This is a genomic window from Asanoa sp. NPDC049573, assembly GCF_040676615.1.
Taxonomy (GTDB): domain Bacteria; phylum Actinomycetota; class Actinomycetes; order Mycobacteriales; family Micromonosporaceae; genus Asanoa.
Genome location: NZ_JBFAPI010000012.1, coordinates 113,669 through 171,339 on the forward strand (window position 1 = coordinate 113,669; position 57,671 = coordinate 171,339).

General features: G+C 71.5%; 51 protein-coding genes and 2 pseudogenes (2 of these 53 running past the window's edge). 24 read left to right on the forward strand and 29 right to left on the reverse strand.

Annotation, left to right across the window (positions count from 1 at the left end; all coding sequences use genetic code 11):
* The 6 genes from AB0J74_RS25195 to AB0J74_RS25220 form a co-directional block, all read left to right on the forward strand.
* Positions 1-2,339: the 3' portion of a DUF5682 family protein gene (locus AB0J74_RS25195; RefSeq protein WP_363451960.1), read on the forward strand. 214 nt of this gene lie to the left of the window's left edge; the window shows 2,339 of its 2,553 coding nt (coding positions 215-2,553); the start codon falls outside the window, past its left edge; the stop codon is at positions 2,337-2,339.
* A gap of 264 nt (positions 2,340-2,603) precedes the next feature.
* A complete protein-coding gene (locus AB0J74_RS25200; RefSeq protein ID WP_363451962.1) occupies positions 2,604-3,791 on the forward strand; it encodes a VWA domain-containing protein in 1,188 nt (395 codons plus the stop codon).
* Between the two features lie 94 nt (positions 3,792-3,885).
* Positions 3,886-4,653 (forward strand): YbaB/EbfC family nucleoid-associated protein, encoded by a 768-nt coding sequence (locus AB0J74_RS25205; protein WP_363451964.1) that lies wholly within the window; start codon positions 3,886-3,888, stop codon positions 4,651-4,653.
* A 4-nt stretch (positions 4,654-4,657) separates the two neighbouring features.
* The gene (locus AB0J74_RS25210) at positions 4,658-4,972 is read left to right on the forward strand and encodes a hypothetical protein (protein ID WP_363451966.1); all 315 of its coding nucleotides are present in this window, start codon (positions 4,658-4,660) and stop codon (positions 4,970-4,972) included.
* A gap of 7 nt (positions 4,973-4,979) precedes the next feature.
* On the forward strand, positions 4,980-6,077 hold the full coding sequence (locus AB0J74_RS25215) for a hypothetical protein (RefSeq protein ID WP_363451968.1): 1,098 nt from the start codon (positions 4,980-4,982) through the stop codon (positions 6,075-6,077).
* Positions 6,061-6,318, forward strand: a complete 258-nt coding sequence (locus tag AB0J74_RS25220; RefSeq protein WP_363451970.1) for a hypothetical protein — start codon at positions 6,061-6,063, stop codon at positions 6,316-6,318. The genes AB0J74_RS25215 and AB0J74_RS25220 overlap by 17 nt, the downstream gene beginning before the upstream one ends.
* Positions 6,319-6,561: 243 nt before the next feature.
* Here the strand turns inward: AB0J74_RS25220 and AB0J74_RS25225 are convergent, their stop codons facing one another.
* A complete protein-coding gene (locus tag AB0J74_RS25225) occupies positions 6,562-7,371 on the reverse strand; it encodes an MBL fold metallo-hydrolase (protein ID WP_363451972.1) in 810 nt (269 codons plus the stop codon).
* Positions 7,372-7,518: 147 nt separating this feature from the next.
* Here AB0J74_RS25225 and AB0J74_RS25230 point away from each other — a divergent pair, with 147 nt between their 5' ends.
* The 7 genes and pseudogenes from AB0J74_RS25230 to AB0J74_RS25260 all read left to right on the forward strand — a co-directional run bounded on the left by AB0J74_RS25230 (position 7,519) and on the right by AB0J74_RS25260 (position 12,755).
* On the forward strand, positions 7,519-7,821 hold the full coding sequence (locus AB0J74_RS25230) for an urease subunit gamma (protein ID WP_363451974.1): 303 nt from the start codon (positions 7,519-7,521) through the stop codon (positions 7,819-7,821).
* A complete protein-coding gene (locus tag AB0J74_RS25235) occupies positions 7,818-8,147 on the forward strand; it encodes an urease subunit beta (RefSeq protein WP_363451976.1) in 330 nt (109 codons plus the stop codon). The genes AB0J74_RS25230 and AB0J74_RS25235 overlap by 4 nt, the downstream gene beginning before the upstream one ends.
* Positions 8,144-9,847 carry an urease subunit alpha gene (locus AB0J74_RS25240; protein ID WP_363451978.1) on the forward strand — a complete coding sequence of 568 codons (1,704 nt, stop codon included), beginning with the start codon at positions 8,144-8,146 and terminating at the stop codon, positions 9,845-9,847. The genes AB0J74_RS25235 and AB0J74_RS25240 overlap by 4 nt, the downstream gene beginning before the upstream one ends.
* Positions 9,847-10,584 (forward strand): urease accessory UreF family protein, encoded by a 738-nt coding sequence (locus AB0J74_RS25245; protein WP_363451980.1) that lies wholly within the window; start codon positions 9,847-9,849, stop codon positions 10,582-10,584. Before AB0J74_RS25240 ends, AB0J74_RS25245 begins: the two co-directional genes overlap by 1 nt.
* Positions 10,550-11,179 (forward strand): annotated as a pseudogene (gene ureG, locus AB0J74_RS25250) (urease accessory protein UreG); the annotation flags it as partial. The gene AB0J74_RS25245 and the pseudogene ureG, both read left to right, overlap by 35 nt.
* 451 nt (positions 11,180-11,630) lie before the next feature.
* Positions 11,631-12,404, forward strand: a complete 774-nt coding sequence (locus tag AB0J74_RS25255; protein WP_363451982.1) for an urease accessory protein UreD — start codon at positions 11,631-11,633, stop codon at positions 12,402-12,404.
* Positions 12,405-12,473: 69 nt separating this feature from the next.
* Positions 12,474-12,755, forward strand: a complete 282-nt coding sequence (locus tag AB0J74_RS25260; RefSeq protein ID WP_363451984.1) for an Rv0909 family putative TA system antitoxin — start codon at positions 12,474-12,476, stop codon at positions 12,753-12,755.
* Between the two features lie 82 nt (positions 12,756-12,837).
* On the opposite strand, the gene AB0J74_RS25265 is transcribed toward AB0J74_RS25260, so the two are convergent.
* Together AB0J74_RS25265 and AB0J74_RS25270 are read right to left on the reverse strand one after the other, a co-directional pair.
* Positions 12,838-14,418 (reverse strand): MFS transporter, encoded by a 1,581-nt coding sequence (locus AB0J74_RS25265; RefSeq protein ID WP_363451986.1) that lies wholly within the window; start codon positions 14,416-14,418, stop codon positions 12,838-12,840.
* Positions 14,419-14,436: 18 nt separating this feature from the next.
* Positions 14,437-14,913, reverse strand: coding sequence for a helix-turn-helix domain-containing protein (locus tag AB0J74_RS25270; RefSeq protein ID WP_363451988.1), 477 nt, complete (start codon positions 14,911-14,913; stop codon positions 14,437-14,439).
* A gap of 56 nt (positions 14,914-14,969) precedes the next feature.
* Between AB0J74_RS25270 and AB0J74_RS25275 the strand changes: the two genes are divergently transcribed.
* A complete protein-coding gene (locus AB0J74_RS25275) occupies positions 14,970-15,479 on the forward strand; it encodes a PaaI family thioesterase (protein WP_363451990.1) in 510 nt (169 codons plus the stop codon).
* Here the strand turns inward: AB0J74_RS25275 and hisS are convergent.
* Together hisS and AB0J74_RS25285 are read right to left on the reverse strand one after the other, a co-directional pair.
* Positions 15,472-16,788, reverse strand: coding sequence for a histidine--tRNA ligase (hisS, locus tag AB0J74_RS25280; protein ID WP_363451992.1), 1,317 nt, complete (start codon positions 16,786-16,788; stop codon positions 15,472-15,474). The two genes, AB0J74_RS25275 and hisS, sit on opposite strands and share 8 nt — an antisense overlap.
* A 5-nt stretch (positions 16,789-16,793) precedes the next feature.
* Entirely contained in the window at positions 16,794-17,498 is a 705-nt protein-coding gene (locus AB0J74_RS25285; RefSeq protein WP_363451994.1) for an MBL fold metallo-hydrolase, read from the reverse strand.
* A 189-nt stretch (positions 17,499-17,687) separates the two neighbouring features.
* Between AB0J74_RS25285 and AB0J74_RS25290 the strand changes: the two genes are divergently transcribed.
* Both AB0J74_RS25290 and AB0J74_RS25295 read left to right on the forward strand, forming a co-directional pair.
* Positions 17,688-18,611, forward strand: a complete 924-nt coding sequence (locus AB0J74_RS25290; protein ID WP_363451996.1) for a peptidylprolyl isomerase — start codon at positions 17,688-17,690, stop codon at positions 18,609-18,611.
* 44 nt (positions 18,612-18,655) lie between these two features.
* Positions 18,656-19,486, forward strand: a complete 831-nt coding sequence (locus AB0J74_RS25295; RefSeq protein WP_363451998.1) for a peptidylprolyl isomerase — start codon at positions 18,656-18,658, stop codon at positions 19,484-19,486.
* A gap of 58 nt (positions 19,487-19,544) precedes the next feature.
* On the opposite strand, the gene AB0J74_RS25300 is transcribed toward AB0J74_RS25295, so the two are convergent.
* From AB0J74_RS25300 to AB0J74_RS25325, 6 genes and pseudogenes are all read right to left on the reverse strand, one after another.
* Positions 19,545-20,285: an SRPBCC domain-containing protein gene (locus tag AB0J74_RS25300; RefSeq protein WP_363452000.1), complete on the reverse strand. Its 741-nt coding sequence runs from the start codon at positions 20,283-20,285 to the stop codon at positions 19,545-19,547.
* A 1-nt stretch (position 20,286) separates the two neighbouring features.
* On the reverse strand, positions 20,287-20,877 hold the full coding sequence (locus AB0J74_RS25305) for a helix-turn-helix domain-containing protein (protein WP_363452002.1): 591 nt from the start codon (positions 20,875-20,877) through the stop codon (positions 20,287-20,289).
* A 116-nt stretch (positions 20,878-20,993) separates the two neighbouring features.
* Positions 20,994-22,655 (reverse strand): glycosyltransferase family 39 protein, encoded by a 1,662-nt coding sequence (locus tag AB0J74_RS25310; RefSeq protein WP_363452004.1) that lies wholly within the window; start codon positions 22,653-22,655, stop codon positions 20,994-20,996.
* Positions 22,655-23,668, reverse strand: a complete 1,014-nt coding sequence (locus tag AB0J74_RS25315) for a glycosyl hydrolase (protein ID WP_363452006.1) — start codon at positions 23,666-23,668, stop codon at positions 22,655-22,657. The genes AB0J74_RS25310 and AB0J74_RS25315 overlap by 1 nt, the downstream gene beginning before the upstream one ends.
* Positions 23,665-25,539, reverse strand: a complete 1,875-nt coding sequence (locus AB0J74_RS25320; RefSeq protein ID WP_363452008.1) for a cellulose synthase catalytic subunit — start codon at positions 25,537-25,539, stop codon at positions 23,665-23,667. Before AB0J74_RS25320 ends, AB0J74_RS25315 begins: the two co-directional genes overlap by 4 nt.
* Positions 25,540-25,969: 430 nt before the next feature.
* Positions 25,970-28,243, reverse strand: a pseudogene (locus AB0J74_RS25325) (bifunctional (p)ppGpp synthetase/guanosine-3',5'-bis(diphosphate) 3'-pyrophosphohydrolase); the annotation flags it as partial.
* Positions 28,244-28,673: 430 nt separating this feature from the next.
* Here AB0J74_RS25325 and AB0J74_RS25330 point away from each other — a divergent pair.
* Positions 28,674-29,675 carry a hypothetical protein gene (locus AB0J74_RS25330; RefSeq protein WP_363452010.1) on the forward strand — a complete coding sequence of 334 codons (1,002 nt, stop codon included), beginning with the start codon at positions 28,674-28,676 and terminating at the stop codon, positions 29,673-29,675.
* Here the strand turns inward: AB0J74_RS25330 and AB0J74_RS25335 are convergent.
* From AB0J74_RS25335 to ruvC, 7 genes are all read right to left on the reverse strand, one after another.
* Positions 29,620-30,153: an adenine phosphoribosyltransferase gene (locus AB0J74_RS25335; RefSeq protein ID WP_363452012.1), complete on the reverse strand. Its 534-nt coding sequence runs from the start codon at positions 30,151-30,153 to the stop codon at positions 29,620-29,622. The genes AB0J74_RS25330 and AB0J74_RS25335 overlap by 56 nt on opposite strands.
* Before the next feature lie 3 nt (positions 30,154-30,156).
* Complete coding sequence (gene secF, locus AB0J74_RS25340) at positions 30,157-31,359, reverse strand: protein translocase subunit SecF (protein WP_363452014.1); 1,203 nt, start codon at positions 31,357-31,359, stop codon at positions 30,157-30,159.
* 1 nt (position 31,360) lies between these two features.
* Positions 31,361-33,286: a protein translocase subunit SecD gene (gene secD, locus AB0J74_RS25345; protein ID WP_363452016.1), complete on the reverse strand. Its 1,926-nt coding sequence runs from the start codon at positions 33,284-33,286 to the stop codon at positions 31,361-31,363.
* 220 nt (positions 33,287-33,506) lie between these two features.
* Positions 33,507-33,872 carry a preprotein translocase subunit YajC gene (gene yajC, locus AB0J74_RS25350; RefSeq protein WP_363452018.1) on the reverse strand — a complete coding sequence of 122 codons (366 nt, stop codon included), beginning with the start codon at positions 33,870-33,872 and terminating at the stop codon, positions 33,507-33,509.
* 135 nt (positions 33,873-34,007) lie between these two features.
* The gene (gene ruvB / locus AB0J74_RS25355; RefSeq protein ID WP_363452021.1) at positions 34,008-35,057 is read right to left on the reverse strand and encodes a Holliday junction branch migration DNA helicase RuvB; all 1,050 of its coding nucleotides are present in this window, start codon (positions 35,055-35,057) and stop codon (positions 34,008-34,010) included.
* Positions 35,058-35,127: 70 nt separating this feature from the next.
* On the reverse strand, positions 35,128-35,727 hold the full coding sequence (ruvA, locus tag AB0J74_RS25360) for a Holliday junction branch migration protein RuvA (protein ID WP_363452023.1): 600 nt from the start codon (positions 35,725-35,727) through the stop codon (positions 35,128-35,130).
* On the reverse strand, positions 35,724-36,251 hold the full coding sequence (gene ruvC / locus AB0J74_RS25365; RefSeq protein ID WP_363452025.1) for a crossover junction endodeoxyribonuclease RuvC: 528 nt from the start codon (positions 36,249-36,251) through the stop codon (positions 35,724-35,726). Before ruvC ends, ruvA begins: the two co-directional genes overlap by 4 nt.
* A 111-nt stretch (positions 36,252-36,362) precedes the next feature.
* On the opposite strand from ruvC, the gene metG reads away from it, so the two are divergent.
* From metG to AB0J74_RS25380, 3 genes are all read left to right on the forward strand, one after another.
* Positions 36,363-37,901, forward strand: coding sequence for a methionine--tRNA ligase (gene metG / locus AB0J74_RS25370; protein WP_363452027.1), 1,539 nt, complete (start codon positions 36,363-36,365; stop codon positions 37,899-37,901).
* Between the two features lie 67 nt (positions 37,902-37,968).
* Positions 37,969-38,751, forward strand: coding sequence for a 3-hydroxybutyrate dehydrogenase (locus AB0J74_RS25375; RefSeq protein WP_363452029.1), 783 nt, complete (start codon positions 37,969-37,971; stop codon positions 38,749-38,751).
* Positions 38,752-38,756: 5 nt separating this feature from the next.
* A complete protein-coding gene (locus tag AB0J74_RS25380; RefSeq protein ID WP_363452031.1) occupies positions 38,757-40,643 on the forward strand; it encodes a GAF domain-containing protein in 1,887 nt (628 codons plus the stop codon).
* Here the strand turns inward: AB0J74_RS25380 and AB0J74_RS25385 are convergent.
* Complete coding sequence (locus AB0J74_RS25385; protein ID WP_363452033.1) at positions 40,640-41,227, reverse strand: hypothetical protein; 588 nt, start codon at positions 41,225-41,227, stop codon at positions 40,640-40,642. The two genes, AB0J74_RS25380 and AB0J74_RS25385, sit on opposite strands and share 4 nt — an antisense overlap.
* 156 nt (positions 41,228-41,383) lie before the next feature.
* On the opposite strand from AB0J74_RS25385, the gene AB0J74_RS25390 reads away from it, so the two are divergent.
* Positions 41,384-42,991 (forward strand): DHA2 family efflux MFS transporter permease subunit, encoded by a 1,608-nt coding sequence (locus tag AB0J74_RS25390; RefSeq protein ID WP_363452035.1) that lies wholly within the window; start codon positions 41,384-41,386, stop codon positions 42,989-42,991.
* A 20-nt stretch (positions 42,992-43,011) separates the two neighbouring features.
* Positions 43,012-43,614 (forward strand): TetR/AcrR family transcriptional regulator, encoded by a 603-nt coding sequence (locus tag AB0J74_RS25395; protein WP_363452037.1) that lies wholly within the window; start codon positions 43,012-43,014, stop codon positions 43,612-43,614.
* 4 nt (positions 43,615-43,618) lie between these two features.
* Here AB0J74_RS25395 and AB0J74_RS25400 read toward each other — a convergent pair whose 3' ends face one another.
* The 9 genes from AB0J74_RS25400 to pgsA all read right to left on the reverse strand — a co-directional run bounded on the left by AB0J74_RS25400 (position 43,619) and on the right by pgsA (position 53,185).
* Positions 43,619-44,647 (reverse strand): aminotransferase class V-fold PLP-dependent enzyme, encoded by a 1,029-nt coding sequence (locus AB0J74_RS25400; protein WP_363452039.1) that lies wholly within the window; start codon positions 44,645-44,647, stop codon positions 43,619-43,621.
* 360 nt (positions 44,648-45,007) lie between these two features.
* Positions 45,008-46,597 carry an alpha-amylase family glycosyl hydrolase gene (locus AB0J74_RS25405; protein WP_363452041.1) on the reverse strand — a complete coding sequence of 530 codons (1,590 nt, stop codon included), beginning with the start codon at positions 46,595-46,597 and terminating at the stop codon, positions 45,008-45,010.
* A gap of 136 nt (positions 46,598-46,733) precedes the next feature.
* Positions 46,734-47,486 (reverse strand): YebC/PmpR family DNA-binding transcriptional regulator, encoded by a 753-nt coding sequence (locus tag AB0J74_RS25410; protein ID WP_363452043.1) that lies wholly within the window; start codon positions 47,484-47,486, stop codon positions 46,734-46,736.
* Positions 47,487-47,859: 373 nt separating this feature from the next.
* Positions 47,860-48,480 (reverse strand): pyridoxal 5'-phosphate synthase glutaminase subunit PdxT, encoded by a 621-nt coding sequence (gene pdxT, locus AB0J74_RS25415; protein ID WP_363452045.1) that lies wholly within the window; start codon positions 48,478-48,480, stop codon positions 47,860-47,862.
* Positions 48,477-49,382, reverse strand: coding sequence for a pyridoxal 5'-phosphate synthase lyase subunit PdxS (gene pdxS / locus AB0J74_RS25420; RefSeq protein ID WP_363452047.1), 906 nt, complete (start codon positions 49,380-49,382; stop codon positions 48,477-48,479). The genes pdxT and pdxS overlap by 4 nt, the downstream gene beginning before the upstream one ends.
* Before the next feature lie 318 nt (positions 49,383-49,700).
* A complete protein-coding gene (locus tag AB0J74_RS25425; protein WP_363452049.1) occupies positions 49,701-50,243 on the reverse strand; it encodes a hypothetical protein in 543 nt (180 codons plus the stop codon).
* A gap of 236 nt (positions 50,244-50,479) precedes the next feature.
* Positions 50,480-51,625 carry a glycosyltransferase family 4 protein gene (locus AB0J74_RS25430; RefSeq protein ID WP_363452051.1) on the reverse strand — a complete coding sequence of 382 codons (1,146 nt, stop codon included), beginning with the start codon at positions 51,623-51,625 and terminating at the stop codon, positions 50,480-50,482.
* Positions 51,626-51,638: 13 nt separating this feature from the next.
* Positions 51,639-52,538 carry a phosphatidylinositol mannoside acyltransferase gene (locus tag AB0J74_RS25435; protein WP_363452053.1) on the reverse strand — a complete coding sequence of 300 codons (900 nt, stop codon included), beginning with the start codon at positions 52,536-52,538 and terminating at the stop codon, positions 51,639-51,641.
* On the reverse strand, positions 52,535-53,185 hold the full coding sequence (gene pgsA / locus AB0J74_RS25440; protein ID WP_363452055.1) for a phosphatidylinositol phosphate synthase: 651 nt from the start codon (positions 53,183-53,185) through the stop codon (positions 52,535-52,537). The genes AB0J74_RS25435 and pgsA overlap by 4 nt, the downstream gene beginning before the upstream one ends.
* Positions 53,186-53,347: 162 nt before the next feature.
* On the opposite strand from pgsA, the gene AB0J74_RS25445 reads away from it, so the two are divergent.
* Positions 53,348-55,507, forward strand: coding sequence for an elongation factor G-like protein EF-G2 (locus AB0J74_RS25445; RefSeq protein WP_363452057.1), 2,160 nt, complete (start codon positions 53,348-53,350; stop codon positions 55,505-55,507).
* A gap of 81 nt (positions 55,508-55,588) precedes the next feature.
* The gene (locus AB0J74_RS25450; protein WP_363452059.1) at positions 55,589-56,674 is read left to right on the forward strand and encodes a winged helix DNA-binding domain-containing protein; all 1,086 of its coding nucleotides are present in this window, start codon (positions 55,589-55,591) and stop codon (positions 56,672-56,674) included.
* 705 nt (positions 56,675-57,379) lie between these two features.
* On the opposite strand, the gene AB0J74_RS25455 is transcribed toward AB0J74_RS25450, so the two are convergent.
* A protein-coding gene (locus AB0J74_RS25455; RefSeq protein ID WP_363452061.1) for a hypothetical protein crosses the window boundary here: on the reverse strand, positions 57,380-57,671 show its 3' portion. Its footprint extends 314 nt past the window's final position; the window shows 292 of its 606 coding nt (coding positions 315-606); the start codon falls outside the window, past its right edge; its stop codon occupies positions 57,380-57,382.

Sequence of the window (57,671 nt, forward strand, 5' to 3'; positions counted from 1 at the left end):
CGTTCGCGGTCTTCTCCCCCGAGTGGCAGGCGATCCGCTGGGCGGTGGCCAACGACGTCCCGGTCCGCTTCTTCGACCTACCCTTCGCCCACCGCCTGACCTCCCGCAAGCCCATCCCCGACCCGGCCGCGACCCCCGCACCCGACGCACCCGACGCGGAGGCCGCGCCTCAGCGAGTCGGTCCCGACCCCTCGTCAGCGCGGCCAGACGAAACCCCCGGCCCCGAACGGCCCGGCGGGTTGCCCGGGCCCGAGCGGCCAGACGAAACGTCCGGCCCTGAACGGCCCGACGTGTTGCCCGCACCGGAGCGGCCAGGCGAAGCGCCCGGCCCTGGATTGCCCGGCGGGTTGCCTGCGGCCGAGCGGCCAGGCGAAGGGCCAGCCTCGCAAGAGCCCGGCGGACATCCGGGTGCCGAAGGTCCGGCTCCGACCGAAGCGTCCTCAGACGGCGACGCCGACCCTGACGACCTGGCCGACGACGGGCCGGAACCGGGTCCGCCGGCGCCGGTACTGCGGCCCGTCGACCCGATCGGTGAATTGGCGGCGGCGGCCGGCTACGACGACCCCGAGCGCTGGTGGGAAGACGTGGTCGAGCATCGCCGGGCACCGGCGTTCGAGGCCATCGAAGAGGCGATGACCGAGGTCCGGACGGGCGCGCTGGAAGACCCCTACGACCTCGTGCGCGAAGCGCACATGCGCACCGTGCTGCGGCAGGAACGCCGCAACCACAATGAGATCGCGGTCGTCTGCGGCGCCTGGCACGTGCCCGCGCTCCGCGCGAAGTTCACCGCGGCACACGACGCCGCCCTACTCAAGGGCGGCCGGCGCCGCGGAAAGGTGCGGTTCACCTGGGTCCCGTGGACCTACGGGCGGCTGGCGTCCTGGCAGGGCTATGGCGCGGGGGTCGACTCGCCCGGCTGGTACCACCACCTCTTCACCACCACCGACGAGGTCGTGCCGCGCTGGCTGGTCGCCGCCGCCGGTGTGCTGCGCGAGGAAGGGGTCGACACCTCCTCGGCCCACGTGATCGAGGCGACCCGGCTGGCCGAGGCCCTCGCCACGATGCGCGGGCGCCCGCTGGCCGGCCTGGCCGAGGTCACCGACGCCGCGGGCGCCGTGCTCTGCGAGGGCGACGACCTTCGGCTGCAGCTGATCGGCCGGCGCCTGGTGGTCGGCGAGCGGCTCGGCGAAGTGCCCGAGGGCGTGCCGACCGTCCCACTCGCCCGTGACCTCGAGGCCCGCCAGCGCGCCGCCAGGCTCAAGCCTTCCGCGCTCGACCGCGCGCTCGACCTCGACCTGCGAAAGGACACCGACCTGGCGCGCAGCCACCTGCTGCACCAACTGCGCTGCCTCGACGTGCCGTGGGGTGAGCCCGACGAGCGGCGCGGCAGCACGGGTACCTTCCGCGAGGAGTGGTCGCTGCGCTGGCAGCCGGAGTTCTCCATCCGGCTGGTGGAGGCCAGCGGCTTCGGCACCACCGTGGTCGCGGCCGCCACCGCCCAGGTCACCGCCGCGGTGGCCAAGGCGACGACGCTGGCCGAGGTGACTGCGCAACTCGAGACCTGCCTGCTCGCCGACCTGCCCGCGGCGCGACCGGCGGTCCTGCGCGCGCTCGACGCCCGCGCCGCCGAAGACGCCGACGTGACCCACCTGATGGCCGCGATTCCGGCCCTGGCCCGCACGGTCCGCTACGGCGACGTGCGCCGCTCCGATGTGGCCGCCGTGGCAGCCGTGGTCCGCGGCCTGCTGGCGCGCGTCTACGCCGCCCTGCCACCGGCCGCGTCCGCGCTCTCCGACGAGGCCGCCACGGCGCTGCGCGACCACATCGACGCCGTCCACACCGCCGTCGCGCTGCTCGGCGACGAAACCGAGCGCGCCCGCTGGCTCGACACCCTCGCCGCGCTGGCCCTCCGCGACGACCTGCACGGCCTGCTGGCGGGCCGGCTCACCCGCCTACTCCACGACGCCGGCCGGCTGACCGCCGACGAGGCCGGCCGCCGGCTCGGCCGCGCCCTGACCGTGGGCGTCCCGGCCGCGACCGGCGGCGCCTGGGTCGAAGGCTTCCTCGCCGGCGGTGGCCTGCTCCTGATGCACGACGACGCCCTGCTTTCGCTCGTCGACGACTGGCTGGCGGCCATCCCGCCCGACGCCTTCACCGAAGTGCTCCCCCTCCTCCGCCGCACCTTCGGCACCTTCGCGACGGGCGAACGCCGCGGCATCGGCGAACGCATCGCCGGCGGCGCCACCGCGACCCGCACCACCACGGCCGTCCTCGACCGCGACACAGCGGCCCTCTCCCTCCCTACCTTGAGCGCCCTCCTGGGAAGGAGGATCGGATGACACCCACACCCAGCCCACCCGGCCAACGCCACCGGCGACAGGACCACCGTCGGGCAAGCGGCCCGCGCGAGACAGCCTCGACCGCGGGCTACGGCACACCGGCCGCCGGAAACCCCGCGCCGACCGCGGGCCACGGCCGGCCGGATGCAGGCAACGCCAGACAGAGCGGGGACGATGCCTCTACGCCGAGCGCGCGCAGCGCCCGGTCCGCAACGCGCCACCGACGACCCACGCGCCAGCGACGCCATCCCACCGGAGAGCCCGATGAGCGTTGACGAGGAACGCCGGCGGCGGTGGCGGCTGGCGCTCGGCGAACCGGCCGACGAATCACTCGGCCAGCCCAACGGCCGCGACGCCGCCATGGACGCCGCTATGGCCGCGCTCTACGACCGTGGGCCCGGCGGCGAAGGCAGCGGCGAGGCCGACGGCAAAGGCCGCGGCGGCAACCTGGCCGCCTCGGCTCCACGCGTGGCGCGCTGGCTCGGCGACATCCGCGAATACTTTCCGCAGAGTGTCGTGCGGGTGATGCAGACCGACGCGATCGAGCGGCTCAACCTCACCCGCCTGCTGCTCGAACCCGAGATGCTCTCCGCCGTCGAGCCCGACGTGCACCTGGTCGGCACGCTGCTCTCGCTCAACTCGGTGATGCCCGACAAGACCCGCGACCTGGCCCGCCAGGTGGTTCGCAAGGTCGTCGACGACCTGGAGAAACGCGTCGCCCAGAAGGCGCGGGCCGCGGTCAGCGGCGCGCTCAACCGGGCCAGCAGGATCGAGCGGCCCCGGCACGGCGACATCGACTGGAACCGCACCATTCGCGTCAACCTGCGCCACTACCAGCCCGAATACCGCACCATCGTGCCGGAGCGGATGATCGGGTACGGGCGGCGCGGCAACGCCGTGCAACGGGATGTGATCCTCTGTGTCGACCAGTCCGGGTCGATGGCCTCGTCGGTCGTCTACTCCGGAGTGTTCGCGGCCGTGCTGGCCTCGCTGCGCACGCTGAAGACGTCGCTGGTCGTCTTCGACACCTCGGTCGTCGACCTGACCGAGCACCTGCACGACCCCGTCGAGGTGCTGTTCGGCACGCAGCTCGGCGGCGGCACCGACATCAACCGGGCCATCGCCTACAGCCAGCGACTGATCACGCGGCCCCGGGAGACCATCTTCGTGCTGGTCAGCGACCTTTACGAGGGCGGCGTGCGTGCCGAGATGCTCAAGCGGGTCGGCGACATGGTCGGTGCGGGCGTGCAGGTGGTCGCGCTGCTCGCGCTCTCCGACGACGGGGCACCGAGCTACGACCACGACAACGCGGCGGCGCTGTCGTCGCTGGGAGTGCCGGCGTTCGCGTGCACGCCCGACCTTTTCCCCGAGCTGATGGCCGCCGCGATCCAGCGGCACGACCTGCGGGCATTCGCGGAACGGGAGGCGACACGGGGCGCACACGGAAGCTGAACACCAGTCACGATCGGTGCTAGGGTCCCAGCAATCTGGGTAGCCGTCTCGGGCTCAGCGGCTGCCCCTCCGGCGCACGCGGAATGGGGGTCTGATGGGCGCCTTCGACGCCATACAGAAGCCGCTACCACCGGCGGAGCTCAAACAGACGGTTGACGCGCTGCGCGAAGCGGTGGCCGCTGCCACGGCGACCGTCTCCACCTCCGACGGCGCCGTCGAGGTCACCGCCGGGCCCGGCAACGCCATCGTCGGTCTGGGCTTCGGTCGCGCCGCCTACCGCTACAGTCCGGAGCGGCTCGGCGCGCTGGTGGTCGAGACCGCCCGGCATGCGAGCGCCGAGGCGACCGGCACGATGACCGAGACGATCCGCACCGTGCGGCGGGGCCGGGCCGAGTTGCCAGACCTGCTCGGTGGCGCACTGCCCGACATGCCCCAGCCCGAGCCGCCCAATCTCGACGAGATTCCGGCCGACGGCGCCGTCGACGACGAGGGCCGGCGCACCGACGAGGTGCTGCGCCGGGTCGGCGAAGAATCACGCCGACAGCTCCAGGGGTACGCGCAACTGCGTGCCGAGCTCACCGAACTGACCGCGACCGCGCGCTCCGACGACGGTGGCGTGGCCGCGCAGGTGCGCGCCGGTGGCGAACTGATGTCGGTGCACATCGGGACAGACCAATACCAACACGATCCGGCGACGCTGGCCGGCATCGTGCACACCACGGTGATGACCGCGACCGCGCGGGCGGCGATGCTGATGGCCGAGCGGGTCCAGCAGCTCACCGGCCCGCGGCTCGACGTGCGCTCGCTGGTCGCCCAATACCAGGAAAAGCCCGCAGAACCCGACGACCAGCACCGGAGCTGAACACGTGGAAGGCTTCCGCACCGATCCCGACCAGATCATGCAGTGCCGGTCACAGCTCGCCGAGCTTCGCGAACGCGCGGCCGACATCCTCACGCTCGCCGAGGACGCCAACCCGGAGTGGTACATCTGGGGTCTGGTCGGTGCGCCGTTCGCCGCCTGGTACTGGAAGTACGCCGACGACACCTACGAGCACCTGTCGATGATGGGCGAGGCGCTGCAAGACCGGGTCGACGCGCTCGACTGCACGGCGCAGAACTACCGCCAGACCGATCAGGAGATCGAGAAGGCGTTGCAGTCGATCCGCGAGCTGCTGAGCTGAGCGGGCGATGACCGACCAGCTCAACGACAGCGACGTCACCAACGACCTGCCCGAGCAGCACGGCACCAACACCGGCGTCGTCGACGTGCACGGCGACTGGGACGGCTATGGCGGCTCGGGCGGGGTCAGCGTCGGCGGCTACGACGTGTTGCGCTTCGACCCCGTCAAAGACGTTGCCGGCGTCGCCGGCCTCCCCCAGGCCGTGTCCGGCGCCGCGAAGATGGTCAACGGCGAGAGCGACTGGGGCGAGCTGTTCAACATCGCCGGCTCGGTCGGCGACCTCGGCATCAACGTGGCGATGTACGCCGTGGACCCGCTCAACGCGCTGCTCTCGGCCGGGTTGACGTTCCTGATCGACGTCATCCAGCCGCTCGAGGACCTGCTCGGCCTGGTCACCGGCAACCCCGAGCGGATGGAAGGCGAGATCGCCAAGTGGGAGCGGGTCGGCAACGCGCTCGCTCCGCTCGCCCAGGAGATCCTCGCCGCCACCCGCGAGGGCCTGGTCGGCTGGCAGGGCGCCGCCGCTGACGCCGCCCGGGCGCGGCTCGAGGAGTTCGCCGGCGGCGTCGAGGGCATCCAGGGCGACGTGCAGCAGCTGGTCTTCATCCTCAACACGGCCAAGCTGCTGATGGACGTTGCCCAGGCGTTCGTGATCGGCCTGATGGCCACGTTCGTCGAATGGCTGATCATCACCTGGATCCCGGCGCTGGCCGCGGCCGTGCCGACCTTCGGGGCGTCGACGGCCGCCGCGGGAGCGGCCACCACCGCGCAGGGTGCCGTCGCCGGCGCCCGCGGCGTGACCTTCATCCAGAAGGTCACGCTGATCCTCAACCGCCTGCGCCAGGTGCTGCTCAAGATGCACCCGCGGATCATGCGCCGCGTCCAGTCGTCCTTCCAGCTCCGCGGCCCCAACGGCCGGTTCATCAGCGGCTGGGTCGGTTCGAGCCGGGCCCTGCGCGAGTCGGCGACCGACTTCCGCACCTGGTTGAGCCCTGCCGACAAGCTCGCCAACACGGGCGCCAACGAGATCAAGCGGGGCTTCGACAACTCCGGAGACAAGATGTCCGACGAGGAGCTGGATCGCCGCCTTGACCCCAACCGATGACGGCAAGCCGGAGCGGATAGCGGCCCGCCGCGTCCGGCAGCGGATGCCCACCACGGCCGCGGTGCTGGCGGCGATCACCGTCACCCTGGCGGTGCTGCTGGTCATCTTCGCCGTCCTCGTCGGCACCGGAGTCGACGCCGGCCCGGCGCTCGCGATCGGGGCGGTCGTCGGCGTCGCCGGAGGCATCGCGTTCTTCCTGACCTGGCGGCACCGCGCCCCGAAGCGCCGCCGCGGGCGCTGAATCGGCGGCACCTCACCCGCGCGCGGCGAACGGTGCGAGCGATTCGTCGCGCGTCGCGAGCAGGTCGCCAGCGTCGGTCGCGCATGGTCCGGCGAAGGATCTTGCCGGAGCGGGTCTTCGGCAGGGCGCACGCCGCGCCGCGTGCTGTTCGCCGCAGCAGGCCTCCGCGCACTCGGGCGACGGGGGCCCCGGAGGCAGCGGGAGGCAACACGGCCGCGGCGCAGCCGTTACGAGGCAGGCGGTTCAGCGGCCGACGTGGGCCAGGTAGCGGTCCGCGGAACGGCGGACGCGGTCCTTCGCGCCACCGGACACGACCCGGCCCCACCACCCGCCGTACACCGTGTCGTAGGGCAATGGGTCCACAAGGGACACCGCGCGGACGATGGTGTCCGGGTGCTCCGGGATCAGGTTGGGATAGCTGTACATGAAGCTCACCCAGCGCCGGTCCATCACGACGGTGAAGATGTCGCCGGTGCAGAGGGCGCCCTTGCCGTCGAGCCCGGGCCAGTGCAGAACCGTGCCGCCCGGGAAGTGGATGCCGCAGTTGACCAGCGTCCGTTCGGGCAGGATCTCCTGCTGGTCCCCCGACCACAGGACCACGTTGCCGGCCCGCGGCACCCAGCTCGCGTCGGCCTCGTGCACATAGATGGGGATGTCGCCGAACGCGCGGCTCCACTCCACCATCGAGCCGTAGAAATGGGGGTGGGAAAGGGCGATCGCGGCCAGGCCGCCCTGCGCGTTGACCGCCTCGACCGTTTCGTCGTCCACATAGGGCACACAGTCGAACATGACATTGCCGCCCGGGCCGGGCACGATCAGCGCCCGCTGTCCAATGCCGACACTCGGCTCGACGCCGACGCCCCACAGGCCGCGTTGCTCCTCGCGGACCGCGCCGCGGTGGCCCTCGGCGTGCAGTTCGGTGATCGAGACCCACCGCTGGCCGCCCCAGCCCACGTACTGCCGCTCGTCCGCGCATACCGGACAGACCGTGCGGGCGGCGTCGGGTTCACGCTGAACGCCACAGGTGCGGCAGATCGGATGGTGACGGTCCATTTCTCCAAGCGTACGACCTGATCCGGGACCGACAGACGGAGGGCTATGTTGCGCGTGCCGTCCACGTCCTGGCGTAACTGGTGCGTAACGTTCTGGTGGCACGATCGCGGCTCGTGGTCTGGCCGTGCGTACCCGCGGAGGTGAGCCTTGTTTCTGAGCCAGCACGAGCAAGAACGCCTGCTCATCCACGTCGCCGCCGACGTGGCGCGGAAGCGGCGGGAGCGCGGGTTGCGGCTCAACTATCCGGAAGCGACCGCGGTCATCACCGCCTTCCTGTTGGAGGGTGCGCGCGACGGCAGAACTGTTGCCGAACTGATGTCCGCGGGGCGGGCGGTGCTCGGCCGCGCCGACGTCATGGAGGGCGTCCCCGAGATGTTGGCCGAGGTCCAGGTCGAGGCGACGTTCCCGGATGGCACGAAGCTGGTCACCGTCCACGAACCAATTCCATGATCCCCGGCGAGATCGTGTACGGCGAGGGTCCGATCGAGATCAACGCGGGCCGGCCGGTGGTCACCGTCACCGTCCGCAACACCGGCGACCGGCCGGTGCAGGTCGGTTCGCACTATCACTTCGCCGAGGCCAACCCGGCGCTCGACTTCGACCGCCGCGCCGCCTGGGGCCACCGCCTCGCCGTGCCGGCCGGCACCGCCGTGCGCTTCGAGCCGGGCATCGACCGCGACGTCGACCTCGTCCCGCTGGGCGGGCACCGGGTCGTGCGCGGCCTGCGCGGCGAGTGCGCCGGCCGACTCGACCCGGCCGGAGGTGCTGACCGGTGAGCTTGGTGGACCGGCGACGCTACGCCGCGCTCTACGGCCCGACCGTCGGCGACCGGATCCGGCTCGCCGACACCGACCTGTTCGTCGAGGTCGAGGAGGACCGTTGCTCGCGCGGCGACGAGGCGGTCTTCGGCGGCGGCAAGGTGATCCGCGAGTCGATGGGCCAGTCGGCGGTCAGCCGAGGCAACGGCACCGTCGACACGATCATCACGGGCGCCGTCGTGCTCGACCACTGGGGCATCGTCAAGGCCGACGTCGGCATCCGCGACGGGCGGATCAGCGCGCTCGGCAAGGCCGGCAACCCCGACACGATGGACGGTGTCCACCCCGACCTGGTGATCGGGCCGGGCACCGAGGTGATCGCCGGCAACGGGAAGATCCTGACGGCCGGCGCGGTCGACAGCCACGTACACCTGATCTGTCCGCAGGTCATCGCCACCGCGCTGGCCAGCGGCGTGACCACGGTGATCGGCGGCGGCACCGGCCCGGCCGAGGGCAGCAAGGCCACGACCGTGACGCCCAACCCGTGGCACCTCGCGCGGATGCTCGAGGCGATCGACCCGTGGCCGGTCAACGTGTTGCTGCTCGGCAAGGGCAACACCACCAGCGAAGAGGCCATGTGGGAGCAACTGCGCGGCGGCGCGGGCGGTTTCAAGCTTCACGAGGACTGGGGTACGACGCCCGCCGTGATCGACGCCTGCCTCCGCGTCGCCGACGCCAGCGGGGTGCAGGTCGCGATCCACACCGACACGCTCAACGAGGCGGGTTTCGTCGAAGACACGTTGCGCGCGATCGGCGGGCGGTCGATCCACGCCTATCACACCGAGGGCGCCGGCGGCGGTCACGCCCCCGACATCATCACCGTCGCCGGCCAGCCCAACGTGCTGCCGTCGTCGACCAACCCGACCCGCCCCTACACCCGCAACACGCTCGACGAGCACCTCGACATGCTGATGGTCTGCCACCACCTCAACCCGACGGTGCCGGAGGACCTGGCGTTCGCGGAGAGCCGGATCCGCCCGAGCACGATGGCGGCCGAAGACGTGCTCCACGACCTCGGCGCGATCTCGATCATCGGCTCCGACTCGCAGGCGATGGGCCGGGTCGGCGAGGTCATCCTGCGCACCTGGCAGACGGCACACGTGATGAAACTGCGCCGCGGTGCGCTGCCCGGCCCGGCCGACAACCTGCGGGCCCGGCGCTACATTGCGAAATACACGATCTGCCCGGCCGTCGCGCACGGCATCGACGCCGAGATCGGCTCGGTCGAGCCCGGCAAGCTCGCCGACCTGGTGCTGTGGGACCCGGCCTTCTTCGGCGTACGCCCGCATCTGGTGGTCAAGGGCGGCATGATCGCGTGGGCGCAGATGGGCGACTCGAACGCCTCGATCCCGACGCCGCAGCCGATGCTGCCACGACCGATGTTCGGCGCGTACGGCGTCGTGCCCGCCCAGACCAGCGTCGCCTTCGTGGCACCGGCCGCGATCGACGCGCTGCTCGGCGACCGGCTGCCGGTGAGTCGCCGGATGGTGCCGGTCGCCGACACCCGTGCCCGCGGCAAGGCCGACCTCCCGCTCAACGACGCGCTGCCGCGGATCGAGGTCGAGCCCGACACGTTCACCGTCCGCATCGACGGCGAGGTGGTTCCGCCCGAGCCGGCAATGGACCTCCCGATGACCCAGCGCTACTTCCTGTTCTGATGTCGCTGTCCACCTTGCTGGTCCTCGCCGACGGCCGCCTCCCGTCGGGCGCCCACGCCCACTCGGGCGGCGTCGAGGCCGCGGTCGCGGCCGGCCGGGTCCACGACCTGCCGACCCTGGAGTCGTTCCTGCTCGGCCGCACCGCCACGACCGGCGTCGTGTCGGCGACCTTCGCCGCGGCCACCTGCCACGCCCTCACCGGCCCAGCCGCCAACCCCACCGCAACGCCGGAAACCGCAGTCGCGGGGCCGGGCGAGCGTGTCGGCGGCGCCCGCGTGGAGCGGGTGCGGGACCTGGATGACGGGCTCGACGCCCGGACGGCGTCGCCAGCGTTGCGGGCCGCTTCCCGGGCGCAGGGGCGCGCCGTGCTGCGGGCCGCGACCCGGATCTGGCCCGCGGGCGTCGCACGGACGCCGGCCCTTGGGAGCGTCCACCACCCCACCGCCATCGGAATCGCGGCGGCCGCCGCCGGGCTCGAGCCGGCGCAGGCGGGCCTGGTCGCCGTCTACGGTGGACTGACCGGGGCCGCCTCGGCGGCCGTTCGCCTGCTGGGTCTGGATCCCTACGCGGTGCACGGCCTGGTCGCCGCGCTGGCCCATGAATGCGACCGGGTCGCGGCCGACGCCGCGGGCCGGGTCGACGATCCGGTAGACGACCTGCCCGCCGGTTCCGCTCCGCTGCTCGACGTCGACGCCGAGCACCATGCCACCTGGGAGGTGCGTCTCTTTGCGTCCTGACAACGGCCGCGCGGTGCGGATCGGGATCGGTGGGCCCGTCGGGTCCGGGAAGACGGCGCTGGTCGCCGCGCTGTGCCGCTCGCTCGCCGGCGACCTGCGGCTCGCGGTGGTGACCAACGACATCTACACCACGGAGGACGCCGACTTCCTGCGGCGGGCCGGGGTGCTGCCCGACGAACGGATCCGCGCGGTCGAGACCGGGTGCTGCCCGCACACCGCCATCCGCGACGACATCAGCGCGAACCTCGACGCGGTCGAGGACCTGGAGGACCGCCACGCGCCCGACCTCGTCCTGGTCGAGAGCGGCGGCGACAACCTCACCGCGACGTTCAGCAAGGGCCTGGTCGACCACCAGATCTTCGTGGTCGACGTCGCCGGCGGCGACAAGGTGCCGCGCAAGGGCGGTCCCGGCGTCACCACCGCCGACCTGCTGGTCATCAACAAGACCGACCTCGCCGAACTGGTCGGCGCCGACCTCGGCGTCATGGCCCGCGACGCCGCCGCCCGCCGCGGCGACCTGCCCACCGTTTTCCTGTCCCTGGTCGGCGATCCGGCGGCCGCGCCCGTCGCGGACTGGGTCCGGGCCCGCGTCGCGGCCGGGCCCGCCGGCCGCAGCACCGCCGCCGCGTCGGTCCCGGCCGAGCCCGCCGGCCGCCCCACCGTCGCCGGGTCGGTGCCGGCCGGGCACGAAGGCCGCCCCACCGTCGCCGCGTCGGTCCCGGCCGGGCACGAAGGCCGCCCCACCGTCGCCGCGTCGGTCCCGGCCGGGCCCGCCGGCCGCCCCACGGTCGCCGCGCCACCAGGCCATTCGCACCTCGCCGACTCGGCCGGCGCACCGCCCGGCGACGAGCCGCGCGCCAACCGCACGAGCCTGCCGGTTCCAGCGGCAGCGACGCCCTCGGACGCCGACCTGCTGGCCGGGCCGTCGCCGGCCACCGCGTCGAGCGGCCGGCTCGACGTCCCCACAAACCCCGCCGACGCCGCGCCGGCACAGGCCCCGTCCGGTGGTGGCACCGCCCCGGTCGACATGTCCGCCACCACCGACGGTGCGGGCTGAGGCGCGGCTGGTCGCCGAGGCGGACGGATACGGCGGCACCCGGTTGTCCACCGTGTACGGCGAACCGCCCCTCCTGCCCCGCCGCACCGGCCAGCGCCACCCCACGCACGCCGTCGAGGTGCACCTGGTCGGTGGTGCGGCCGGCCCACTCGGCGGCGACGACCTGCGGATCCACGTCGAGGTCCACCCGGGGGCGCGCCTGACGATCCGCACGATCGCCGCCTCGCTGGCCCAGCCGAGCAACCCCAGCCAGCCGAGCACGCTGACCGTCACCGCGGCGGTGGGCACGGGCGGTGCGCTGGCATGGCTGCCCGAGCCCACCGTCGCCGTCACCGGCTGCGACCACCTCAACCGGTCCATCGTGGACCTCGATGACGGCGCCGAACTGCTGTGGCGCGAGGAGATCGTCGCCGGGCGGCACGGGGAACAGCCCGGGGACCTGAGGACGGCGGCCACTGTGCGCTACGCCGGTCGTACCCTGTTGCGGCACGATCTGGCGGTTGGCCCTCGCGCACTCGGCTGGGACGGCCCCGCGATCATCGGCGCCCGCGCAGCCGGCACCTTGCTCCTCGTCGGCCCGGCGGCACCCAGAAACCCCACGACGATCACCGCCACGGCCGCGCTCATGCCCCTCGAACACGGGCCGGCCGCCCTGGTCACAGCCACCGCCCGGGACGCCCGCGGGCTGCGCGAAGCGCTCGACCGCGGTAGCACATGGGCTCATGATCCGGATGCTAAAACCGGCAATTGCCGCGAAAGCTGAGGCTCGCGTCTACGTTCGGTGGGTGTGAGCGGTCGCGTGGGGCGGGCGCTCACCGGAGGGAGTCTCGTAATGGCGATCAGCGACAGGTTCGGCGACGCCGCCGAGCAGGCGAAGGAAAAGCTCGCCGACAAGGACGAGCGCGACCGGCGCATCGACCAGGCCGGCGATGTGATCGACGCCAAGACCAACGGCAAGGTTGCCGAGAAGGTCGACCGCGCCCAGAACGCGGCGCGCCAGGGCGGCGACCGGGCTCAGAACGCCGCGCGCAAGGGTGGCGAGCGCGCCCAGAACCGGAACAACAACAACAGCAACAACAGCGGTAACAACAGCAACCGGAACAACAACCGCTAGCACGTTCCGCTCCCCGGAGGGCACACCGGGAACGAGCAGACCGGCGGGTCGGACGCTTGGGGGCGTCCGGCCCGCCGTGTGTTCAGTCGGCCGGCAGCAGGTGCGTCACCGACGGCGGCCCGATGGCCAGCTCCCGGGCGGCCTCGTCGATCTGCCGGTCGGTGCCGGTGAGCCGATTCTCGTGCTGCCGCTGGTGCTCGTCCCAGGACGCCACCTGGTAGACCTCGACGAACCGGTCGCCGTGCTCTCCCTCGCGGAACAGTCCCCACCGCACCGCGCCGCTGCGCCGGCGGGACAACCGCACCCGGTCCATCGCCGACCGGAAGGCGTCCTCCCGCTCCGCCGGCACCTGGTAGCGGAGCAGCACCAACACGGGTCCGCCATAGCGGGAGGGCGAGACGTCGAGGTGGGGCTCGGGCCAGTACGACGCCGGCGAGCGGTCGAGCCCGGCCACGTCACGCAGCGGCCACCGGACCACCGTGGCCGCGCCGGCCAGCATCAGCGCGCCGGCCGCCAGATGCGCGACCGCCAGGCTGGTCGCCCCGGCCAGCACGCCCCACAGCAGCGCGCCGAAGCCCTGCCCGGCGGCGAAGACGATCTGGTAGATGCCGAGCCCGCGGGCGCGTACCCAATTGGGCAGGAAGAGTTGCAGGGACGCGTTCACGCTGGACAGCACGGTGACCCAGGCGACGCCGGCCGGGATCAGCACGAGCGCCACCACGATCTCGACCGGCACCAGGCCGACCACGATCGTCACCGCGCCGAACACGATGGCCGCGGTCAGCAGCATCCGGTTGACCGAGAGCCGCTGGCGCAGCCGGGGCAGCAGGGCGGCCCCGGCGACCGCGCCGACGCCGAGGGCGGCGAGCAGCAGGCCGTAGCCACCGGGGCCGAGGCCGAGCCGGCGGCTGGCCACCAGCGGCAGCAGCGCCCAGACGGCACTGCCGGGCAGCAGGAACAGGGCGGCGCGCAACAGGATCCGGCGCACCACGACCGAGTGCCGCACGTAGCGGCCGCCGGCCCGGACCGCTGCCGCGAACCGTTCCGGTGGGCCGGTGTCGTCGTCCGGCCGCTTCCACCACAGCAGCACGGCCGCGAAGACCACGAACGACGCGGCGTTGAGGAAGAACACGGCGGCGACGCCGACCGACGCGATGACCAGGCCGGCGATCGCCGGTCCGACCGCGCGGGCGACGTTCTGGCTGATCGCGCCCAGGGCCGAGGCCGACGGCAACTGCGGGCGGGGTACGAGTTCCGGGATGACCGCCTGCCAGGCCGGCAGGGTCAGCGCCTGGCCGGCGCCGAGCGCGAAGGTCAGCGTCAGCAGCAGCGCCGGCGGCATCCGGTCGAGCGCGGTCAGCACGGCCAGCAGCACGGCGACCACGCACGATCCGGCCTGGACGGTCAGCAGCATGCGACGCCGGTCGAACGTGTCGGCCAGGGCGCCGGACGGCAGGGCGAGCAACACGATCGGCAGCATGCTGGCGGTCTGCACGAGCGAGACCAGCGCGTCGGCGCCGGGCGCGTCGACCAGCAGCCACTGCGCGCCGACGGTCTGCATCCAGGTGCCGATGTTGGACGCGAGCAGCGCCAGCCAGAGCCAGCGGAACGTCGCGACGGACAGCGGCGCCCAAGCGGACGCGCTACGCGGTGACGGCGGCACGCCGGTCACCGTACCCAGTTAGCGGCGGTGTGCACCTGGCCCGGGCGCGGCCACCACCTCGCGCGGGTTGTCGATCTCGTGCCCGGCCGAGCAGCGCAGCACCGCACGGACCTCGGCGCCGCAGCCGCGGTGCACCGTCGACAGTGGCGAGCCCTCCGGGTCGGCCAGGTAGCGGTCGCCCCACTCCAGCACCGCGACGATCACCGGCCACAGGTCGAGGCCCATCTGGGTGAGCCGGTACTCGTGCCTGACCCGCGCCCCGGGGTCCTGGTAGGGCTCCTTGCGCAGCACGCCACTGTCGACCATCATCGCCAGCCGGTTGGTCAGCACCTGGCGCGGGATGTTGGTGCGCACCCGCATGTCGTCGAAGCGCCGGATGCCGTTCGCGATCTCGCGCAGCACGACGAACGTCCAGCGCTCGCCGAGAATCTCCATCGCGCGGCCCACCGTGCAGTTGTCGACGGACCAGTCGAGCGCTTCGGGACGCGTACCCATGACCTTCACCCTAAGTCTCGTTGACAGACCCAGCAACCGGCTGCCAGGCTGGGTCCATGACACAGACGCAGGTGGAGCGCAGCCGTACCTTCTCCTGGTCCGACCCGGCCACCAACGCCGCGCTGATCGGCAAGACCAGCGGCCTCAGCCTGCTGCAGGCGATGATCGCCGGCGAGCTGCCGCCCCCGCCGGTGATGCACCTGCTCGGCATGACCCGGCTGACCGCCGAGGAGGGCCGGGTCACCGTCGAGATGCCGCCGCGGGAATACCACTACAACCCGCTCGGCACGGTGCACGGCGGCGTGCTCGCCACCCTGCTCGACACCGCCGCCGGCTGCGCGGTGCACACCACGCTGCCGGCCGGCGTCGGCTACACCTCGGTCGACCTGTCGGTGAAATACCTCCGGCCGGTCACCGTCGGCTCCGAGCTGCTGACCTGCGTCGGCACGGTGATCCAGCGCGGCCGCCGCACCGCGCTGGGCGAGGCGCGGCTGACCGACGCCGCGGGGCGACTGGTCGCCCACGCGACGTCGACCTGCCTGCTCTTCGAGATCCCGGCTAGTTGATCGTCGGGTGGAGGTCGGCCGCCGGCGGCGCCCAGGTCGCCGGGTCGGCGTCGACCTGATCGCCGGAGCGGATGTCTTTGACGGAGTCCGGCGAACCCGGGAACCAGACGAACGGGATGCCCCGCCGTTCGGCGTAGCGGATCTGCTTTCCGTATTTCGCCGCGGTCGGTGACACCTCGGTCGGGATGCCGCGCCGGCGCAGCGCCGTCGCGATCCCGTCGGCCGAGCGGCGGTGTTCCTCGTCGGCCAGCGCGACCAGCACGCAGGTCGGCACGTCGCGGGAGATCGCCAGCTTGTCGGCGCCGAACAGCAGCCCGAGCACTCGGGTCAGCCCGATCGAGATGCCCACGCCCGGGAACCGGTCGTTGCCCGAGGTGGCCAGGTTGTCGTAACGGCCGCCGGAGCAGATCGAGCCGAACCGTTCGAACCCGGCGAGCTGGGTCTCGTAGACCGTGCCGGTGTAGTAGTCCAGACCACGGGCGATCTTCAGCTCGGCGACACACAGACCTGGCGCGTACGCCGCCGCGGTCTCGACCACGTCGACAAGCTCGGTCAGGCCCTCGTCGAGCAGCGGGTCACTGACCCCGAGCGCGCGCACCGCGTCGGCGAACGACGCGTCCGGCGACGAGATCTCGGCCAGCGCCAGCACGGCCTTGGCCTGCGCCTCGGTCGCGCCGGCCGTCTCGACCAGCAGCTCGGCGACCTTGCCCGGCCCGATCTTGTCGAGCTTGTCGACCGCCCGTAGCGCGGCTTCCGGGTCGCCGATGCCCAGGCCGCGGTAGTAGCCCTCGCAGACCTTGCGGTTGTTGACCTGGATCGTCACCGGCGGGATCGGCAACGAGCCGAGCGCGTCACCGATCACCAGCGGCATCTCGGCCTCGTAGTGCGGCGGCAACGTGTCACGGTCGACCACGTCGATGTCACATTGGACGAACTCGCGGTAGCGGCCCTCCTGCGGCCGCTCACCCCGCCACACCTTCTGGATCTGGTAGCGCCGGAACGGAAACTGCAGTTTGCCCGAGTTCTCCAGCACGTAGCGGGCGAACGGCACGGTCAGGTCGAAGTGGAGACCCAAGGCGTCGTCGGAGGCGGCCCCCGCCTCTTCCTGCAGGCGGCGCAGGACGTAGACCTCCTTCGACGTCTCGCCCTTGCGCAGCAGTTGGTCCAGCGGCTCGACGGCACGCGTCTCCAGCGGCGCGTACCCGTAAAGCTCGAAAACGCTCTTGATCTTGTCTAGGAAACGTTGCTCGATCATGCGTTGCGGCGGCGTCCACTCCGGAAAGCCGGAGATCGGCCGTGGCTTGCTCATCTTGGTCATAGCCCTCTGGTCGGGGCCGGTCGCATGGCTTCCAGCAGGTAAGGGTTGGTCGCGCGTTCCCGGCCGATCGTGGTCGCCGGGCCGTGGCCCGGCAGGACGATGGTGTCGTCGGCGAGCGGGAGGATCCGGTCACGAAGGCTGGCCGTCATCGCCGTCATGCTTCCCCCCGCCAGGTCGGTGCGCCCGATCGAGCCGGCGAAGAGCACGTCACCGGAGAGGCAGACCTCGTCTGCTTCCCAGCCCCGCGCGGCGCCGGCCGGCAGCCGGAAGAGCACCGACCCGCCGGTATGGCCGGGGGCGTGGTCGACGGTGATCTCGAGCCCGGCGATCACGATCGCCTCACCGTCGGTGAGCGGCGCGACGTCTTCGGGCTCGGTGTAGGTCAGGCGGCCGCCGAACAGTCGCGCCGGGTCCATGGACAGCGCCTTGGCCGGGTCGGCGAGCAGCTCACGGTCGGCCGGGTGGACATAGGCCGGGATGCCCTTGGCACCGCAGACCGGCGCGACGGAGAACGTGTGGTCGAGGTGGCCGTGGGTGAGCAGCACCGCGGCCGGCTGCAGGCGGTGCTCGGCGAGGACCTCGTCGAGCCGTTTCTCGACGCCGATGCCGGGGTCGACGATCACGCACTGCTCGCCCGGCGCCTCGGCCACCACGTAACAGTTGGTGCCGAAGACGTCGGACGGGAAACCCGTGATCAGCACAGTCGTCCCCTTCCGGTAGCTCTGCCCAGCCTAGCGGGCGGGGCGCGCCGATCACCGGCAGGCACACACCCTTGGTAATCACGATCTCCGATCGCTCAAAGCGCAGGACCTCTCACCATGCTCCCAGCGATTGCCCGTATGCTCTCCCGGACGTTTGTGGCGCGACGCACACCCGAAAGAGGAGTACCGGTGGCATCCAGCAGGGATCGGCAGCGCAAGCTCGCGCGTGCCAAGCTCGACCGGCAGTTGGCCCGCCGGGCGGCCACCCTGCGGCGCAAGCGCCGGATCCAGGCCGGGTTCGGCGGCGCGCTCGCCCTGATCCTGATCGGCGTCGGCGCCTTCTGGGCACTCGGCGGCTTCGACAAGGAACCGGTCAACACCGCCAGCGACGTGTGCGTGTGGACCCCGCAGGAGCCGGGCGTCAACGTCAACGCCAAAGACGTGGGCATGCCGTCGACCACCGACGTGCCGACCTTCGGCACCCGCGACATGGTGGTCACGACCAACGAGGGCGCGATCACCGTCTCGCTCGACCTGGCCAGCGCGCCGTGCGGTGGGGCCAGCCTCGCCTATCTGGCCGGCAAGAACTTCTACGACAACACCAAGTGCCACGAGATCATCCCCGAGGGCGCGGTGCACTGCGGCGACCCGAGTGGCACCAACCTGGGCGGGCCGACCTACACGTTCGCCAACGAGAACGTGCCGTCGGCGGCGCCGACCCCGTCGCCGTCGGCGTCCCCCGCGCCGGGCACCCCGCCCACCTATCCGGCCGGCACGGTCGCGCTGTTCCCCAACCCGCCGGGCGCCAACGGCAGCCAGTTCCTGATCTTCTTCAAGGACTTCACGCCGGGCGGCGAGCCGACGTACCCCATCGTGGGTTCGGTCAGTAAGGGTATGGACGTGGTCACCAAGATCAGCCAGATCGGCACCGTCAACAACGACGACGGCGTGCCGGTCAAGCCGAAGACCGACGTGACCATCCAGACCCTGACGGTGGGTCCGGTGCAGGGCGATCAGCCCAGCGACGCGCCGAGCGCCAGCCCGTCCGGGGCGGCGACCCCGTCCGGCGCGCCGAGCGCGACGCCGAGCGGAACGCCGACAAACGCGAGCTAGGGTCACCTCGAAACGCCCAGGAGTCGAAGCAGGAGGAGAGTCCCGTGACGTCCACGAGAGAGCGGCAGCGCGCGGCGGCGCGGGCCCGACTCGCGAAGGAGATGGCCGACCGGCAGGCGGTCGCACACAAGCGCCGGCAGCGGCAGGCGTTCATCGGCGCCGGCGTAGCCCTGCTGATCGTCGCAGGTGGTGTGATCTGGCTGGTCAGCAGCCTGGGCGGCGACGACAAGAGCACGGCGGCCAGCGACCCGTCGGCGGCACCGGTGAGCTGCGCCTGGACCGAGGTCCCGGCCGACCAGCGGACCCCGACCACCAAAGACGTCGGCGTGCCACCGACCACCACGCCGCCGACCAGCGGCAACCAGGTGATGACGGTCGACACCAGCTTCGGCCCGGTCGAGGTCACGATGGACCTGGCCAAGTCGCCCTGCACGGCCGCGGCGTTCAGCTTCCTGGCCAGCAAGAACTTCTGGGACGGCACCAAGTGCCACCGGATGTTCCCCGGCATGCTCCAGTGCGGTGACCCGTCGGCCAAGGGCAAGGGCTACCGCGACAGCGACGGTACGGGCGGCCCGAGCTTCCGCTACGCCAACGAGAACCTGCCGGTCGACGACCGGCCGGCCTACCCGGAGGGCGTGGTCGCGCTCGCCAACAGCGGCCCCGACACCAACGGCTCGCAGTTCTTCTTCATCTACCAGGACGTCGAACTGTCGCCCGACTACACGGTGCTGGGCAAGGTCACCAAGGGCCTGGAAAACATCAAGAAGGCCACCGAGGCCGGCCACGACGGCGCCTTCGACCCGTCGCCCGGCGGCGGCCACCCGAAGAGCGACATCGAGATCAAGACGATCAAGGTAGCCGCGCCGGCTGCGTGATCCTGGGTTGTTCACGGCGCCGCCCCGGGGTTCACCCCGGGGCGGCGCCGTTTTTCCCTCAGTAGATCGAGGCCAGCCAGTCGGTCCAGCTCTTCTCGGACGCGGCCTGGTCGACGTCGGCGAAGATGTGGTGCCCGGTCATGTTCATCCCGCCGCCACCGACGAACCGCAGCAGCGCGTCGTCGGTGCGGATCCCCAGGAAGCCGGGTGCCACGACGGTGTCGACCACCCCGGTGACCTCCTGACCGTCGATGGTGAACCGGACCGCGTCGCCCTCGTGGACGTCTTTGCTCAGCCCGGTCGCCCGGGTCAGCGCCGCCCACACCGCGTCCTGGTCGGCCTGTTGCGGCCCGAACGCGGCCACCGGCACCGCGTGGCGCCCGGCGAAGTGCTCGAGATATTGCGCGAGGGTACGCAGGTAGAGCGGGTTGCCCTTGCGCAGCGCGTCGTATTGCTCTTCCCAGTCGGCGCCGAGGATGCCGCTGTGCACCAGTCGCAGCGACGTCGACCCGCCGTCGCGCCCCTCGATGAGGTATTCGAAGGCCATGAAGGTGCCGTCTTCGGCGGCCGGGCTGCGATAGGCGAAGTGCCGCCCCGGCTCCCACGCGGTGACGGTCGCGTGTGCGGTGTAGCCCGGCATCTCCATCGAGGTGGCCCCGCCCTCGCGCGGCTCGACCTCGTTGCGCCCCATGAACCAGGAGTCGATGCCCGGCCCCGTGGCGATGGCGTCCCACACCTGCTCGGGGCTGGCCGGCAGGTCGATGTCGTGGACCAGCTCGAACTCGTGCGTCTCGGACATGTCAGGACTCCTTCTCGCTGATTTTCGGGTGGATGGCGACGATGACCCGGTGGTCGCGCCCGCCGGGCGCCTGCTCGTCGTGGTAGCGGCCGACCAGGGCGGCGACCGCCGCGGTCAGTTCCTGCGTGAAAGCGGCCCGGTCGGCCGCGGAGGCGAACCGCACGGTGCCGTCGAGCGCGAACGTGGCCAGTGGCTTCCCGGCGCGGGCGGCCCCGGTGATGAGCTGCCCGGTCTCTTTCACCAGCCGCGCCGCGAGGGCGAGCAGCCAGCGGGCGGAGAGCCGGTCGGGCGACCGCTCCGGGTCGGGCTGCACGGCGGACAGCGCGGTCGGCGAGATCACGAACGAGGCCGCGGTGGCCCGCATGACCCGCTCGGTCACGTTGCCCTTGCGCCGCTCCTCGACCAACTCGACCAGGCCGTGCGCCTCGAGCGTCTTCAGGTGGTAGTTGACCTTCTGCCGTGGCAACCCCACGACCGCCGCGAGGCTCGTCGCCGAATGCGGCTCCGCGAGCAGCCCCAACAGCCGTGCCCGGATCGGATCGAGCGCGACCTCGGCCGCACCCGCCTCCTCGATGACGCCCACCTCGATCATGCCGACAACGCTAGCTTCCGACAACTCTTTCTGTCAAGACAAGAAATATTGTCGGTGCGAGCCGGCCGCTCCGACGCGGCCGACCGCTCACGCGGCGCACGCGGGGTGGCGACAGCTCAGTCGGATTTGCGTACCAGCAGGTAGACGTGGATGCGCCGGTGGTGGGCCGGTTGGGTGACGGCGAACAGCCGCTTGAGGGCTTCGGCCTTCTCGGACGGCATCTCACTCCACGGGTCCTGGCTGTAGCTGGTGCTGACCAGCCAGACCCGCTTCGAGTCGGCCAGGCAGGTGCTGGTCACCGGGCACTCGCGTACGCCGAAATCGCCCAACTCGGCCGACGTCACCGAGACCAGCACGTCCTTCGGGCCGGCGACGTCGCGCATCTCGTATGCCATGCCCAGCCGCGGCGGCCGGACCGCGCCCGCGAACACGATGCCGTCGCCCGGTTTCTGCCCGGCGCTGATCACCGCCGCCGCCGCGTGGTAGTCGGGCTCGCCGGGCTCCAGGTCCTGCCGGACCTGCTGCTGCACCGGCAGCGCGAGCAGCGCCAGGGCCGGCAGCAGCGCCGCGCCGATCAGCAACTGCGGCCAGGTCCGCTCGGTGATCAGCCGGAACAGGCCATGGATCGCGCCGGCGCAGAGCAGCGCCCACGCCGGCAGCGTGAAGAGCAGGTAGCGGAACAGGAACAGGTGCAGCAGCGGGAACGACAGGTAGGTCAGCAGCGGCGGCACCAGTGCCCAGGCCAGCAGTCCGAAGAGGACGGCCCGCCGGCGGGTCAACGACAGCGCGACCGCGGCCACCAGCGTCATCCCCGCGAAACCCGCGGCGATGGCGTACGAGCCGAAGAGCTGACGCGGCAGTTGCCGGACGGTCTCCGGGTCCGCCTTGATCCAGTCGATCGCGAACGACTGGCCCCGCGCGGCATAGGCCAGCGGCATGACCAGCGCGGCGATCAACGCGACGGCGCCGAGGGCCTTCCAGAGCCGCACGTCGCGTTCCGACCGCCGGTAGCGCGACCACCCGAAGACGGCGTGCGCGGCGAGCACGGTCAGCGCCACCACGTGGAAGTAGCCGGTCAGCCCGACCACGAAGGCATAGAGCAGCCACCACGGCCAGCGCGGCCGGTCCAGCGCGACCAGCAGCAGCCAGGTCGCGAGGGTGGCGCCGGCGATCGCGAACGCGTAGGGCCGCGCCTCCTGCGCGTAGCGGCTCACCGTCGGCAGCATCGCGAACAGCGCACCGGCGACGATGCCGGTCGGCGCGTCGAGCAGCCGCTGCCCGATCAACGCGATGGCACCGGCGGCGACGGCCATCGCGATGGCCGAGGGCAGCCGCAGCGCGGTCGGATCGTCGCCGAGCAACCCGATCCAGCCGTGCATCACCGTGTAGTAGACCGCCACGACGCGGTCGATGTTGCCCAGCAGCGTGCCCAGGTCACCCCAGGACAGCGTCGCGGCGTGCCAGGTGGCGTGCTCGTCGTTCCAGAGTTGCCGGTTGCCGATCCCGCGCCAGGCCAGCGGCAGGGCGATCGCGACCGGCACCAGGAAGACCAGCAGTTGCTGCCACGCGGGCACCCGCGGCGCCGGTGCGGGCGACTGGTCGAGTTCCTCAGCCGGCCTCGGTTCGTCGCGGAACCGCGGCAGCAGGGTGGTGCCGGTCGGCGTGAACCGCATGATCTGGGTCTGGTCGTCGGCCCGCACGCCCCGCTTGACGACGAGGGTGGGCGGCTCGTCGTCGCGGTCGGTCGAACGCCGCCGCGATGTGGTGCGATCCGCCATCAGCAGGCAACCCCGGACCGGGCCAGGCTGGAGCGGAACGCCGCGACGTTGGCGTCCGTGTCGTCGAAGCTCCACTCGCCGTCGCGGTTGACCTGGTTCCAGACGAAGCCCGCGATCCGCGGGGTGTCCTTCAACCACGGTCCGAACGCCTTGAGCCAGGCGCGCTTCTCCGGACCGGGCTGGACGCCGACCTCGGTCAGCACGATGGGTTTGTCGGTCAGCGTGTACACCAGCTTGAGGGTGTCGTGGTAGGTCTTGACCGGGGTCGTCTCGCGGACGCCGTAGCCGGTCAGCCCGACCACGTCGACGTAGTTCCCGCCCGGCCAGAACTCCTTGATGGTCTTGCTGTCGGCGCCGCGGATGACGTTCGGCGACCACACCCAGAGGGCGTTGCTCGCGCCCATGTCGCGGAACAGGCCGACGACGTGCTTCCAGGCTTTGACGTACTCGCCCTTGCGGTTGCCGTTCGCCGTTCCCCACGGATACCAGTGGCCGTTCATCTCGTGGGCGAACCGGACGAGGATCGGTTTCCGGTACGCGATCACAGCGCGCGCGATCGCGGCGTACTGGTCGTCCCACTTGCTGTCGATCGTGCTGGCGAGCGTCCAGTCGGGCTGTTCCTCGCCGCCGCCGGTGCTCCACGGCTCGATCGACAGCACCGGGGTGCCGGGCACGTCGTTGAGCGTCTTCGCGGAGATGCCGTCCTCGACCGAGGCGAACACTTTGATCAGCTCGGGCCGGCAGTCGACCGATTTCTCGATCGCGTCGACCGCCTTCTTCGAGCGGTCCGCCAGCATCACGCCGAACAGCGGGTGGTCGCCGAGGACGTCGTCGACCTTGGCCACGACGGGCTTCTCCGGCGCGGCCGTCGGCTCCGCCGCTCCGACGCCGGGCTGGCCGGCGCCGGCCGCCGAGCCCGTCGGGCTGGTGCTGGTGCACGCGGCCATCGGCAGGGCGGCCGCGACCGTCAGCGCCGCGGCGACCGCCAACCGGCGCAGAACCAGGGCGCTCACCACGCACGCTCGAACGGCGGCTCGGGTTGACGCGTGTCCGGGTAGGGCGCTTGCGGACGCTGCCAGCCCGGCGCCCGCCGCTGTGGATAGCCGCCCGCGGCCGCCGGCCAGGCCGGCGCCAGAGCACCCCACCGCCGCGGGTCCGCCGTCGCGGCACCGTCGTAGCCCCGCACGGCCGGCACCGCGGCTGACCGCACCGCACGCCAGGCCCGCTCGGCCGCTACGGCGGCCGGCCCGCGGTCGGTCACCTCGAGCGGCGGCTTGCTGTCCTTGATCCCGTACGACGGCAGCAGCAGCGGCGCCACCATGTAGAGCTGGACGGCGGCCAGCAGCGCGGTCGTCCACAGGACGCCGATGCCGTACTCCGGGATCCGCCAGGCCAGGCCCGTCCAGAGCAGCACCTGGACGACGACGACCCAGGTGCGTAGCAGCCGGGAGACCCGCTCGGGCGCGCCCTTCTTCTTCGCCTTGGCCTTTGGCTCCTTGGTCACCGCGCCGGTCGGCACCCACTCCTGCACCTTGGCCCGGAGCGCGTCGCCGATCGCGATCACGTGGCAGGCGGAGTTGACCATGCACAGCCGGAAGATCTCCGGCCGCCAGCCGCGGGCCATCATCGGGAAGATCAGCAGGGTGGCCAGCAGCGCCGGGACCATCGGCAGGTAGTTGTGCGGCAGCACCTTGTCCGGGAAGAACCAGAGCATGGTCAGCGTCGGGAACGGCGCCGTGATCAGCAAGCCGGCCGAGGCCATGTAGTAGAGGAACGCGGCCCAGAACGCCATCCGCTGCTGCCAGTTGAACTTGGCGTCGCGGAAGTGCTTCTCGGTCATCAGCAGCATCGACGACCGGCACCAGCGCTGCTGCTGGTTGGTGATGGCGGCCCAGGTGTCCGGCGCGACGCCCTTGGCCAGTGCGAGCGGCAGGTAGCGGGTCTCCCAACCGCCGGTCCACAGCTTCACGCCGGAGTTGACGTCTTCGCCGAGGGGCACCCGGGCGAACCCGCCCACCGACTCGACCGCGTCGCGGCGGTAGACGACGTTGGTGCCGGCGCAGATCGCCGCCCGCCAGACGTCGCGGGCCGGCTGGATCCAGCGGAAGAAGACCTCCTGCAGGCTGCCGGCGCCGCGCTGGATGTAGTTCATCCAGGGCGAGATGTCGAAATACTGCGCCGTCTGCACGATGCCGGTCCGCGGGTAGGCCTGCATGTAGGGGATGGTCTCTTTGAGGAAGTCCGGCCGCGGCGCGAAGTCGGCGTCGAAGACCACGCCGAACCGGCCCATCGACATCTCGAACGCGTTGATCATGTTGCCGGCCTTCTTCAGCCAGCCGCGCTCGCCCTCGCGTGGCTCCCGCCCGGGCACCGCGTCCCGCCGCCGCACGTAGACGAAGCCGAACTCCAACGCCATCGCCTCGACCTCGGCGCGCGGGTCACCGTCGTCGAGCAGGTAGCGCATCACCGGGGCGTGCCATTCGAGGGCGGCCACGGTTCGGCACGTGTTGCGCAGCACCGGGATCGGCTCGCCGCAGATCGGCACCCAGATGTCGACGGTGTCGCCCGGGTCCGGCCGGTATCTGGCGAGGACCTCGCGGTGCTGCTCGAGCGTCAGCCGCGGCCGGTGGCTGCGCAGCCAGAAGTTGACCAGCACGGGCATGACCATGACGGGCAGCGCGAGCAGGGCCGGCGTGGTGAGCGGCGACTTGAGCGCCACCATCGCGTAGCCGTAGAGGATCCCGATCGCGGACAGGAAGATCCAGGCGAAGATCCACGGCTTCGGCTTCTGGAAGTAGCTGTACTTCTCCTCGTCGGAGGGCGGTGCCGGGACGTAGATGGGAGCGGTGTCGGACTCGCCCGGCGCGTGCTGACGCCTACCCACGCGCACCACTCCCCTTCTGAACCTGACCAGTGGCCAGGACCAGCCCCCGCAGGCTGGACGCGATCGGTTCGCCCTGGAGTGCGTGCGGCAACCTCCGGGCGGCCATGATCGCAACACGCCGCCCGGCGGTGGCTCAAGAGCGGTCCGTGCGAGAACTTTCACAGCGAGTAGGGCCGTTCGGTGGATCGCCAGTCGCCAAGAGGCCGACCACTTCACCGGACCGTCTTGATCTTGGCGTACGCGAGGAGGGCCCCGCGCCGGCACGGTGCCGGGATCGCGGCGGTCTGAACCGGTTCACTGAGGGAGCGCGGATCACTGTCCCACGACAAGTACACGCGCGGCGCGTCCCGCCACCGTAACCAAAGCGTTGCAATCGAAACGGTCAAAAAGAAACCCGAGCCCGCCCTGGGCCCGGGTTTCCGCTGATTGGTTACGCCCCCGAGGTGACCCGGTAAGCGTCGAAGACGCCGTCCACCTTGCGGACCGCGGCCAGCAGGTGGCCGAGGTGCTTGGGGTCGGCCATCTCGAAGCTGAAGCGGCTCACCGCCACTCGGTCCCGCGTCGTGGTCACGGTCGCCGAGAGGATGTTGACCCGCTCGTCGGAGAGCACCCGGGTCACGTCGGCCAGCAGCTTGTGCCGGTCGAGGGCCTCGACCTGGATGGCCACCAGGAACGTCGACGCCGAGGTCAGCTTCCAGCTCACCTCGAGCACCCGCTCGGGCTGGGCCTTCAGGTCTTCGGCGTTGGCGCAGTCTTCGCGGTGCACCGAGACGCCGCCGGAGCGGGTCACGAAGCCGAAGACCGAGTCAGGCGGTACGGGCGTGCAACAGCGGGCCAGCTTGATCCAGACGTCGCTGACGCCCTTGACCACTACGCCGGGGTCGTGGCCGGCGGTGCGGCTGCGCGGCGGGCGGGTCGCGACGGCGGTCTCGGCCAGGTCTTCGGCCGCGCCTTCCTCACCGCCGTAGCTCGCCATCAGCCGCTGCACCACCGACTGCGCCGACACCTGGTTGTCGCCGACCGCCGCGTAGAGCGACGCCACGTCGGCCAGGTGCAGGTCGCGCGCGATGGTCATCAGGTTGTCGGAGGTCAGCATGCGCTGCAGCGGCACGCCCTGCTTGCGCATCGCCTTGACGATCGCGTCCTTGCCGGCCTCGATCGCCTCTTCGCGGCGTTCCTTGTTGAAGTACTGCCGGATCTTGGTGCGGGCCCGCGGGGACTTGACGAAGCCGAGCCAGTCCTGCGTCGGGCCGGCCGTGTCGGACTTCGACGTGAAGATCTCGATCACGTCGCCGTTGGACAGCGTCGACTCCAGCGGCACCAGCTTGCCGTTGACCCGGGCACCGATGCACTTGTGGCCGACCTCGGTGTGCACCGCGTACGCGAAGTCGACCGGGGTCGAGCCCGTCGGCAGCGGAATCACGTCGCCCTTGGGCGTGAAGACGTAGACCTCCTGGCTGGAGAGGTCGAACCGCAGCGCGTCGAGGAACTCGCTCGGGTCGCTGGCCTCCCGCTGCCAGTCGAGCAGTTGCCGCAACCAGGTCATCTCGTCGATGTGGGCCGGCGGGCCGACGATCGTCGCGCCCTTCTGCTCCTTGTACTTCCAGTGCGCGGCGATGCCGAACTCGGCGGTGCGGTGCATCGCGTACGTGCGGATCTGCATCTCGACGGGCTTGCCGGTCGGGCCGATCACCGTCGTGTGCAGCGACTGGTACATGTTGAACTTCGGCATCGCGATGTAGTCCTTGAACCGGCCCGGCACGGGCTGCCAGTTCGCGTGGATCACACCGAGCGCCGCGTAGCAGTCGCGGACGGTCTCGACCAGGATGCGTACGCCGACAAGATCGTATATGTCGTTGAAGTCACGACCGCGCACGATCATCTTCTGGTAGATCGAGTAGAGGTGCTTCGGCCGCCCGGTGGTCTCCGCCTTGATCTTGGCGGACCGCAGGTCGGTGTGCACCTTCTGGGTGACCTGGCGCAGCAACGCCTCACGCTGCGGCTGGTGCTCGCCGATCAGCCGGTTGATCTCCTCGAACCGCTTCGGGAACAGCGTGCCGAACGCGAGGTCCTCGAGCTCCCACTTGATCGTGTTCATACCGAGGCGGTGGGCCAGCGGCGCGAGGATCTCCAGCGTCTCCTTGGCCTTCTGCTCCTGCTTGGGCCGCGGTAGGAAGGTCAGCGTGCGCATGTTGTGCAGCCGGTCGGCCAGCTTGATGACCAGGACGCGGGGATCCTTGGCCATCGCGACGACCATCTTGCGGATCGTCTCGGCCTTGGCCGCGTCGCCCAGCTTGACCTTGTCGAGCTTGGTGACACCGTCGACCAGCAGCGCGACCTCGCCGCCGAAGTCGGTGCGCATCGACTCGAGCGTGTAGTCGGTGTCTTCGATCGTGTCGTGCAGCAACGCGGCGACCAGCGTGGTCGTGTCCATCCCGAGGTTGGCCAGGATGGTCGCGACGGCGAGCGGGTGGGTGATGTAGGGGTCGCCGGACTTGCGGTACTGCCCCGAGTGCCACTGCGCCGCGGTGTCGAAGGCACGCTGCAACAGCCGGGCGTCGGCCTTGGGGTGGCTCGCCCGGTGCGTCGCGATCAGCGGCTCGAGCACCTCACTGACCTGCGGCGCCTGCCACGGAGCGTTGAACCGCGCCAGCCGCGCCCGCACCCGCCGCCCGGTGGGCGTGCCGGCCAGCCCGAATCCGGAGCCGGAGTCGCTCGCACGCTCCCGGAACGGCACGACAACGCCGTCGTCCTCTTCGTCCTGCACCTCGTGCGGCAGCCGCCCATTGGCCGGCCACTCGACGGTCGACTCACTGTCTTCGGGCGTGCTCTCAACATCTTCATCAGCCGGGGATACGGGCTGGGCCGCCCGACCGGCAACCTCGCCCGCACTCCGGGCCGGCGCCGCCGGAGCACCGCCGGTCGACGCGGACGCCTTGTCGGCCGTGGCCGCCCCGCCCCCGCCGGCCGAGGCCGCGGCAACCGGGCCAGAGCTCACGGCCCTATCGGTGGTCGCGGCCGAGCCGGCCGAACCAGAGCCCGCCATGGCGGCGCCGGACCCACCGGCGCCGGCAACTCCGCCACCGGTCGAGCCGGACGTGGCTGAGGGGGACCCACCGCCGGCAGAGCCGGACGTGGCGGGACTGGCCCCACCACCGGCCGAACCGGACCTGGCCGAGGTGGACGTGGCTGAGGGGGTCCCACCGCCGGCAGAGCTGGACGTGGCGGGACTGGACCCACCACCGGCCGAGCCGGACCTGGCCGAGGTGGATGAGGCTGAGGTGGTCCCACCGCCGGCAGAGCCGGAAGCGGCGGGACTGGACCCACCACCGGCCGAGCCGGACCTGGCCGAGGTGGACGTGGTTGAGGTGGACCCACCGCCGGCAGAGCCGGACGTGGCCGAGGTGGACGCACCGCTCGCGGACCCACCGCCGGTCGAGCTGGGCGAACCCGCGGCGCTGGACCCATCGCTGGTGACGGCGCCGGTAGTGGCCGAGCCGGAGTCAGTGGTCGCGGACCCGCTGCCCGCCGTGGTGGACCCGCCGGTGGCCGCGGAGCCGGACCTGCGGGAAGAAGAGCCGTTGGAGTGGGCCGGCACGGACCCGGACTCGGGCGCGGCCGTCGCCGACCTGGCGCTCGCGGTCTTCGACCGCCCGGTCGCCGGTTTGGTAGCCGGCGCCGCCGGGGCGATCTCCGCGGTGTCGTCCGGCTTCACCGTGGCGGCGGTGCCGACGTTGCCGCCGGGGCGGGCCGAGGTGACGATGGGGGCGCCGCCGGCCGGGCCGGGTGCGCCGTTGCCGGCTGCGGGGGCCTCGGTCGCGGGGCGTGCGTCAACGGCGGCCGGGGCCGACTCCGTCGGGTGCCCGGTCGTATGCTCTGCCTCGCCGGTCGGGCGCTTCGAGCCCGCGACCGATGGGGCGACGTCGTGGGACACCGGCCTCCTCAACACCTCGCGATCCACCGACCGTATCGGGCCGGCCACACCTGCGCTAGCCAGGTGGTGGCGTTCCGTGTCGGGGCGGCGCCGCGTCAGCCAATTCTACCCGTCCGGCCGATCCCGCCCGGAGCGGCGGAAACCGGCTAAACGCTCAAAAGGGCGTGTACCTCGCGGGGAGCGAGGCGGGCCCGTCCGTTGAGGAACGCCAACTCGATCAACACGCTGAAGCCGGTCACCATTCCCCCGGCCTGCTCCACCAGGGCGAGCGTCGCCTCGGCGGTGCCGCCCGTGGCCAGCACGTCGTCGACCACCAGCACCCGCTGCCCGGGCAGGAGCGAGTCGCGGTGCACCTCCAGCGTCGCCTCGCCGTATTCCAGCGCGTAGGACGCCGCGTGCACCTCTCGGGGCAGCTTGCCGGCCTTGCGCACCGGCAGCACCCCGGCCCCGGTCGCGTATCCGATAGCTCCGGCCAGCAGGAAACCGCGGGCCTCGACCCCGGCGACCACGTCGAACGACGTGCGCCCGTGGTGCTCGACGATCGCGTCGATCACCTGCCGGAACGCCGGGCCGTCACCGAAGAGCGGCGTGATGTCCTTGAACAGGATCCCTGGCTGCGGGAAGTCGGGCACGTCGACGACGTGCCCGGCCACCAGTTCCGCTAGTGCTTTCTCGTCCATCACCTAACGGCGCTTCGCACCGCCGGGGCGGTTGCCGCCGGGGCGGCCGCCGCGGTTGCCGCCGGAGCGCTTGGCCGTCGACGGCCGGGCGCCCACCTTCGGCGCCGAACCCGCCAGCGCGGCGACCTCGGCCGACTCCTGCTCGGGCGCGGCCTGCCGCGGCTGGCGCGCACCGGCCGGTGCGGCCTCGCCCTTCTTCGGCGCGACCTCGCCGCGGGCGATCGCCGCCCGGCGGGCGAGGACCCGCTTGGTGTGCGCCTGGATCCGCGGCTCGAACTCCTTGAGCGTGACCAGCACCGGGGTCGCGAAGAAGATCGAGGAGTAGACCGCGATGGCCATACCGACGAAGAGCACGAGGCCGAGGTCGGCCAGGGTGCTCGCGCCGGACAGGCCGGCGATCAGCAGGCCGCCGACCGGCAGCAGCGCCACCAGACCGGTGTTGATCGACCGCATCAGGGTCTGGTTGATCGCCAGGTTGGCCGACTCCGCGTACGTCGTCGTGTTGCTCGCCGTGATGCCTCTGGTGTTTTCCTGCACCTTGTCGAACACCACGACCACGTCGTAGAGCGCGAAGCCCAGGATCGTCAGGAAACCGATGATCGTCGCGGGGGTGACCTCGAAGCCCGCTAAAGAGTAGAGCCCTGCCGTCAGCACCAGGTTGAGCAACAGCGAGGACACGGCGGCGACCGCCATCCGCCACTCGAAGCGCAGGATCAGGTAGACCATCACCAGCGCTACGAAGATCACGAGACCGAGCACCGCGCGCTCGGTGACCTGGCTGCCCCACGCCGGGCTGACCCGGCTGCTGTTGATCTGGTCAGCCGGGATGCCGAGTTCCTTGGCGACCTGCTGGGTCACCTCGGTGGTCTGCTCCGGGGTCAGGATCGAGGTCTTGACCTCGAACCAGGTGTCGCCACCCCGGCCGACCTGCTGCGCCGGCAGCGCCGTGGCGTCGGTGTTGTTGTCGGTCAGCGCCTTGTCGACCGCGTTCTGCGCCTTGTCGAGGCTCACGCTGTTGCCCGCCGGCACGATGAACTGGTTGCCGCCGGCGAACTCGATGCCGAGCGTGAACCGGTTGATGCCGAAGCTCAGCAACGCGACCAGGATCAGCGCGCCGGCGATCCCGAACCAGAGCTTGCGCTTGCCGATGAGGTTGAGACCGGCCTCACCGCGGTAGAGCCGGTTGGCCAAACCCGACTTGGACATCTCAGGCCTCCTTGGCGCGCGGCGTGCGCGTACGCGGGTTGCGCGGCTCGTCGCCGTCGTCGTCGTGCTTCTCCAGGATCCGGCCGAGGCCGCTGACCCGTGGCGAGAGGAACGCCTTGGTGTTGGCGAACATCGTCATGATCGGGTGTCGGAAGAGGAACACCACGACCAGGTCGAGGATGGTGGCGAGGCCGAGCGCGAACGCGAAGCCCTTCACCGTGCCGACGGAGACGATGTAGAGCACCACCGCCGCCATGATCGAGATCGCGTTGGCGGAAATGATCGTCCGGCGCGCGCGAGCCCAGGCCCTGGGCACCGCGCTGCGCGGTGATCGGCCCTCACGTATCTCGTCTTTCAGACGTTCGAAGTAGATGACGAACGAGTCCGCCGCCACACCCAGCGAGACGATGAAGCCCGCGATGCCGGCCAGGGTCAGCGTGAAGCCGATCTGGCGGCCGAGGAACACCAGCGCGCCGAAGACCAGGCCGGCGGAGAGCACCAGGCTCAGCACGATGACCGTGCCCAGCAGGCGGTAGTAGAAGAACGCGTAGATCGCGACCAGCAGCAGGCCGATGCCCGCGGCGATCAGGCCGGCGCGCAGGTATTCGGCACCCAGCGTCGGCGACAGGTTCTCCTGGTCGGCCGCGGTGAAGGTGAGCGGCAGGGCGCCGTAACGGAGCTGGCTGGCCAACTCGTCGGCGCTCTTGGCGGTGAAGCTGCCGGAGATCTGCGAGTCGCCGGTCAGCACGCCCTGGATCTCGGGCGCCGAGATGATCTTGTTGTCGAGCACCACGGCGACCAGACAGTTGCCGGCCTGCGACAGCGACGACTGGTTACAGGTCTGGCCACCGTTCTGGTAGGCCTCGCGGGTCAGCGCCGTCCAGTGCTCCTGGCCGTCGCCCTTGAAGTCGAGGCTGACCACCCACTGGCCCTGCTGGTCGAGCTGCGCGGTGGCGTTGCCGACGTCGGTGCCCGAGACCTTCGCGACGTCGAGCAGGTATTTGCCACCGGCGTCACAGGCGACCGCCTGCTGGTCGATCTTGCTGACCGACCCGGCCGGCCGCCCGTCGAGCTGCTTGCAGGTGATGGTCGGCACGTTGAACTGCATCTGCGGCGTGAGCACCGCGACCTCGGTGCCGCTGAGGGCGCCGAACGGCTTGAGCGCCTCCGCGACGCTCGGGTCGGTGCCCGCGTCGGGCGCCTGCAGCGCGCTCGCCGCCGCCCACGCGGCCGGGCCGACCTTGGCCTCGACCGCCTTGCGGGCCGCCTCGACGTCGGCCGGCACCGGTGCGGGTGCCGCCGAGCCGGTCGGCGCCGGCGTCGCGCTCGGTGCCGATGCGGTCGCGCTCGGTGTCGGTGTAGGAGTCTCCTCCGCACCGCCTCCCGTGCCGCCGGTGCCCGGCGTCGCGGTCGCGGTCGGTGCGCCGGTCGCGGCCGGCGGTGCGGTCGGCGTGCCACCGGGCGTCGGGGTGGCCGAGCCACCGGGCGCCGGCGTCGCCGACGCGGATGGCGCCGGCGGGGTCGCGCCGCTGCCGTCGGTCACGTTGAGGACCTTGCGGAACCGCAGCTCCGCGGTCTGCGCGACGCCGCTCAGGTCGGCGTTCTTGCCGGGCAGCGAGACGACGATGTTGCGGTCGCCTTCGGTGACCACCTCGGCCTCGGCCACGCCCCGCGCGTTGACCCGCTGCTCGATGATCGTGCGCGCCTGGTCGAGCGACTCCTTCGTCGGCGGCTTGTTGCCCTCGGTCGTCGCCTGCAGCGTCAACCGGGTGCCACCGACCAGGTCGAGACCCAGCTTGGGATGCAACCGGTCCGACACGCCGCCGCTCGTCCCCACAAGGAACACCAGGGCGTAAAGAACGACGAAGAGCCCCGCGAGGATGGCTATCTGCCGCCCTGGGTGCATCTGTCGCTGAGGTGGTGCCACGGCAGCGGGTCTCCCTGTGCTGGGGGCCGTCGCGGGTGCGGCGGCGCGGGTCGAAGCAGTGGTCACGCCGGACAGGGCGTGGTGCGCCGACCCTGTGGGACGGAGCCGGCGCGATTATCCAACAAAGTCGATCGAACGGGGGGTGTACCCGGTCTTCAGGCGCCAGGTTATGCCGGGGTCGCTGGGGGATGTCTGCCGACCCCGGGTCGGCCCGCGGCGATCAGTCCTTGGCGGGCTGGATCGGCGACGTGACGGTCTCCGCGGCGGGGGCTGACGCGGTTTCCGGCTCGGTCACCTCGTTCTTGTTGCTGATCACCCGGGCGACGGCCGGCCGCGCGTAACGCACGTGCACGCCGGGGGCGGCCTCGAGCGTGACGGTCTCGGCGTCGGTCTCGATGACGGTGCCGTAGAGGCCACCGATCGTCACGACCTCAGCGCCGGGGCCGAGAGTGGACTGCATCGCCTGGGCATCGCGGCGGCGCTTCTGCTGCGGGCGGATCATCAGGAAATACATGACCGCGAACAGCACGACGATCATGAGGAGCGGCAGGAAGCTGCTGCCCCCGGAGGCGGATGCTGCGAGCACGATTTAATACCTTCCCATTGGCCTCCGCCGGACGTGGGGGCGTCGGGCGTCGGCAGAAATGTCGTCCCCTACGGACCGCGGCGAGTCTAGTCGCTCTGACTGAGAACGCCGAATGCCGCGCGGGTTACTTTCGGATCACGGAAAACGCTGATCGGCCGAGAAGAGATCGGGACCTCCGGCCGGGGCATTCTGACCGGTCGGTGGGGTACGCCCGAGGTGGTGCCAGGCGGCCTCGGTGGCGACCCGGCCCCGGGGCGTGCGGGCCAGCAGGCCGGCCCGCACCAGGAACGGCTCGCAGACCTCTTCGACCGTGTCGGGCTGCTCCCCCACCGCTACGGCCAGCGTCGACAGGCCCACCGGGCCGCCCTTGAACGAGTCGACCAGGGCCCGCAGCACCGCCCGGTCGAGCCGGTCGAGGCCGAGCACGTCCACGTCGTACACCTGGAGCGCTTCCCGGGCGGTCGCCAGGCTGACCGTGCCGTCGGCCCGGACCTCCGCGTAGTCGCGCACCCGGCGCAGCAACCGGTTGGCGATCCGGGGCGTGCCGCGGGACCGCCCGGCGATCTCCACGGCACCCTCGTCGGTGATCGGCACGCCCAGGATCCGCGCCGAGCGGTGCAGGAGTTGCTCGAGATCGCTCGCCGCGTAGAAATCGAGGTGGGCCACGAAGCCGAACCGGTCGCGCATGGGCCCGGTCAGCAGGCCGGACCGGGTGGTGGCGCCGACCAGGGTGAACGGCTCGACGTCGAGCGGGATCGCGGTCGCGCCGGGCCCCTTGCCGACCACCACGTCGACCCGGAAGTCCTCCATCGCCGAGTAGAGCAACTCCTCGGCCGGCTTGGCGATCCGGTGGATCTCGTCGATGAACAGCACGTCGCCGGTGGCCAGGCTGGTCAGGATCGCGGCAAGATCACCGGACCGCTCGATCGCCGGCCCGCTGGTGACCCGGATTCCGCTGCCCAGCTCGGCCGCGACGATGTTGGCCAGGGTCGTCTTCCCGAGGCCGGGCGGCCCCGAGAGCAGGATGTGGTCGGGCGGCGTGCCGCGACCCATCGCGCCCTTCAGCAGCAGGTCGAGCTGGTCGCGGACGCGGTGCTGGGCGATGAACTCGGCAAGCCGCTTCGGGCGTACGGTCGCCTCGGCGTCCTGCTCCCCCTCGGCGACGTACGCGGAGATCTCGTTCATAGCGACCGCTCGCTTCGCTCCCGGGCGCATGAACGCGGCGCACTGAGCCAGCCGCGCTCGCTTCGCTCGCTCATCGGGTGCGGCCGAGCAGCTGGATCGCCATCTTGAGCAGCATCGGCACGGGCTCGGTGCCGGTCGCCTTCTCGGCCACCGCGGCCACCGCCTGGTCGGCCTGCGCCGCCGTCCAACCCAGACCGACCAGGCCCTGGCGGACCTGCTCGTGCCAGACCGCACCGACCACGCCGCCCGCGCCGTCGGCGCCGATCGCGATCGGGCCGATCCGGTCGCGCAGCTCCAGCACCAGCCGCTCGGCGCCCTTCTTGCCGATGCCCGGCACCCGGGTCAGCGTCGCGGTGTCGGCGTTGGCGATCGCCTTGCGCACCACGTCGGGGTGGTGCACGGCGAGCACCGCCTGGGCCAGCCGCGGGCCGACCCCGCTCGCGGTCTGCAGCAGCTCGAAGAGGTGCTTCTCGTCGTCGTCGGCGAAGCCGTAGAGGGTCAGCGAGTCTTCCCGGACGACCAGGCTGGTCGCGAGCCGGGCCGGCTGGCCCACCCGCAGGCCGGCGATCGTGCCGGGGGCGCAGTGCACGGCCAGGCCCACTCCGCCGACCTCGATGACCGCGCCGTCCGGTGACACCGCGGCCACGACCCCGCTCACGCTGGCGATCACCTTCGCCCTGCCTTTCTGACGGCGGCCGCCGCCTGCTCGATCTTCGCTTTCGTGCCGCCGCGCCAGATGTGGCAGATGGCCAGGGCCAGCGCGTCGGCCGCGTCGGCCGGCCTGGGCGGCGCGTCGAGCCGCAGCAACCGGGTCACCATCGAGGTGACCTGTGCCTTCTCGGCCTGACCGGAGCCGGTGACGGCCGCCTTGACCTCGCTCGGCGTGTAGGTCGACACGGGCAGCCCGGCCCGCGCCCCGGCCAGCACCGCGATCGCGCTGGCCTGGGCGGTGCCCATCACCGTACGCACGTTGTGCTGGCTGAACACCCGCTCGACGGCGACGCTCTGTGGCCGGTGCTCGGCGACCAGGTCGCCGAGGCTGCGGTCGAGGTGCAACAGGCGCAGCGCGAGGTCGTCGGCCGGATCGGTGTAGATCACGTAATAGCCGACCAGAGTGCACGGTCGGCCGGGCACGCCTTCGACCACGCCGACGCCGCACCGCGTCAGCCCCGGATCGACGCCCAGCACCCGCACGCCACCCTCCCCTGTACGTGTGTTCGACACCCTACGTGCCGCGCCGTGGCCGGCCGGGGCGGACACACCGGAGCCGGAAAACCGGTGGCCGGGCTCACTAGCGTTGATGGCGTGGCGACCACCGGCTTCATTTCGACGACGATTCCCTACGTCAATGCGCGCCCGCATCTCGGTCACGCGCTCGAGTTCGTCGAGACCGACGCCTACGCGCGATTCATGCGCACCCGAGCCGACGACGTCTTCTTCCTGACCGGTTCCGACGAGAACAGCCTCAAGAATGTGCTCGCCGCGGAAACGGCCGGCATTTCCACCGCCGATCTCGTGGCCCGCAACGTGGTCGCCTTCCAGGACCTGTTGGCCCGCCTCGGCTGCGAGACCGACCATTTCGTCCGCACCAGCGTCGACCCGCTCCACATCGAGGGCGCGACCGAGATCTGGCGGCGGATGGCGGCGGCCGGTGACATCTACTCGCGGGCCTACGAGGGGCTCTACTGCGTCGGCTGCGAGCAGTTCTACGAGCCGGCCGAGCTCGTCGACGGGCGCTGTCCGGAGCATCTGACCGAGCCGGAGCGCGTACGCGAGCAGAACTATTTCTTCCGTCTCTCCCGCTATGGGGATGACTTGCTCAAATCCCTCGAATCGGGCGAGCTGACCGTCCATCCTGAAACGCGGCGCAACGAGGTGCTCGCGTTCGTCCGCGCCGGCCTGCAAGACATCAGCGTCTCGCGCTCGGCGCAGCGGGCACACGGCTGGGGCATCCCGGTGCCCGGCGACGACAGCCAGGTGATGTACGTCTGGATCGACGCGCTGACGAACTACGTCAACGCGCTCGGCTGGACCCGCGACGACCCGCGCTACCGGCGCTTCTGGGCCGACGCCGCGCGCCGCACGCACGTCATGGGCAAGGGCGTGATCCGCTTCCACGCGGTCTACTGGCCGGCGATGCTGCTCTCGGCCGGCCTACCGCTGCCCACCGACCTGGTCGTGCACGGTTACATCACCGCGGGCGGCCGCAAGCTGGGCAAGAGCCTCGGCAACGCGATCGACCCGGTCGAGCTGATCGACCGCTACGGCCCGACCGCCGTCCGCTATGCCCTGCTCGCCACGTTCGCACCCTTCGGTGACGGAGACGTCACCGAGGAGCGGATCATCGCGGCCTACAACACCGACCTGGCCAACGGCCTCGGCAACCTGGTCAGCCGGGTGACCAGCATGATCAGCCGCTACCGGGGTGGCGTCGTGCCGGCCGGCGCGGCCGGCGGCGGCCTCGCCGGCGCGGTCGCCACCGCGATCGACGACAGCGCCGCCGCCATGGCCGCCTTCGACCACCGCACCGCCGTCCAGCACCTCAACACCCTGGTCGGCCGCAGCAACGCCTACGTCGACGACAACGCGCCCTGGCATCTGGCCAAGCGACCCGAGGAGGCCGACCGGCTCGACACCTGCCTGCTGCAGACCGCGGCGGCGGTCCGCGCCCTGGGCGCGCTGCTGCGCCCGTTCCTGCCCGAGGCCGCCGCGGAGATCCTGGCGGCCCTGGGCCAACCGGCCGACCACCGGCCCACGGCCGCCGGCTGGCTCGACGGCATGACCGGCACGCGGGTCGACAAGCCCGCCGCGATCTTCCCGCGCATCGACGTCCCCGCCACATAACCCCCCGGGGCAGTGTGTGGCGGCACGCCATGGGCGCCAACCCGGAAGGCTCGTACATTCATGCGCCATGGCGGCAGATCGGGTGGCTGACCACCACGTCGTACGGCTCGACCTCACCGGCCGCACCGCGCTGGTGACCGGTGGCGGCAGCGGCATCGGGCGGGCCTGCGCGGCCCGGCTCGCGGCCGCCGGGGCGAAGGTGGTGGTCGTCGACCGCAACGCGGCGGCGGCGCAGGCGGCGGCGACCGAGATCGGCGGCGTCGCCGTCACCCTCGACCTCACCGACACCGAGGCGATCGAACGGATCGACGCCGACGTCGACGTGCTGGTCAACAACGCCGGCTTCCAGCACGTCGCGCCCCTGCCGGAGTTCCCGCCGGACACCTTCGCGGCGCTACAGCGGGTCATGGTGGAGGCGCCGTTCCGGCTCGTCCGGCGCGCGCTGCCGCACATGTACGAGCGGGGCTGGGGCCGGGTCGTCACGGTCTCGTCGGTGCACGGGCTGCGCGCGTCCGCGTACAAGTCGGCCTATGTCACGGCCAAGCACGGCGTCGAGGGCCTGTCGAAGGTGATCGCGCTGGAAGGCGCACCGCACGGGGTGACCGCCAACTGCATCAGCCCCGGCTATGTCCGGACCCCGCTGGTCGAGGGCCAGCTCACCGACCAGGCCCGCACCCACGGCATCCCCGAGTCCGAGGTCCTCTCGTCGATCCTGCTGGCCCGGTCGGCGCTCAAACGCCTGGTCGAGCCGGCCGAGGTGGCCGAACTGCTGGCCTACCTGTGCACCCCGGCGGCGTCCTTCATCACCGGGGCCTCGATCGCCATGGACGGGGGATGGACGGCAAGCTGAACGCCATGACCGGAGAATTTCTCGAACTGCTGGCGCGGGAGGCCGCGGCGGTCGAGTTCGAGGGCCCGCTGCTGGCCGCGCGCGCCGCCGGCCTGCCGCCGGACCAGGTCGCCGAGCTCGAACGGGCCAAGATGGCCGCGCTGCGGGTGCGCTCCCTGCTCGAACGCCGGCGGCAGCGCGAGGTGGAGCTGTCCGGTCTGGTCGACACCGCGGCCGACCTGGCCGGCCTGCGCGACGTCGACGACGTGCTGCGGGCGATCGTGCACCGGGCCCGCACCCTGCTCGGCGCCGACGTGGCCTACCTGACGCTCAACGACGACGACCGCGGCGACATCTACATGCGGGTCACCGACGGATCCGTGTCGGCCCGCTTCCAGCGGCTGCGGCTGCCCCTCGGCGCCGGCCTCGGCGGCCTGGTCGCGCAGACCGGCACCCCCTACGTCACCGCCGACTACCACGTCGACGAGCGCTTCCGGCACACCGGTGAGATCGATGCCGGCGTACGCGAGGAGGGGCTGGTCGCCATCCTCGGCGTACCCCTGCGGCTCGGTTCCTCGTCGTTGGGTGTGCTGTACGCCGCCAACCGCTCGGCGCGCCCCTTCGTCCGCGAGGAGGTGGCGCTGCTCGGCTCGCTGGCCGCGCACGCCGCCGTCGCCCTCGACACGGCCCGGCTGCTCACCGAGACCCGGGTCGCGCTGGCCGAGCTGTCCGCCGCCAACGCCACCATCCAGGCCCACAGCAGCTCGGTCGAGCGCGCCGCCTCGGCACACGACCGGATGACCGCGCTGGTGCTGCGCGGCGGCGGCGTCGAAGACGTGACCGCCGCGGTGACCGAGGTCCTCGGCGGCGCGCTGTTGGCGCTCGACGCCGACGGGCGCGAGCTGGCCCGGGTCGGCTCGATCGACGAGCCCGACCGCGCGACGCTGGCCGAGGCGGTCGCCGCGTCCCGGGCCGAACGCCGCTCGGTCCGTCGCGGCGACAGCTGGTACGCCGCGGTCGTCGCCGGCACCGAAGACCTGGGCGCGCTGGTGCTCCGCCCGACCGCCGAACTGGTCGACGCCGACCAGCGGATCCTCGAACGTGCCGCGCTGGTGACCGCGCTGCTGCTGCTGTTCCGCCGCACGGTCGCCGAGGCCGAGGGACGGGTCCGCGGCGAGCTGCTCGACGAGCTGGTCTCCCGGCCCGTGCGCGACGCCGAGTCGCTGCGGTCCCGGGCCCGCCGCCTCGGCGTCGACCTCGACGCGCCGCAGGTGCTGGTGGCCGTCGGCGACGACACCGCCGGGCGGCAGCGGGTGCTGTCCTGGGCCACGTCCTACGCCCTGTCCCGGGGCGGACTGGCCGCCGCCCGCGACGGCCGGATCCTGCTGATGCTGCCGGGCAGCGACCCGGGCGCGGCGGCCCGGCTGGTCGCGAAGGACGCCGCCCGGGTCTCCGGCCGCGCGATGACGGCCGGCGCCGGCGGGCCGACCGACGGGCCGGCGTCGCTGGGCGCGGCGTTCGCCGAGGCCGACCGGTGCCTGTCGGCGCTGACCGCGCTGGGCCGGGTCGGCGAGGGGGCCGGCGCGGCCGAGTTGGGCTTCGTCGGGCTGCTGCTCGGCACGACCGGCGCGGCCGGCGACGCCGAGGTGGCCCGGTTCATCGCGGCGGCGATCGGCCCGGTGGTCGACTACGACGTGCGCCGGGGCACGGCCCTGGTGCGCACGCTGGAGGCCTATTTCGGGGTCAGCGGCGGGTTGGCCAAGGCCGCCGAACTGCTGCACGTGCACGTCAACACCGTCACCCAGCGGTTGGAGCGGGTCGGTCAGCTGATCGGCACCGACTGGCAACAGCCCGAGCGGGCCCTGGAGGTGCAGTTGGCGCTGCGCCTGCACCGGCTGCGGGTCGCGACCTAGAGCTGGCCGGTCGCGCGCAGGTTCATCAACGCCGCCATCGCCAGGATGAGGGCGATCACCACGGCCACCCGCTTGCGCCGCCGGTAGGCCTCGTAGGCGTGGAACCAGGCGATGCTCGCCTCGGCGCGCGGTGTCGGCGGGCGGCGCAGCGGGCTCAGGAAGCGGGCCTGCTTGAGCCCGAGGCTGCTGCGGCCCGGGCTGGTGCGGCGGTAGCGGGCCAGCCCGGCGCTCTGTGTCGGCGCCTTCCCGGTCTCGGCCCGCGGCGCCTCGACCACCGGCTCGGCCTTGAGCACCACCATCTCGACCTCGTAGATCTGCTCTGCCCGCCACCTCTTGGCCCGGTCGCTGAGCACCTGGCGCAGGTAGTCGTCGGCCGCGGCCGGCCGGCCGAACCACTTGGCGAGCAGTTGCAGCCGCCGCCACCGGGCGGCCACGTCGCTGAGCACCTCGGGATAGATCTCCTCGGCGTGCCACGCGTCGCCGGCCAGCTGGGCCGACTCGAAGCGCAGCGTGACGAGGTGGCGGTCGACGAACGACACGTAGCCGTCCGGCGCCTCTTCTGCCATCTTCGGTACGAGCTCCACGGCATCCTCCGCGCGCATCCACCACCATCATCGCCGGCCTGGCGCGTACCGCAAGCCCCAGCCGTGACCGCGCTCACATTTTGATACGAGACGGTTCCGTATCGCATCCTCTTCGGCGTAACGTTCCTCACCGATACGAACCTGTGCCGTTTCGTAATGAAGACGAAGATCTATCGGGGGGAGACGGACGTGGAGCAAACCGCCAACACAGGACATCCGAGGCGCTGGGCGATCCTCGCGGTCCTAGTGGTGAGCCTGCTCGTCGTCGTACTGGACAACACGGTTCTCAACGTCGCCCTGCGCACGCTCGCCGATCCCGACCGCGGGCTCGGCGCCACGCAGAGCGAGCTCGAATGGGCCATCAACTCCTACACGCTGGTGTTCGCGGGGTTGCTGTTCTCGTTCGGGGTGTTGGGTGACCGCTTCGGGCGCAAGCGCTTCCTGCTCGTCGGCCTCGCGCTGTTCGGGCTGGCGTCACTGCTCTCGGCGTACGCGCAAAATCCTGGTCAGTTGATCGGCGCCCGCGCGCTGATGGGCATCGGCGGCGCGGCGATCATGCCGGTGACGCTGTCGATCATCTCCAACGTGTTCGACCCGCGCGAGCGGGGCAAGGCGATCGGTGTCTGGTCCGGCGCGGTCGGCCTCGCCATCGCGATCGGCCCGATCCTCGGCGGCACGCTGCTCGAACACTTCTGGTGGGGCTCGGTCTTCCTGATCAACGTGCCCATCGTGGTCGCCGGCCTGATCGCCGTCGCGATCCTGGTGCCCGAGTCACGCAACCCGCGCCCCGGCCGCATCGACATCCCGGGCGTGCTCATGTCGGTGGTCGGCCTCATCGGTCTGACCTACGGCATCATCAAGGGCGGCGAAGACGGCTTCGGCTCAGCCGAGGTGCTGCTCACCGGCGGTGGCGGCCTGGTCGTGCTGGCGGCTTTCGTCTGGTACGAGTCGCGGGTCGCGTTCCCCTCGCTCGACGTGCGGCTGTTCAAGATCCCGCGGTTCTCGGCCCCGATCGCCGCGATCGGCCTGACGTTCTTCGCGTCGATGGGCGTGTTCTTCTTCAGCTCGTTCTACCTGCAACTGGTGCGTGACTACTCGCCGCTGCAGACCGGCCTGCTGTTCCTGCCCTTCGCGATCGCTCAGCTGATCTTCGCGCCGCGCAGCCACGGCATGGTCCAGAAGTTCGGCGCCAAGGCGGTCACCGCGACCGGTCTCGCGCTGGTCGTGCTCTCGCTGGTCGGCTTCATCTTCGTCGACGCTTCGACCGCCGTCTGGTTCCTGCTGGTCGTGTTCTTCGTCCAGGGCGTCGGCATGGCCAACATCATGGCGCCGTCCACCGAGTCGATCATGTCGGCGCTGCCCCGCGAGAAGGCCGGCGTCGGCTCCGCGGTCAGCAACACCATCCGACAGGTGGCCAGCGCGCTGGGCATCGCGATCCTGGGTTCGATCCTCGCGGCCGTCTACCGCGGCCAGATCGAGCCGACCACCGCGGCGCTGCCTCCGGGTGCCCGCGACGTGGCCAACGAGTCGATCTCCGGTGCCTACGGCGTGGCGGCCCAGGCCGGCCCGGCCGGCGGCCGGCTGGTCTCGGCGGCGAACGACGCCTTCATGACGGCGATGCACTGGGCGGCCGGTTCGGCCGCGATCGTCCTGCTGCTCGGCATGGCGGCCGCGGTGATCTGGATGCCCGGCCGCCAGGCGGGTGCCGACCACGTGCAACCCGTCGAGCAGGCGGAAGCCGGAGAACTGGCGACGGCAAGCTGACGTCAGCGACAATGGATCCCATGCCAGACATCGAGGAAGCTCCGCGGGCGCCCGGGCGTCCGCGGAGCCTCCGCGTCGATGAGGCCATCATCTCCGCCACCCTCGACCTGCTCGCCGAGGGCACGTCGGTCGAGGTCCTCTCGATCGAGGCGATCGCGACCCGGGCGGGCGTCGGCAAGGCGACGATCTATCGCCGCTGGGCCGGCAAGGAGGCCCTCCTCCACGACGCACTGGCCACCCTGAAGAGCGCCGGCCCCGAGCCGACGGGCAAGTCGGTCCGCTTCGACCTGATCGCGATGCTGGGCCAGGTCGGCCCGTCCAACCAGGACCCTCGCTTCGCGAAGATCATGCCGTGCATCCTCCCGCACCTCACCCGCAGCGAGGAGCACTACCAGGCCTACCAGGACATCATCGAGCCCCGCCGCGACCGCATCCGCCAGGTCCTGCGCCGCGGCGTCGAATCCGGCGAGCTGCGGGCCGACCTCGATGTCGAACTGGCGATGACGGCCCTGATCGGGCCCATCCTGGTGCAGCGGGTGCTGCGCTGGCACCCCGACCTCGACGCCGACAAGATGCCCGAGCAGATCGTCGACCTGCTCCTCGCCGGGATGAGGCCGGCCTAGGGTCTCAGCCGGCGAGTGCCTCCAGGGCCAGATCGACGTCGTGGTCCGTCGAGTAGACGTGGAAGCTGGCCCGCACCCGCCCGGCGCGCACCGCGGCCCGGATGCCGGCGCGGTCCAACTTGGCCGCCGCGTCCGGCACGTCGACCACGACGATCGCGCTCCCGGCCGCGGGCTGCCCGAGCCCGGCCAGGAACCGGTCGGCCAACCGCACGTTGTGCTCGTGGATCGCGCCCACCCCGATCTCCTCGACCAGTTCGAGCGCCGGCGCCGACCCGACAAAGCTGTGCCACGCCGGCGAGATGTCGAACCGCCGCGCGTCGTCGGCCAACCGCAACGGCAGGCCGTAGAAGGAGCCGTGCACGTCGGCCCCTGCATACCACCCGGCGGCGGACGGCGTCATCCGCTCGCGCAGGGCCGGCGAGTAGTAGCCGTAGGCCGTGCCGCGCGGCCCCATCAGCCACTTGTAGCCGCCGGTGATTACGGCGTCGGCCAGCGAGCCGTCGAACGGGAGCCATCCGCACGCCTGCGTACCGTCGACGACGACCAGCGCACCGACCGCCCGCGCCGCCGCCACGATCTCCTCGTACGCCGCGATCGCCCCGTCGGCGGACTGCACCACGCTGAAGGCGACCACGCCGACGCCGGGCTCGACCGCGTCGGCCAGCTTCTCCACCGGCACGGCCACGACGTCGAGCCCGTGCACGGCCCACGGAAACACGATCGAGGTGAAGTCGCCCTCGGGCACGACCACCCGGGTACCCGCCGGCAACGCCGCCGCGATCGGCGCGACCATCTGCGAGACCGCACTCCCGACCGCGACGTCGGCGAGCGGCACCCCGATCAGCCGCGCGTACGCGGCCCGCGACCGCCGGGTCGCCTCGTCCCACGGCTCCCACGACGTGCGGCCGACCCGCCAGTCATCGAGCGCCGCCTGCAACGCGTCCCAAGCCGGCTTCGGCGGCAGCCCATAACTCGCGGTGTTGAGCCAGCCCGGAATGGGCTCCCAGAGCGCCTGCGCAGAACCAAGATCCATGCTTTCCGACGCTATCCGCCATCTCCCCCGCACACACGGTCCAATTCCGCACTCCTGGCCGGCCAGGTCCGCCGGCCCCGCCCGACTGAACCCACGCCGCGCGGCCAAGCCCGGCCTGCGGGGTCAAGCCCGACCCACCGCGGCCCCGCGGACCAAGCCCGACCCACCGCGGCCCCGCGGACCAAGCCCGACCCACCGCGGCCCCGCGGACCAAGCCCGACCCACCGCGGCCCCGCGCACCAAGCCCGACCAGGGCGACCCAAACCCGGCCCCGGCCCGCCCGGCCACCCCGGCCCCGGCCCGCCCGGCCCCGCCCGCCCGGCCCGGGACGGCCCGCCCGGCCCGGGACGGCCCGCCCGGCTAGAGCTCGTAAATCCCGTACCCGAACCCGTCCACCTTGACCTCGCTCTCCGCCAGCCGTGCCCCATGCACCTCCAGCGCCCGCACACTCTCACCGACCAGCCCGGCCGGCAGCGGCGCCGCCGCCGGTGCGCGGCGTGGGTTGATCGCCACGAGGTGCGTGCCCCCGCGCGTGTAGACGAACGGATATCCCGAGTGGAGCACCTCGACCCCGGCCTTGCTGCCCAACGCCGGCGTGGCCCGACGCAGTGTGATCAGCCGGCGCACCAGATGCAGCAGCGAACCCTCGTCGGCGCGCTGAGCGGCCACCGTCGGCCGTGCCGGGTCAGGGTCTATCGGCAGGTAGAGCTGGTCTGCCGGCGCCGTCGAGAAACCCGCGTTGGGCGAGGAGTCCCACTGCATCGGGGTGCGCGATCCCGTGCGGTTGTTGACCGGCGCCAGCATGCTGCCCTCCTTGTCGGGCAGGTCGGGGATGTAGCGCATGCCGATCTCGTCGCCGAAGTAGATCGTCGGCAGCGTCGGCCAGGTCATCAGGAACGCGAAGGCCGCGCCCACGTGCTCACGTGCCCGGGTGCCGGTGACCAGCCGCGCGTAGTCGTGGTTCGACGTCGGCAGCGCGATCTGCCCCGCACCCGCGATCACCTCGGCGGCCGTCTGCCACTGGTTGACGAACTCGGTGATTGCCCCCAGTCCTTCGGCGTCGAAATAAGCCGGCCCGGTCGACCATGACGGGTCCGCGGTGCCGATGCCGAGGTGCCAGAGCGAGCGCAACGCCGTGCCCCGGAAATGCAGAAAGAAGTCGGCGTGGAACCCCGCCGGCACCGCGACCGCCGGGTCGCCCCACTCCGGAATCAGCACGTTGTCGGGGTAGGCGCGATCCATCCACGCCCGCATCTCGCCCCATAGCTTGCCGGTCTCGACGTAGCCGGGGTCGTCCTTGACCAGCGACGCCGCCATGTCGACGCGGAAGCCGCTCACCCCGCGGTCGAACCAGAAGGCCATGATCTCGCGCAGCGCCTCGCGGTTGGCCCGCGGCCCCGGCGCGTCGACCGCCTGCCGCCAAGGCTCGCGCGGGTTGTCGCGGGCATAGCCGAAGTTGAGCGCCGGCTGGCACGGATAGAAGTTGAGCATGAAGTAGCCGCCGCGCTTGCCCGGCACCGGCGCCCACGCCCCGGCCGGCGACCCCACCTTCGGCGACCAGATGAACCGGTCGTCGTCGGGATCGTCGGCCCACGCCCGGAACCACGGGTGCTGGTCGGACGTGTGCCCGGCGACCAGGTCGAGCATGATGCGGATGCCCCGTTCGCGGGCGGCCTCGGTGACCGCGACCAGGTCGTCGTTGGTCCCGTAACGCGGCGCGATCGACAGGTAGTCGCTGACGTCGTAGCCCGCGTCGGCGAACGGCGAGCGGAAACACGGGCTGAACCACACCGTGTCGACGCCCAGCCACCGCAGGTAGTCGAGGCGGTCGAGAACGCCCGCGAGATCACCGATCCCGTCGCCGTTGGAGTCGGCGAAACTCTGCGGGTAGATCTGATAAAGGACAGCGTCGGACAACCAGGCAGGTCCGTTGCGGCGCGGCTCGGTCACGCGCCTCACGTTACCGGCGTGGCTGCCCGGACTGCGGTCTGACCACTATGGACTGTGGATAAATTCGGCCCAAAACGGGCACAACCCGACAGCGCAGCCCCGCGCCATCGGGTTGTGGTCCGACTTGTGGAAAAGCTCAGGCGTCGATCAACGCCATCACGTCGTCGGAGACGTCGAAGTTCGCGTACACGTTCTGCACGTCATCGCAGTCTTCCAGCACGTCGATCAGCTTGAAGATCTTGCGGGCGCCTTCTTCGTCGAGCGGCACGTTGACGCTCGGCACCAGCGACGACTCGGCCGACTCGTAGTCGATCCCGGCGTCCTGCAGCGCGGTGCGCACCGGCACCAGGTCGGTCGGTTCCGACACCACCTCGTAGGCCTCACCCAGGTCGTTGACCTCTTCGGCGCCCGCGTCGAGCACGGCGAGCAGCACGTCGTCTTCGGCGAGCCCGGCCTTGGGCACGATCACGACGCCCTTGCGCGTGAACATGTAGGACACCGACCCGGCATCCGCGAACGACCCACCGTTGCGGGTCAACGCGGTCCGCACCTCGGTCGCCGCCCGGTTCCGGTTGTCAGTCAGACACTCGATCAACAGCGCGACACCGTTCGGGCCGTACCCCTCGTACATGATCGTCTGGTAATCGGCACCGCCGGCCTCGAGCCCCGACCCACGCTTGACCGCGCGGTCGATGTTGTCGTTGGGCACCGAACTCTTCTTGGCCTTCTGGATGGCGTCGTACAACGTGGGGTTACCGGCCGGATCGCCACCACCGGTGCGCGCCGCCACCTCGACGTTCTTGATCAGCTTGGCGAACATCTTGCCGCGCTTGGCGTCGATAACGGCTTTCTTGTGCTTGGTCGTCGCCCACTTTGAGTGGCCGGACATGGATGACCTCCGAAATAACCCCAGATGGGCAGCGGAAACGGGCGGGCTGGGCTGCCCAAGCCACCAAGTCTACCGACGAGAGACGCGTCTCCCCCAGCCGCCTCAATCGGACATGATCCAGTCAACGTCGCAAATCAAGATCGGGTCCCGGGTCCGCGGTGGGCACGACCGTCGCTCCCGCCGGGGACCGGGCCGGGCCCCAGGGGGCCCAGCCCTGCCAGGCCCGCGCTGGGAAACCAGGTCAAAGACCGAAAACCGGACCATCCGCGCGTCGCACACCGGGAGCCGGTCACCCGCCCCGAAGGCCGTCAGGCCGCGTCGCGGACCATCCCCGCGTCGCACACCGGGAGCCGGTCACCCGGCCCGAAAGCCGTCAGGCCGCGTCGCGGACCATCTCCACGAACAGCTCGTGCAACCGCAGATCGCCCGTCAGTTCCGGATGGAACGAGGTCGCCAACGCCGCGCCGTGGCGGACCGCCACGATGTGCGGGGCTACCGCACCGTCGGCGCCGGCGCGGTCGATCGAGCCCAACACCGCCACGTCGTCGCCCACGGACTCCACCCACGGCGCCCGGATGAAGACGGCGTGGAAAGGGCCGCCCTCCACCCCGGCCACCGCGACCGGGGCCTCGAACGAGTCCACCTGCCGCCCGAACGCGTTGCGCCGCACCGTCATCGGGATCGCACCGAAGCTCCGCTGATCAGGACGCCCGTCCAGCACCGTCGAGGCCAGCATGATCATGCCGGCGCACGAGCCGTAGACGGGCATACCGTCGGCGAGCCGCTTCGCGATCGGGTCGAACAGGCCGAAGTCGATGGACAGCTTGCTCATCGTCGTCGACTCGCCGCCCGGGATGACCAGGCCGTCGACGTCGTCGAGCTCACCGGGACGGCGCACGGGCACCGCGCCAACGCCCAGCGAGGTCAGCGCGCGGACATGCTCCCGCACGTCGCCCTGCAGGGCGAACACGCCGACGACGGGACGTGCGGTCACCAGCCACGCTCGGCGAGCCGGTGCGGCTGCGGGATCTCGTCGACGTTGATGCCGACCATCGCCTCGCCGAGGCCGCGGGAGACCTTGGCCAGCATCTCCGGGTCGTCGTGGAAGGTGGTGGCCTTGACGATCGCCGCCGCGCGCTGGGCCGGGTTGCCCGACTTGAAGATGCCCGAACCGACGAACACGCCCTCGGCGCCGAGCTGCATCATCATCGCCGCGTCGGCCGGCGTCGCGATGCCGCCGGCGGTGAAGAGCACGACCGGCAGCTTGCCGGTGCGGGCGATCTCGACCACCAGGTCGTAGGGCGCCTGCAGCTCCTTGGCCGCGACGTAGAGCTCGTCGGGAGACAGCGACGTCAACCGCCGGATCTCGCCGCCGATCTTGCGCATGTGGGTTGTCGCGTTGGACACGTCACCGGTGCCGGCCTCACCCTTCGACCGGATCATCGCGGCGCCCTCGGTGATCCGCCGCAGCGCCTCGCCCAGGTTGGTAGCGCCACACACGAACGGCACGCTGAACGCCCACTTGTCGATGTGGTTGCTGTAGTCGGCCGGCGTCAGCACCTCGGACTCGTCGACGTAGTCGACACCGAGCGCCTGCAGGATCCGGGCCTCGACGAAGTGCCCGATCCGCGCCTTGGCCATGACCGGAATCGAGACCGCGTTGATGATCCCGTCGATCATGTCGGGATCGCTCATCCGCGACACGCCACCCTGGGCCCGGATATCAGCCGGCACCCGCTCCAACGCCATGACCGCGACCGCACCCGCGTCTTCAGCGATCTTGGCCTGCTCGGGCGTGACCACATCCATGATCACACCGCCCTTGAGCATCTCGGCCATACCCCGCTTGACCCGCGACGTGCCGGTCACGCCGCCCTGCTCGGTGGTCTCGGTCACGTGGCCACTTCCTCTCTCGGCTCTGCCTTCGGAGCCAGGGTAGTGCGGAATTGGCTCCCACCCGATATCCAATCAACCCCACGGTGGCCTGCCGCATTTCCTCTCCGGGGCGCCGCCCCGGGACCCCGGCCCGAGCTGCGGGGACCGGGGGTCGGGGCGGGTCCCGTTGTCGGTCTTCGCAAGGTCCGGTGGGGCGCTCCACCTTGTCACCGCCCGCAGATCCTGATTTGTGGGCTATGCCCGGCAACGGGACCCACCCCTTAGTTGGGGCTGGCTACTGCCACCTAGGCCAGCTCCGCGGCCCGGCCGGCGGCGGGCTCAGCCCGCTACGCCGGCTGGTGGCGGTGGGGCCACTGCGGGCGCCGGGGAGATCGGGGCCACCGGGCGCGCCGGGGTGATCGTGGGGTCGTCGATGTCGAAGAACCTTGGGCGGTTGTGCCTGCGGGTGAGCAGCAGGATGCGCACCAACGGGCGGCGGCGCGCCGCGTGGGCTTCGCGGGCCAGGTCGTTGTGCACCTGCCGGGCCAGGGCCAGCCGTCGGCTGGCCGCGATGACCGGGTCCGCGCCCGGGTCGTCCGTCCAGAGCGGCACCGACCGCAACTGCCTGGTCAGGTCGTTCTCCGCCGCTTCGCGCTCGTCGTCACCCGCGTCCAGAGCGTCCCTGGCCGCCGCGTAGAGCTCCGGGAACTGGTGGTCTTCCGCCAGCACGGCGGCGGCCGCCGCCCGGCGGAGCAGGTGGGCGTCCAAGGATCGCGCGGCCGCCGCGGAGCGGTCGTGCAGGCGGTCGACCCGCTGCGCCGTCCACGTCAGGTAGGTGGCCAGCACCGTCACGACGATGACCACGACTACGACCCACCACATGCAGCGCATCGTAATGCGAAGCGGTGGGCAAGGATCATGTCACCGGCGGGGTCTGCCGATCACGCAGCGTGATACCGGCGGTGTCGATGCAGGTCAGCGCCCTTGTTGCCGGCCTCAAACAAAAGTCGGCCGGATGTGACCGGGGCAACCTGGCCACACCGGTGTCGGTTGGCAACACCTGTCACGGCCACGGCACCGTTGCGTACACAGTGGACCGTGTGACGCGAGCCGGCCGCCTAGCGCGGTTCGGACCACTCCACGTCGATGACCCGGCCGTCGGTGGCCTCGATCGCGGCGGCGTACACCTCGAGAACCCGGAGCGCGACCACCGGCCAGTCGTAGCCGGCGACGACCGAGTTGGCGTTGTCGACCAACGCCGCCCGGCCCGCCGGATCGTCCAGAAGGGACGCCAGCGCCGAGCCGAGCGCGGTCGCGTCGCCGGTCGGGAACAGGCGGCCGGCCCGGCCGCCGTCCAGGACGCGGCGGAACGCGTCGAGGTCGCTGGCCACCACCGCCGTACCCGCGGCCATCGCCTCGGTCAGGATCATTCCGAACGACTCGCCGCCGATGTTGGGTGCGACATACAGGTCGACGCTGCGCAGCATCCGGGCCTTGTCGGCCTCCGACACCAGGCCCAGGTAGGTGATCCGGTCGCGCAACGCGACCGGGATGCCCTCCATCAGGTCGTCGACGTCGCCGGGGCCGGCGACCAGCAGGCGCAGGCCGGGGCGCGCCGGCGCCAGCTCGACGAACGCGTCGCGCAACACCGGGAAACCCTTGCGGGGCTCGGTGAAGCGGCCCAGGAAGCCAAGCGCGCCACCGGTTCCCGGCCAACCGGGCAGCGGCGTCGCGTGGGCGTAACGCGCGACGGTCACCCCGTTGGGAATCTCGACCGCGCCGCCGTCGAGGTGCTCGACCTGCACCTTGCGCGCGAGTTCGCTGACCGCGATCCGGGCGGTGATCCGTTCCAGCACCAGGCGGAGCACGCCCTGCGCGACCGACAGGGCGCGCGAGCGCGTCATCGCGGTATGGAACGTGGCGACCACCGGGCCGCGGCTGTTGAGCACCGCGAGCATCGACAGGCTCAACGCCAACGGCTCGTGCACGTGCAGCACGTCGAAGTCGCCCCGGGCCAGCCAGCGGCGGACCCGCGCGCTGGACAACGGGCCGAACGCGATGCGGGCCACCGAACCGTTGTAGGGAAAGGGAACAGCGCGGCCGGCGGACACCACGAACGGCGGAAGCTCTGCCTCGTCGTCGGCCGGTGCCAGCACGCTCACCTCGTGGCCCAGGCCGATGAGTGCCTCGGCCAGGTCGAGGATGTGGTTCTGCACGCCGCCCGGCACGTCGAAGGAGTAGGGGCTGACGATGCCGATCCGCATCCGGCCCACCTCCTCAGACCTCCGCTGTCGGCGCCGGCTTGTCGAGCCAGACCCGCTGGAGCATGTGCCAGTCCTGCGGGTGTCGCGCGATCGCCGCTTCGAAGCCGGTGGCCATCTTCTGGGTCACCGCGGACACCCGTTCCCTCAGCGTTCCCGTCTCCGGGCCGGGTATCTCCAGCGGCGGGTTGACGTAGCCGCGGGTCGACCGCTCGTCGAACCACACGTCGATCACCAGCAACGGCATGCCCGTCTGGATCGCCAGCAGGGCAGGACCCGGTGCCATCCGGGTACGCCCGCCGAAGAACTCGACCTCGACACCGCGGGTGGACAGGTCGCGGTCGGCCAGCAGCGGCACCACCGCGCCGTCGCGCAGGCGGTCGACCAGGACGTCGAAGGGCGGCCGGTCGCCGCCGGTCAGCGGGACGATCTCGAAGCCGATCTTTTTCCGGTATTCGGCGAACCGCTTGTAGACCGACTCCGGCTTGAGCCGCTCCGCAACGGTTGTCAGCTGCCAGCCGTTGGCGGTCACCCACGCGCCCGCGTTGTCCCAGTTGCCGGAGTGGTTGAGCGCCATGATCACGCCGCCCTCGCCGAGCAACTTCCGGAGCATGTCGGTGTTGTCGACCTGGAAGTCGTCGAGGTGCTGCTGGTGGCTGCGGGACGGAAGGCGGAAGGCTTCCTTCCAATACCGGGCGTACGAGCGGAGCCCGGCACGAACCAGCGCGTCGAGTTCGGCCTCGGGCATCTCCGGCCCGACCACCCGGCGCAGGTTGCGCCGCAGCCGCTGGGTTCCCCGGCCGTTCTTACGGTATGCCTGGTCGGCGGCGGCGTTGAACAGGCCGCGGGCGACCGGCTCGGGCAGCCCGCGCACGAGGCTCCAGCCGGCCGCGTAGCCGAGGTCGACCGGGTTCACAGCTCCGCCTCGGCAGCTCGCGCACGGTCGGCCGCGTCGGCCGCCTGAGCCTGCTTGTACACGTACGCCATGCGTTGCCAGATTGTGATCACCGAGACGGCGGCGAGGAACCACACGGCCGCGGCCAACCCCCATTCGAGGCCGAAACCGCTCAGCAGGCCGCCGATGCCGATGATGATCAGACGCTCGGCGCGTTCGGCGATGCCGACGTTGGCCTTGAGGCCCAGTCCCTCGGCGCGGGCCTTCACGTAGGACACGACGGCACCGGTGACCAGACAGATGATGCCGCCGACCACGCCCCACTTGTCGCCCCGCTGGGCCAGGATGTAGATCACCGTGCCGACCACCGCGCCGTCGGCGATGCGGTCCATCGTCGAGTCGAGCAGCGCGCCGAAGCGCGTGGAGCCGCCGCTGAGCCGGGCCATCGTGCCGTCGACCAGGTCGACCAACGCGAAGAACGTGACGACCAGCGCACCGGCGACAAGGAAGCCTTGAGCACCCAGACCGATGGCGCCGCCGAGCACGCCGACGGTGCCCGCGACTGTCACCTGGTTGGGGGTGACACCCCAACCGATCAGCCGGCGGGCGATCGGTTCGATTACGTGGGCCATCCCGGCCCGCGCGGACACCTGGAAGATCTTCGCCATGGCGGTCCCACGATAACGGTGCGGCGCCACGGACGATACGGTGCCCGCTGTTCCCGGGCGGGTCGTCCGTCACTCCCTCACCTTTAGCGTCGGGGTTGTGTACGGCGGGTTGCGGGTGTGGGATCGGAAGATGACGTGAGCTAGCTCACCAGGGAGGTCCCGATGGCTCAGAAGGCTCAGGAGAAGGGAGTCACCGGCCCCGCGCCGGTGGTGGATGAGCCCGGCAGGGTTCGCAACGTGGTGCTCGTCGGGCATTCGGGGTCAGGTAAGACGACCCTCGCCGAAGCACTGCTGGCCGCGACCGGCACGATCAGCCGTGCCGGTTCGGTGACCGAGGGCACCACGACGTGCGATCACGACCCGGCCGCGGTCAAACAGCAGCGGTCGGTCAGCCTCGCGGCGGCACCGTTCTTCCACGAGGGCGTGAAGGTCAACCTGCTCGACACTCCCGGCTACGCCGACTTCGTCGGCGAGTTGCGGGCCGGGTTGCGCGCCGCCGACGCGGCGCTGTTCGTGGTGCCGGCCGCCGACGGGATGGACGCCGCGACCGCGGCGCTGTGGGAGGAGTGCGCGAGCGTCGGCATGCCGCGTGCGGTCGCGGTCACCCGCCTCGACCACCAGCGCGCCGACTTCGACGAGACGGTCGCGCTCTGCCAGCGGGTGTTCGGCGACAACGTACTCCCGTTGTATCTGCCCATGCTCGGCGACGACGGCGTCTCGACCGTCGGCCTGATGGGTCTGATCACGCAGCGGGTGTTCGACTACAGCAAGGGCTATCCGCCCGCGGTGCGCGACCCCGATCCCGAGCACCTGCCGGCGATCGCCGAGGCGCGCAACGAGCTGATCGAGGGGATCATCGCCGAGAGCGAGGACGAGACGCTGATGGAGCGTTACCTCGAGGGCGAAGAGATCGACACCGACGTGCTCATCAACGACCTGGAGACCGCGGTCGCCCGGGGCCACTTCTACCCGGTGATCCCGACCTGTGCCGAGAGCAAGGTCGGCATCGACGCGCTGCTCGAGGTGCTGACCTCGGCGTTCCCGTCGCCGCTCGAGCACGACCTGCCGGTGGTGACCGGCGTCGACGGCTCGCCGCACCCGCCGCTGACCTGCGACCCCAACGGCCCGCTGGTGGCCGAGGTGGTCAAGACGACGGTCGACCGCCACGTCGGGCGGGTCTCGCTGGTCCGGGTCTTCTCCGGCACCTTGCGCCCGGAGGCGACCGTGCACATCTCCGGCCACGGCATGGAGCAGCGCGGCCACCCCGACCACGACTCCGACGAGCGGATCTCACACATCTACTCGCCGCTGGGTTCGGCGCTGCGCGAGATCTCCGAGTGCATCGCCGGCGACATCTGCGCGATCACCAAGTCGGGCAGTGCCGAGACCGGTGACACGATCTCGTCGAAGGACGAGCCGCTGTTGATGGCGCCGTGGGAGATGCCCGAGCCGCTGCTGCCGGTCGCGGTGGTCGCCAAGACCCGGTCCGACGAGGACACGCTGGCCAAGAACCTCGGCCGCCTGGTGGCCGGCGACCCGACGATGCGCCTCGAGCGCAACCCGGAAACCCACCAGATGGTCCTGTGGTGCATGGGCGAGGCACACGCCGACGTCGTGCTCGACCGGTTGCGCGGCGGAGGTGCGGAGATCGAGACCGAGCCCGTACGCGTCGCGCTGCGCGAGACGTTCGTCGCCGGCGCCAAGGGACACGGCCGGCACGTGAAGCAGTCCGGCGGCCACGGCCAGTACGCCGTCTGCGACATCGAGGTCGAGCCGCTGGAGCGCGGCGCCGGTTTCGAGTTCGCCGACAAGGTGGTCGGCGGAGCGGTGCCGCACAACTACATCCCGTCGGTGGAGAAGGGCGTGCGCGCCCTGATGGAACGCGGGATAGTGGCCGGCTACCCGGTCGTCGACCTCAAGGTGACCCTGTTCGACGGCAAGGCGCATAGCGTCGACTCGTCGGACGCGGCGTTCCAGACCGCCGGGCAGATGGCACTCAAGGACGCGGCCGAGAAGGGCATGGTGACCCTGCTGGAGCCGGTCGACGAGATCGTGATCCGGATCCCCGACGCCTACGTCGGCGCGGTGATGTCCGACATGTCGAGCCGGCGCGGGCGGGTGCTCGGCACCGAGCCCGACCAGGTCGGCGTCGAACGCACCCTGGTCCGGGCCGAGGTACCGGCGACCGAGTTGGTGCGCTACGCGGTCGAGTTGCGCTCGATGACCTCGGGGGCCGGCACGTTCGCGCGGACGTTCGCCCGCTACGAGCCGATGCCCAGCCATCTCGCGGACGCCGTGCGCAAGGAGCACGCGGCGCACTGATGGGTCTGTTCGGCGCGGCGGCTTCGTCCTGGCCGCCGCGCCGCTCGTCTCCTGTCGGTGGTCCTTCCTAGACTCCTCGCCATGGAAGCGTCGGAGATCGGGCCGCGGCGGTTGCACCAGCAACGTCTCGCCGGTCCGCCGTGCGCCGACCCGGTCGCGGCGGTGCGCCGGCTGGGTTGCGTGCAGGCGCAGGAATACGCGGTGGCCAAGTGGTCGCTGGCCCAGCGCTCCGCGCCGGGCGTCACCGACGCCGCTGTGCAGCGACTGCTCGACGACGGCGTCATCCTGCGCACCCACATCCTGCGGCCGACCTGGCATTTCGTGCTGGGCGAAGAGTTGGGCTGGATCCAGGCGGTGACCGCGCACCGGGTGCACGTCTTCAACGGCTACTACAACCGGATGCACGGCCTGGACGAGTCGACCGCCTCCGCGGCCACCAAGGTGATCGGCTCCGCGCTTCGGGGCGGCAACCACCTGACCCGCAAGGAGTTGGAGGCGGCCCTGGCCGCGGCCGGCTTCCCCGCGACCGGCAACAAGCTGGCCTACGTGGTGATGTTCGCGGAGCTGGCCGGGCTGATCGCCAACGGGGTGCGGCGGGGGAAGCAACACACCTACGCGCTGGTCTCGGAGCGGGTGCCGGCGCCGGTCTCGCTTGGTCCTGCGGAGGGCCTGGCCGAGCTGACCCGGCGCTACTTCACGAGCCACGGCCCGGCCACGATCAAAGACTTCGCGTGGTGGTCGAGCCTGACGGTGGCCGAGATCAAACGCGGCATCGCGGCCTGTGGCGCGGCGCTGTCCAGCGAGGTGGTCGACGGCCGCACGCTGTGGTTCGCCGCCGACGCGCCCCCGCCCCCACCCCCACCGGCGGCGGCCCTGTTGCAGGGCTACGACGAATACGTGGTCGCCTACAGCGACACGAAATGCGCCTACAACCTGGCTGGCACCGTCCCGCCGCCCGGTCAATACACGGAAAACGGGATGCTCCACACGATCGCCTTCGACGGCCAAGTCGGCGCCTTCTGGCGCCGCAAGACCGGCCCGAAGACCATCACCGTCGAGATCGACCTGCTGATCGACCCCACCACCGCCCAACGCCGCGCCCTGACCGCCGAAATCGACCGCTACGAAGCCTTCGCGGAGCTGCCGGTGACCGTTTCCTTCGTCTAGCCGCCGCCAGCGGCGGGTGCGTCGGCGGGGCGAGCGGTAAGGCTGTCGGCCTTGTCGCGATTGGGCTCCGTCGCGCATTCGCTTGCTCTCGGCCGCACGCGACAGCGCGTTCGCGGGTCGCAGGCCCAAGCCTCGCCGTGCGTTCGCGCGGCAAGGCCGCGCACGCGGCAGCGCGTTCGCGGGCCGCAGGCCCAAGCCTCGCAGTGCGTTCGCCTGGCGGGCCGCAAGCCCAAGCCTCACAGTGCGTTCGCCTGGCGCGGGCCGCAAGCCCAGGCCCCGCAGTGCGTTCGCCTGGCGCGGGCCGCGCACGCGGCGGCACGTTCGCAGGCCCTAGGCCGCAGGCCTCGCAGCGCGTTCGCGGGCCGCAGGCCCAATCCCTGCGGTGCGTTCGTCTGACGCGGGCCGCAGGCCCAAGCCTCGCAGTGCCGTTCGCGCGGCAAGGCCGCGCACGCGGCAGTGCGTCTGCGGGCCGCAGGCCCACGCAGCGTGTCCGGCGGACGCCGCAGATCCCACCCGCGGCAATGCATTCGCGGGCCGGAGGACCATCCGCGGCAGTGCGTTGGCGGGGTCCCGGGCGCCCACACGGAGGCCAGCAGCCTTTCTTGCCCAATGAGCTGCGAGGCCTACCCCGGCTGACCCGCACCGGTCGATCGTGCCGTCCGGGCCGTGCCCGGGTCTGGCGGGCTTGGCTGCCGGGCACAAGCCCTATCGGCGGGCGCCGGCCTTGGCCTTGCGGTCCGGGCCGCGTGGCGTCGGTGCGCGCTCGGTGTCGCGGCGGCGGCGCAGCATCAGGGCCAGTACGGCCACGACGATGCCGCCGACGACAGCGACGCCGATCAGTAGCCAGGCCGAGCTGCTGCCGGATTCGGTCACCTTGACCGGGGCCGAGGCGGCCAGCGGCGTGGGTGCGTCGCAGTTGGTGGTCTGGGTGTTGTTGGACGTGCCGACCTGGAACGAGGCCGCGCAGGTGCGGGCGATCGGCGGTCCGAACTCGACA

Excerpts from the sequence above, each read along its gene's own strand:
- AB0J74_RS25335 (WP_363452012.1), bottom strand. The coding sequence starts at position 30,153 with ATGGACGAGAAAGCACTAGCGGAACTGGTGGCCGGGCACGTCGTCGAC.
- pgsA (WP_363452055.1), bottom strand. The coding sequence starts at position 53,185 with ATGGCGAAGATCTTCCAGGTGTCCGCGCGGGCCGGGATGGCCCACGTA.
- AB0J74_RS25270 (WP_363451988.1), bottom strand. The coding sequence starts at position 14,913 with ATGGGTACGCGTCCCGAAGCGCTCGACTGGTCCGTCGACAACTGCACG.
- AB0J74_RS25205 (WP_363451964.1), top strand. The coding sequence starts at position 3,886 with ATGGGCGCCTTCGACGCCATACAGAAGCCGCTACCACCGGCGGAGCTC.
- AB0J74_RS25375 (WP_363452029.1), top strand. The coding sequence starts at position 37,969 with ATGGCGGCAGATCGGGTGGCTGACCACCACGTCGTACGGCTCGACCTC.
- AB0J74_RS25305 (WP_363452002.1), bottom strand. The coding sequence starts at position 20,877 with ATGATCGAGGTGGGCGTCATCGAGGAGGCGGGTGCGGCCGAGGTCGCG.
- AB0J74_RS25390 (WP_363452035.1), top strand. The coding sequence starts at position 41,384 with ATGAAGACGAAGATCTATCGGGGGGAGACGGACGTGGAGCAAACCGCC.
- AB0J74_RS25310 (WP_363452004.1), bottom strand. The coding sequence starts at position 22,655 with ATGGCGGATCGCACCACATCGCGGCGGCGTTCGACCGACCGCGACGAC.
- AB0J74_RS25245 (WP_363451980.1), top strand. The coding sequence starts at position 9,847 with ATGTCGCTGTCCACCTTGCTGGTCCTCGCCGACGGCCGCCTCCCGTCG.
- AB0J74_RS25225 (WP_363451972.1), bottom strand. The coding sequence starts at position 7,371 with ATGGACCGTCACCATCCGATCTGCCGCACCTGTGGCGTTCAGCGTGAA.
- AB0J74_RS25410 (WP_363452043.1), bottom strand. The coding sequence starts at position 47,486 with ATGTCCGGCCACTCAAAGTGGGCGACGACCAAGCACAAGAAAGCCGTT.
- AB0J74_RS25445 (WP_363452057.1), top strand. The coding sequence starts at position 53,348 with ATGGCTCAGAAGGCTCAGGAGAAGGGAGTCACCGGCCCCGCGCCGGTG.
- AB0J74_RS25200 (WP_363451962.1), top strand. The coding sequence starts at position 2,604 with ATGAGCGTTGACGAGGAACGCCGGCGGCGGTGGCGGCTGGCGCTCGGC.
- AB0J74_RS25430 (WP_363452051.1), bottom strand. The coding sequence starts at position 51,625 with ATGCGGATCGGCATCGTCAGCCCCTACTCCTTCGACGTGCCGGGCGGC.
- secF (WP_363452014.1), bottom strand. The coding sequence starts at position 31,359 with ATGTCCAAGTCGGGTTTGGCCAACCGGCTCTACCGCGGTGAGGCCGGT.
- AB0J74_RS25425 (WP_363452049.1), bottom strand. The coding sequence starts at position 50,243 with ATGTGGTGGGTCGTAGTCGTGGTCATCGTCGTGACGGTGCTGGCCACC.
- ruvB (WP_363452021.1), bottom strand. The coding sequence starts at position 35,057 with ATGAACGAGATCTCCGCGTACGTCGCCGAGGGGGAGCAGGACGCCGAG.
- AB0J74_RS25395 (WP_363452037.1), top strand. The coding sequence starts at position 43,012 with ATGCCAGACATCGAGGAAGCTCCGCGGGCGCCCGGGCGTCCGCGGAGC.
- hisS (WP_363451992.1), bottom strand. The coding sequence starts at position 16,788 with ATGAGCAAGCCACGGCCGATCTCCGGCTTTCCGGAGTGGACGCCGCCG.
- AB0J74_RS25450 (WP_363452059.1), top strand. The coding sequence starts at position 55,589 with ATGGAAGCGTCGGAGATCGGGCCGCGGCGGTTGCACCAGCAACGTCTC.
- AB0J74_RS25215 (WP_363451968.1), top strand. The coding sequence starts at position 4,980 with ATGACCGACCAGCTCAACGACAGCGACGTCACCAACGACCTGCCCGAG.
- AB0J74_RS25400 (WP_363452039.1), bottom strand. The coding sequence starts at position 44,647 with ATGGATCTTGGTTCTGCGCAGGCGCTCTGGGAGCCCATTCCGGGCTGG.
- AB0J74_RS25275 (WP_363451990.1), top strand. The coding sequence starts at position 14,970 with ATGACACAGACGCAGGTGGAGCGCAGCCGTACCTTCTCCTGGTCCGAC.
- AB0J74_RS25260 (WP_363451984.1), top strand. The coding sequence starts at position 12,474 with ATGGCGATCAGCGACAGGTTCGGCGACGCCGCCGAGCAGGCGAAGGAA.
- AB0J74_RS25235 (WP_363451976.1), top strand. The coding sequence starts at position 7,818 with ATGATCCCCGGCGAGATCGTGTACGGCGAGGGTCCGATCGAGATCAAC.
- AB0J74_RS25380 (WP_363452031.1), top strand. The coding sequence starts at position 38,757 with ATGACCGGAGAATTTCTCGAACTGCTGGCGCGGGAGGCCGCGGCGGTC.
- AB0J74_RS25300 (WP_363452000.1), bottom strand. The coding sequence starts at position 20,285 with ATGTCCGAGACGCACGAGTTCGAGCTGGTCCACGACATCGACCTGCCG.